Annotated in this window: 55 protein-coding genes (1 of these 55 running past the window's edge); 17 read left to right on the top strand and 38 right to left on the bottom strand. The window is 52.0% G+C overall.

What is annotated here, in order from left to right:
• The 8 genes from A6395_RS00570 to A6395_RS00530 all read right to left on the bottom strand — a co-directional run.
• Positions 1-324 carry the 5' portion of a hypothetical protein gene (locus tag A6395_RS00570; RefSeq protein WP_071397434.1) on the bottom strand. The gene continues 195 nt to the left of window position 1, outside the view, so only the first 324 of its 519 coding nucleotides appear in the window; the start codon lies at positions 322-324; the stop codon falls past the left edge of the window.
• A gap of 72 nt (positions 325-396) precedes the next feature.
• Positions 397-918, bottom strand: a complete 522-nt coding sequence (locus A6395_RS00565) for a GNAT family N-acetyltransferase (RefSeq protein WP_071397433.1) — start codon at positions 916-918, stop codon at positions 397-399.
• A 132-nt stretch (positions 919-1,050) separates the two neighbouring features.
• Positions 1,051-2,958 carry a PTS fructose transporter subunit IIABC gene (locus A6395_RS00560; RefSeq protein WP_071397432.1) on the bottom strand — a complete coding sequence of 636 codons (1,908 nt, stop codon included), beginning with the start codon at positions 2,956-2,958 and terminating at the stop codon, positions 1,051-1,053.
• Positions 2,955-3,884 (bottom strand): 1-phosphofructokinase, encoded by a 930-nt coding sequence (gene pfkB / locus A6395_RS00555; protein WP_071397431.1) that lies wholly within the window; start codon positions 3,882-3,884, stop codon positions 2,955-2,957. The genes A6395_RS00560 and pfkB overlap by 4 nt, the downstream gene beginning before the upstream one ends.
• The gene (locus tag A6395_RS00550) at positions 3,881-4,627 is read right to left on the bottom strand and encodes a DeoR/GlpR family DNA-binding transcription regulator (protein ID WP_071397430.1); all 747 of its coding nucleotides are present in this window, start codon (positions 4,625-4,627) and stop codon (positions 3,881-3,883) included. Before A6395_RS00550 ends, pfkB begins: the two co-directional genes overlap by 4 nt.
• Before the next feature lie 142 nt (positions 4,628-4,769).
• Positions 4,770-5,678: an alpha/beta hydrolase gene (locus A6395_RS00545; protein WP_071397429.1), complete on the bottom strand. Its 909-nt coding sequence runs from the start codon at positions 5,676-5,678 to the stop codon at positions 4,770-4,772.
• Positions 5,679-6,781: 1,103 nt separating this feature from the next.
• Positions 6,782-7,438, bottom strand: coding sequence for a hypothetical protein (locus A6395_RS00535; protein ID WP_071397427.1), 657 nt, complete (start codon positions 7,436-7,438; stop codon positions 6,782-6,784).
• A gap of 203 nt (positions 7,439-7,641) precedes the next feature.
• Positions 7,642-8,832 carry a zinc-binding metallopeptidase family protein gene (locus A6395_RS00530; RefSeq protein WP_071397426.1) on the bottom strand — a complete coding sequence of 397 codons (1,191 nt, stop codon included), beginning with the start codon at positions 8,830-8,832 and terminating at the stop codon, positions 7,642-7,644.
• A 264-nt stretch (positions 8,833-9,096) separates the two neighbouring features.
• On the opposite strand from A6395_RS00530, the gene nikA reads away from it, so the two are divergent.
• The 7 genes from nikA (at position 9,097) to A6395_RS15925 (ending at position 14,538) form a co-directional block, all read left to right on the top strand.
• Positions 9,097-10,596, top strand: a complete 1,500-nt coding sequence (gene nikA, locus A6395_RS00525; RefSeq protein ID WP_071397425.1) for a nickel ABC transporter substrate-binding protein — start codon at positions 9,097-9,099, stop codon at positions 10,594-10,596.
• Position 10,597: 1 nt separating this feature from the next.
• Positions 10,598-11,539, top strand: a complete 942-nt coding sequence (locus tag A6395_RS00520) for an ABC transporter permease (RefSeq protein ID WP_071397424.1) — start codon at positions 10,598-10,600, stop codon at positions 11,537-11,539.
• Complete coding sequence (locus tag A6395_RS00515; RefSeq protein ID WP_071397423.1) at positions 11,536-12,315, top strand: ABC transporter permease; 780 nt, start codon at positions 11,536-11,538, stop codon at positions 12,313-12,315. Before A6395_RS00520 ends, A6395_RS00515 begins: the two co-directional genes overlap by 4 nt.
• Positions 12,316-12,334: 19 nt before the next feature.
• On the top strand, positions 12,335-13,105 hold the full coding sequence (locus tag A6395_RS00510; protein ID WP_070327334.1) for an ABC transporter ATP-binding protein: 771 nt from the start codon (positions 12,335-12,337) through the stop codon (positions 13,103-13,105).
• Entirely contained in the window at positions 13,089-13,859 is a 771-nt protein-coding gene (locus A6395_RS00505) for an ABC transporter ATP-binding protein (protein ID WP_071397422.1), read from the top strand. Before A6395_RS00510 ends, A6395_RS00505 begins: the two co-directional genes overlap by 17 nt.
• Positions 13,846-14,133, top strand: a complete 288-nt coding sequence (locus A6395_RS00500) for an MATE family efflux transporter (RefSeq protein WP_071397421.1) — start codon at positions 13,846-13,848, stop codon at positions 14,131-14,133. The genes A6395_RS00505 and A6395_RS00500 overlap by 14 nt, the downstream gene beginning before the upstream one ends.
• Positions 14,134-14,325: 192 nt before the next feature.
• Positions 14,326-14,538 (top strand): hypothetical protein, encoded by a 213-nt coding sequence (locus A6395_RS15925; RefSeq protein WP_159429432.1) that lies wholly within the window; start codon positions 14,326-14,328, stop codon positions 14,536-14,538.
• A 40-nt stretch (positions 14,539-14,578) separates the two neighbouring features.
• Here the strand turns inward: A6395_RS15925 and adhE are convergent, their stop codons facing one another.
• Positions 14,579-17,170, bottom strand: a complete 2,592-nt coding sequence (adhE, locus tag A6395_RS00495; RefSeq protein ID WP_071397420.1) for a bifunctional acetaldehyde-CoA/alcohol dehydrogenase — start codon at positions 17,168-17,170, stop codon at positions 14,579-14,581.
• A 386-nt stretch (positions 17,171-17,556) separates the two neighbouring features.
• Between adhE and A6395_RS00490 the strand changes: the two genes are divergently transcribed.
• The 3 genes from A6395_RS00490 to A6395_RS00480 all read left to right on the top strand — a co-directional run bounded on the left by A6395_RS00490 (position 17,557) and on the right by A6395_RS00480 (position 20,263).
• Positions 17,557-18,003, top strand: a complete 447-nt coding sequence (locus A6395_RS00490; protein WP_070327337.1) for a MarR family winged helix-turn-helix transcriptional regulator — start codon at positions 17,557-17,559, stop codon at positions 18,001-18,003.
• A gap of 79 nt (positions 18,004-18,082) precedes the next feature.
• On the top strand, positions 18,083-18,796 hold the full coding sequence (locus tag A6395_RS00485; protein WP_070327338.1) for a YebC/PmpR family DNA-binding transcriptional regulator: 714 nt from the start codon (positions 18,083-18,085) through the stop codon (positions 18,794-18,796).
• Between the two features lie 147 nt (positions 18,797-18,943).
• Positions 18,944-20,263 (top strand): Na+/H+ antiporter family protein, encoded by a 1,320-nt coding sequence (locus A6395_RS00480; RefSeq protein WP_071397454.1) that lies wholly within the window; start codon positions 18,944-18,946, stop codon positions 20,261-20,263.
• A gap of 148 nt (positions 20,264-20,411) precedes the next feature.
• Here the strand turns inward: A6395_RS00480 and A6395_RS00475 are convergent, their stop codons facing one another.
• The 6 genes from A6395_RS00475 to A6395_RS00450 form a co-directional block, all read right to left on the bottom strand.
• Positions 20,412-21,863, bottom strand: coding sequence for a glutamate synthase subunit beta (locus tag A6395_RS00475; protein WP_071397419.1), 1,452 nt, complete (start codon positions 21,861-21,863; stop codon positions 20,412-20,414).
• Positions 21,860-26,299: a glutamate synthase large subunit gene (gene gltB / locus A6395_RS00470; RefSeq protein ID WP_071397418.1), complete on the bottom strand. Its 4,440-nt coding sequence runs from the start codon at positions 26,297-26,299 to the stop codon at positions 21,860-21,862. Before gltB ends, A6395_RS00475 begins: the two co-directional genes overlap by 4 nt.
• 269 nt (positions 26,300-26,568) lie before the next feature.
• The gene (locus tag A6395_RS00465) at positions 26,569-27,315 is read right to left on the bottom strand and encodes a TspO/MBR family protein (RefSeq protein ID WP_071397417.1); all 747 of its coding nucleotides are present in this window, start codon (positions 27,313-27,315) and stop codon (positions 26,569-26,571) included.
• Between the two features lie 122 nt (positions 27,316-27,437).
• Positions 27,438-28,250, bottom strand: coding sequence for an aldo/keto reductase (locus A6395_RS00460; protein ID WP_071397416.1), 813 nt, complete (start codon positions 28,248-28,250; stop codon positions 27,438-27,440).
• A gap of 64 nt (positions 28,251-28,314) precedes the next feature.
• Positions 28,315-29,112, bottom strand: coding sequence for an ABC transporter permease subunit (locus A6395_RS00455; protein ID WP_071397415.1), 798 nt, complete (start codon positions 29,110-29,112; stop codon positions 28,315-28,317).
• Complete coding sequence (locus tag A6395_RS00450; protein ID WP_252100488.1) at positions 29,113-29,985, bottom strand: ABC transporter ATP-binding protein; 873 nt, start codon at positions 29,983-29,985, stop codon at positions 29,113-29,115.
• A gap of 111 nt (positions 29,986-30,096) precedes the next feature.
• Here A6395_RS00450 and A6395_RS00445 point away from each other — a divergent pair, with 111 nt between their 5' ends.
• Positions 30,097-30,672 carry a TetR/AcrR family transcriptional regulator gene (locus tag A6395_RS00445; protein WP_252100487.1) on the top strand — a complete coding sequence of 192 codons (576 nt, stop codon included), beginning with the start codon at positions 30,097-30,099 and terminating at the stop codon, positions 30,670-30,672.
• 36 nt (positions 30,673-30,708) lie between these two features.
• Here A6395_RS00445 and A6395_RS00440 read toward each other — a convergent pair whose 3' ends face one another.
• From A6395_RS00440 to A6395_RS00425, 4 genes are all read right to left on the bottom strand, one after another.
• A complete protein-coding gene (locus A6395_RS00440; protein ID WP_071397412.1) occupies positions 30,709-31,824 on the bottom strand; it encodes an NAD(P)/FAD-dependent oxidoreductase in 1,116 nt (371 codons plus the stop codon).
• Between the two features lie 80 nt (positions 31,825-31,904).
• Complete coding sequence (locus tag A6395_RS00435) at positions 31,905-32,639, bottom strand: Bax inhibitor-1/YccA family protein (protein ID WP_084812878.1); 735 nt, start codon at positions 32,637-32,639, stop codon at positions 31,905-31,907.
• A gap of 26 nt (positions 32,640-32,665) precedes the next feature.
• Positions 32,666-33,190, bottom strand: coding sequence for a type 1 glutamine amidotransferase domain-containing protein (locus A6395_RS00430; RefSeq protein ID WP_071397411.1), 525 nt, complete (start codon positions 33,188-33,190; stop codon positions 32,666-32,668).
• A gap of 118 nt (positions 33,191-33,308) precedes the next feature.
• Positions 33,309-33,590, bottom strand: a complete 282-nt coding sequence (locus A6395_RS00425; protein ID WP_071397410.1) for a hypothetical protein — start codon at positions 33,588-33,590, stop codon at positions 33,309-33,311.
• A gap of 188 nt (positions 33,591-33,778) precedes the next feature.
• Here A6395_RS00425 and A6395_RS00420 point away from each other — a divergent pair, with 188 nt between their 5' ends.
• From A6395_RS00420 to A6395_RS00410, 3 genes are all read left to right on the top strand, one after another.
• Positions 33,779-34,435, top strand: a complete 657-nt coding sequence (locus tag A6395_RS00420; RefSeq protein ID WP_071397409.1) for a Type 1 glutamine amidotransferase-like domain-containing protein — start codon at positions 33,779-33,781, stop codon at positions 34,433-34,435.
• Between the two features lie 158 nt (positions 34,436-34,593).
• Positions 34,594-35,388 carry a thymidylate synthase gene (locus tag A6395_RS00415; RefSeq protein WP_071397408.1) on the top strand — a complete coding sequence of 265 codons (795 nt, stop codon included), beginning with the start codon at positions 34,594-34,596 and terminating at the stop codon, positions 35,386-35,388.
• On the top strand, positions 35,385-35,870 hold the full coding sequence (locus A6395_RS00410) for a dihydrofolate reductase (protein ID WP_071397407.1): 486 nt from the start codon (positions 35,385-35,387) through the stop codon (positions 35,868-35,870). The genes A6395_RS00415 and A6395_RS00410 overlap by 4 nt, the downstream gene beginning before the upstream one ends.
• Before the next feature lie 17 nt (positions 35,871-35,887).
• Here the strand turns inward: A6395_RS00410 and A6395_RS00405 are convergent, their stop codons facing one another.
• The 6 genes from A6395_RS00405 to A6395_RS00380 all read right to left on the bottom strand — a co-directional run bounded on the left by A6395_RS00405 (position 35,888) and on the right by A6395_RS00380 (position 42,340).
• Complete coding sequence (locus A6395_RS00405) at positions 35,888-37,378, bottom strand: GGDEF domain-containing protein (RefSeq protein ID WP_071397406.1); 1,491 nt, start codon at positions 37,376-37,378, stop codon at positions 35,888-35,890.
• Positions 37,379-37,546: 168 nt separating this feature from the next.
• Positions 37,547-38,947: a class II fumarate hydratase gene (fumC, locus tag A6395_RS00400; protein ID WP_071397405.1), complete on the bottom strand. Its 1,401-nt coding sequence runs from the start codon at positions 38,945-38,947 to the stop codon at positions 37,547-37,549.
• Positions 38,948-39,058: 111 nt separating this feature from the next.
• Complete coding sequence (locus A6395_RS00395) at positions 39,059-39,448, bottom strand: reverse transcriptase-like protein (protein ID WP_071397404.1); 390 nt, start codon at positions 39,446-39,448, stop codon at positions 39,059-39,061.
• A complete protein-coding gene (locus tag A6395_RS00390; protein ID WP_071397403.1) occupies positions 39,429-40,211 on the bottom strand; it encodes a 5'-3' exonuclease in 783 nt (260 codons plus the stop codon). Before A6395_RS00390 ends, A6395_RS00395 begins: the two co-directional genes overlap by 20 nt.
• Positions 40,208-41,143, bottom strand: coding sequence for a CobW family GTP-binding protein (locus A6395_RS00385; RefSeq protein ID WP_071397402.1), 936 nt, complete (start codon positions 41,141-41,143; stop codon positions 40,208-40,210). The genes A6395_RS00390 and A6395_RS00385 overlap by 4 nt, the downstream gene beginning before the upstream one ends.
• A 15-nt stretch (positions 41,144-41,158) precedes the next feature.
• On the bottom strand, positions 41,159-42,340 hold the full coding sequence (locus A6395_RS00380; RefSeq protein WP_252100486.1) for a DNA-binding protein: 1,182 nt from the start codon (positions 42,338-42,340) through the stop codon (positions 41,159-41,161).
• A gap of 157 nt (positions 42,341-42,497) precedes the next feature.
• Here A6395_RS00380 and A6395_RS00375 point away from each other — a divergent pair, with 157 nt between their 5' ends.
• Positions 42,498-43,010, top strand: a complete 513-nt coding sequence (locus tag A6395_RS00375; RefSeq protein WP_233589675.1) for a hypothetical protein — start codon at positions 42,498-42,500, stop codon at positions 43,008-43,010.
• 41 nt (positions 43,011-43,051) lie between these two features.
• Here the strand turns inward: A6395_RS00375 and hfq are convergent, their stop codons facing one another.
• The 7 genes from hfq to A6395_RS00340 all read right to left on the bottom strand — a co-directional run bounded on the left by hfq (position 43,052) and on the right by A6395_RS00340 (position 49,810).
• Positions 43,052-43,300 (bottom strand): RNA chaperone Hfq, encoded by a 249-nt coding sequence (gene hfq, locus A6395_RS00370; RefSeq protein WP_016509830.1) that lies wholly within the window; start codon positions 43,298-43,300, stop codon positions 43,052-43,054.
• Positions 43,301-43,312: 12 nt separating this feature from the next.
• Complete coding sequence (gene miaA, locus A6395_RS00365) at positions 43,313-44,263, bottom strand: tRNA (adenosine(37)-N6)-dimethylallyltransferase MiaA (protein WP_070327357.1); 951 nt, start codon at positions 44,261-44,263, stop codon at positions 43,313-43,315.
• Positions 44,264-44,486: 223 nt separating this feature from the next.
• The gene (locus A6395_RS00360) at positions 44,487-45,095 is read right to left on the bottom strand and encodes an AmiS/UreI family transporter (protein ID WP_071397399.1); all 609 of its coding nucleotides are present in this window, start codon (positions 45,093-45,095) and stop codon (positions 44,487-44,489) included.
• A 112-nt stretch (positions 45,096-45,207) separates the two neighbouring features.
• Positions 45,208-46,059, bottom strand: coding sequence for a PPK2 family polyphosphate kinase (locus tag A6395_RS00355; protein WP_071397398.1), 852 nt, complete (start codon positions 46,057-46,059; stop codon positions 45,208-45,210).
• Between the two features lie 130 nt (positions 46,060-46,189).
• Positions 46,190-47,719, bottom strand: a complete 1,530-nt coding sequence (locus A6395_RS00350; protein ID WP_071397397.1) for a M4 family metallopeptidase — start codon at positions 47,717-47,719, stop codon at positions 46,190-46,192.
• Positions 47,720-47,898: 179 nt separating this feature from the next.
• Positions 47,899-48,897, bottom strand: coding sequence for an ABC transporter permease (locus A6395_RS00345; protein ID WP_071397396.1), 999 nt, complete (start codon positions 48,895-48,897; stop codon positions 47,899-47,901).
• A complete protein-coding gene (locus A6395_RS00340; RefSeq protein WP_070327361.1) occupies positions 48,890-49,810 on the bottom strand; it encodes an ABC transporter ATP-binding protein in 921 nt (306 codons plus the stop codon). The genes A6395_RS00345 and A6395_RS00340 overlap by 8 nt, the downstream gene beginning before the upstream one ends.
• 117 nt (positions 49,811-49,927) lie before the next feature.
• Here A6395_RS00340 and A6395_RS00335 point away from each other — a divergent pair, with 117 nt between their 5' ends.
• Positions 49,928-50,677, top strand: a complete 750-nt coding sequence (locus A6395_RS00335) for a GDSL-type esterase/lipase family protein (protein WP_071397395.1) — start codon at positions 49,928-49,930, stop codon at positions 50,675-50,677.
• A gap of 35 nt (positions 50,678-50,712) precedes the next feature.
• On the opposite strand, the gene A6395_RS00330 is transcribed toward A6395_RS00335, so the two are convergent.
• The gene (locus A6395_RS00330; RefSeq protein WP_071397394.1) at positions 50,713-51,384 is read right to left on the bottom strand and encodes a hypothetical protein; all 672 of its coding nucleotides are present in this window, start codon (positions 51,382-51,384) and stop codon (positions 50,713-50,715) included.
• Positions 51,371-52,501 (bottom strand): mandelate racemase/muconate lactonizing enzyme family protein, encoded by a 1,131-nt coding sequence (locus A6395_RS00325; RefSeq protein WP_071397393.1) that lies wholly within the window; start codon positions 52,499-52,501, stop codon positions 51,371-51,373. The genes A6395_RS00330 and A6395_RS00325 overlap by 14 nt, the downstream gene beginning before the upstream one ends.
• A gap of 81 nt (positions 52,502-52,582) precedes the next feature.
• On the opposite strand from A6395_RS00325, the gene A6395_RS00320 reads away from it, so the two are divergent.
• Positions 52,583-53,779 (top strand): HTH domain-containing protein, encoded by a 1,197-nt coding sequence (locus A6395_RS00320; protein WP_071397392.1) that lies wholly within the window; start codon positions 52,583-52,585, stop codon positions 53,777-53,779.
• 15 nt (positions 53,780-53,794) lie between these two features.
• Here A6395_RS00320 and nhaC read toward each other — a convergent pair whose 3' ends face one another.
• The 4 genes from nhaC to A6395_RS00300 form a co-directional block, all read right to left on the bottom strand.
• Positions 53,795-55,195 (bottom strand): Na+/H+ antiporter NhaC, encoded by a 1,401-nt coding sequence (nhaC, locus tag A6395_RS00315; RefSeq protein ID WP_370246370.1) that lies wholly within the window; start codon positions 55,193-55,195, stop codon positions 53,795-53,797.
• Between the two features lie 162 nt (positions 55,196-55,357).
• Positions 55,358-56,455 carry an amidohydrolase gene (locus A6395_RS00310; RefSeq protein ID WP_071397390.1) on the bottom strand — a complete coding sequence of 366 codons (1,098 nt, stop codon included), beginning with the start codon at positions 56,453-56,455 and terminating at the stop codon, positions 55,358-55,360.
• 22 nt (positions 56,456-56,477) lie between these two features.
• The gene (locus tag A6395_RS00305; protein WP_173647363.1) at positions 56,478-56,822 is read right to left on the bottom strand and encodes a DoxX family protein; all 345 of its coding nucleotides are present in this window, start codon (positions 56,820-56,822) and stop codon (positions 56,478-56,480) included.
• Between the two features lie 54 nt (positions 56,823-56,876).
• Positions 56,877-57,671 (bottom strand): S1C family serine protease (locus A6395_RS00300; protein ID WP_149038954.1); only part of this gene is annotated, 795 nt, incomplete at its 5' end.

Below are 57,671 nucleotides of genomic sequence, written 5' to 3'. Positions count from 1 at the left end.
TTGGTCGCGTGACAGCACCTTCCCTGGCTTCACTTTTTTGCGAAGGTCTCTCATTCGGATTGGATAAAGCGTATTGAACGCGCGTTTCGAAGAAGGTCGATAGTCATAGTCGCGTCGTTCTAGATAGGAGACGGTCAATGTCTTCACGCCTAAATAATCCATGATTCGCTCAATCGCTTTAACGTAATTCGATTCCACGCGGAGATATTCCTCCAACGTGAAGACGACACCGTCAAACGTTCGATTGATGTCCGAGATTTCGGTCCACTCGTCAATCTCCCCTCTCGTTTCAGGATGATATTTGGTTACGTTATAGATGTTCACATCATCACCTAGCCTGTTTCTTGTTTTGTAAGTAGTCTAAAAAAACGGACACGACGGTTGAGTCGTGTCCGATCATGCTCCGACGATGGCGTCGTGATTTCCTTCCGTCCACCCGTAGGCGATCTCACGGAGAGACAGTTCCCCGAACAGCCGCTCTTTTGAATCAATGACTTGCCCTTGTTTTTGTTCATAAAACGCTCGATGCGGATTCAGCTCGAGCGACCAAATGATCAATCCATGTCCGTGCATCGCATGAACTGCTTTTTCGAGCAGCATCGAACCAAGACCGTTTCGCTGGTGCTCTTCGAGAATATAAATCGCATAAATCTCGTTTGGATGGTCCGGATAGTCCCCCGTCCGCTCGTCCCCATACAATACGAAACCAACGATTTCCTCATCGACTATGGCGACGAATCCTCTGACTTCGCGGTTAGAAAGGGCACTTCGGATTTTTTCCGACCATTCGATCGATCCAGAAGAAAGCTTTAATAAAATTTCAGTCGGAACTATCCCCCGATAAGTCGTTCGCCAACCGTTGACCCTGACGCGTGCGATCCCGTAAGCATCTTTCGGCTCAGCTTTCCGTATTTGCATCCGTACCCCCTCCTACCCTAAGTTTTACAAATATCTTACCACAAATCACCGAATCGAAATCACACATCTTCTCGAAACGACTGACAATCATTTGACAAAAAACGACCGTAGGAATCCCTACGGTCGAGTTTGTTAAGCGACATCACGCGTTGGCTCTGCCGTCGCTGTCGTAAGCGGTTTTTTCAAGAACGAGAGGAGGAGTGCTCCGACGAGTGCCCCTACGAGAATCGCAAGTGCGTAGAGACCCATGCTCATCGCGACGTTTCCAGCTCCTTCAAGTAATGGGAAGACGAAGATCCCACCGTGCGGCGCCGGCAATTGGATGGTGAAGAAAGCAGATAAGCCACCGGCAATCGCTGACCCGAGGATCGCTGACGGCAACACCCGGATCGGGTCGGCCGCAGCGAACGGGATAGCCGCTTCTGTGATGAACGAGGCGCCCATGATGTACGCCGTCTTACCAGCTTCACGTTCTTGTTTCGAGAACTTCTGACGAGCGAACACGGTTGACGCGAGCGCGACGAGAAGCGGTGGCACCATGCCACCTGCCATGACGGCCGCCATGACTTCTTGGTTTCCGGCTGTGAGTGCCGCCGTACCGAACACGTATGCTGTCTTGTTGATCGGACCGCCCATATCGACGGCCATCATGCCACCGACGATGACACCGAGCAAGATGGCGTTAGCACCACTCATGCTGTTCAAGACTTCCATCAACCATGTCATGAACGCTGCAATCGGTTGGTTGACGACGAGTAACATGATCATCCCGGAGATGAACGAACCGAGCAACGGATACAAGAGGACTGGTTTGATCCCTTCAAGCGAGGCCGGAAGTTTTGCGAGTGCTTTGACTAAGAAAAGGACGACGTAACCAGCAAGGAAACCGGCGATGAGTCCACCGAGGAAACCAGCGCCACCTTGGCTAGCGAGCAAACCGGCGACGAGACCTGGTGCGAGACCCGGACGATCGGCAATCGACATCGCGATGAAACCGGCAAGGATTGGGACAAGGAAGCTAAATGCCGCTCCACCAATCGTATTTAATTGGGCAGCAAATTCATTGAACGACGGGTCATCTGGGTTAGCCGAGTTGATGCCCCAGAAGAAACTGATGGCGATCAACAGTCCACCGGCGACGACGAGTGGGAGCATAGCCGATACACCGCTCATCAAGTGCTTATAAATCCCAGTGCGCTGCTCTTGCGAGGCTCCAGACTTGCCTGATGCCTTGTATACAGGTCCGTCTTGTTTGACGGCCCGGTTGATCAACTCTTCCGGTTTACGAATGCCTTGCGCGACCGGAACTTCGATCACATGTTTTCCGGCGAACCGCTCCATTTCAACGGCCTTGTCGGCAGCGACGATGATGGCTGTTGCTTTGGCGATATCCGCTGCCGTCAATTCATTTTTGACGCCGGTCGAGCCGTTCGTCTCGACCTTGATGTCGACACCCATCGCTTCTGCTTTTTGTTTCAAGCTGTCTGCTGCCATATACGTGTGTGCGATGCCGGTCGGGCAAGCTGTGACGGCAAGGATATAAGGTGCATCCTTTTTGACCGTTTTTTCAGCAACAGGTGCCGCTTCCGCCGCTTCTTTTTCTTCGATCGCGCGAATGACATCGTCTTCAGACGTTGCCGCATAGAGACGTTCCTGGAATTTTGGATCCATCAGGAAGACGGATAATTTCGAGAGTGTCTCCAAGTGTTCGTTGTTGGCGTGTTCGCCTGCAGCGATCATAAAGAACAAGCGGCTGTCTTGACCATCGAGCGCTTCATAGTCGATCCCGCTCGAGCGACCAAAAGCGATTGCGGGTGCTTTGACAGCTTTCGTCTTCGCGTGCGGGATGGCAATCCCTTCACCGAGTCCGGTCGTGCTTTGCGCTTCGCGGGCCAAGATGGCGTCGCGATAACCGTTCCGGTCCGATAGCTTACCGGCCCGGTCGAGCACGTCGACGAGTTCTTCGATGACGTCCGCTTTTGAACGACTGCGGAGATTCAGTTGGATTGTGTCCTTTTTGAGTAGGTCCGTGATGTTCATGTTGTTTCCTCCAATCGTGATAGTGGGGTGACGTCGACTTCGCCGACCAAGCGGTCCACGTCTTGTTTCGTACAGAGGCCAAACGTATAAGCAGATGCACTGCCGGTCGTGACCGCATAGCGGAACGCCTTGGTTGCGTCATGGTCTAAAATGTTGGCGACAAAACCGGCGACGAGTGAATCGCCCGATCCGACCGAATTGACAAGTTTCCCGCTCGGAGTATTCGCCGTATAGGCGCCTGAACCGTTGACAAGCATCGCTCCGTCTCCTGCGAACGAGACGATGACGTTTTTGGCGCCACGCTCGACTAACTGTTCAGCGTAAGGTAGCGCCTGGTCAAACGTCTCGATGTTGACGTCAAACAGTTCACCGAGCTCGTGATGGTTCGGTTTGATCATGAGTGGTTCGAGCGAGAGCACTTCTAGCATCGCTTCTTTTGTCGTATCGACGACGAAGTCGGCTCCGTTCGCTCGAACTTTCTCAGCGAGCGTCCGGTAAAGTGTGCTCGGCAGATTGCTAGGGATGCTTCCGGCCAAGACGACGATATCACCTGCTTGGACGTGTTCGAACTGTGCCGTCAACTGTTCAAGTTCCGTGTCCGAGATGACAGGACCACTCGCGTTCAATTCCGTCTCTTCTTTCGCCCGGATCTTGACGTTGATTCGGGTCTCGCCATCGACTTCGATGAAATCGGTCTCGACACCCTTGTCCGTCAACGCTTTCTTAATGAACTCACCTGTCGTCCCGCCGATGAATCCTAGTGCGACCGTATCGGCGTCAAACTCACGTAGGACGAACGAGACGTTGATACCTTTTCCTCCGGCCCGTTGCGTCGTCTCTTGGATGCGGTTAACCTCGCCTAAGACGACTTCTGGCAAAGTGACGTAATAATCGATTGATGGATTAAGTGTTAATGTGTAAATCATTGGGCGTTCACCACCTTTGTTAATGTTTGGACTGAACTGACGTACGGTGCATCGCTAATCGTGATGAGTGTCGCCGCCTCGAGGGGCGCGACTCGGCTGAACGAACGTTTCCCGAATTTTGAATCGTCCGCCAAGATGTAGGCTTCCCGAGCTAGTTCAATCGCTGTCTTTTTGACTAGGGCTTCTTCTGGGTCAGGCGTCGTGTAACCGGCTTCTAGGTCGACACCGTTGATACCGAGAAAAGCGACATCGACCCGATAGTTCATCATGCTCTCGCGGGCGTTGTAGCCGACGAGCGCTTGCGTCGAACGTTTCAACTCGCCGCCGATCACGAACGTCTTAATGTCGAGACCGAACAAGTCGTTGGCAATCGGGAGGCTGTTCGTGACGACGATGACTTTCTTACCTGTCAAGTAAGGGACCATCGCTTGTGTCGTCGTCCCGGCATCGAGATAGACGGACATCCCGTCTTCGATGAACGTCGCGGCCTTCCGTGCGATCGCGACTTTCTCATCGACGTGCCGATCCCGTTTTTCCTCGAACGTCGGTTCGTCTTCAGCGCGAACGACGAGCGTCGCCCCGCCATGAACCCGTTCAAGGTAGCCTTCGACCTCAAGGTCTGTCAAATCACGGCGGATCGTCGACTCTGACGCCCCCATCCATTCGACCAACTCTTTCAGCTTGACGATCTTTTGTTCCGACAACCGTTGCAAAATCATCTGATGTCGTTGTTTCGTTAACATCGTATTCCCTCCGTATCTCTAATATAAAGCGTTTACATTCAAAAAACAATCAAAAACATTCAAATTCATTCACTTTTTATCTTATCGTCACAATTATAACATAAAAAACGGTCAACTAGTGACCGTTTTAGACTGTTATTCATTATTTGATTAACCAATCGTTCAATTTCTGTAACAGCTGTGGATGAAGCGGGGCCTCGATCGCCTCACGATATTCTTTGTGCAACGTTAAAAGTGAATGCGGGCTCGTCCGTTCGACGAGCAGGTGGTTCATATCTTTAATGATATAGCTGTCGACATCGCCTTTCGTCCGCAGTGAATGGACGTGTTCAGGCGGGACTTGTACGTCACGGTCACCAGTGATGGCAAGCAGCGGGACGCGCACGAGCTCGAGCCGTTCTCGGACGTCATACGACGCATGTTCACGAATCCATTTGGCGTTGACGACTTGGCCTCGGTATTTGAACGCAGCGACGTTCGTCCGGAGCGACCGCTCGAGCAGATCGTCTTGCCGTTGTCTGACTTTTTTCGGGACACCGGTCAACCGATAAAACATCCCTTTCAACCCTTTCACGCGCCCGATCTCGGATGCGAGCGCGTCGGCTTGATGTAAGAACATCTGCTTCGACGAATCGTTGAATCCGGCGAGGAGGATCAATCCGGCCGCATTCGTCTCGAGTTGAACGGCCGGGGCGATGACCGCCCCTTCGCTATGGCCAAGCACGTAGACATCGCCCGTTTCAGGCAACCGTTGGATCGTTTTCACGACTTCGATTGCATCGTTGACCAAGTCATGGAGTCCGACTTTATTAAAGTCACCGTCCGACTCCCCAATCCCTTGTTTGTCGTACCGAAATACGTTGACGCCCATGCCATATAGCGCGTCGGCTAGTTTTTTATACGTATTGAACTGGACAGGTCCGACATTACCGTTCCGGTCACTCGGCCCGCTCCCGCTCAAGATGACGACCGTCTTTCGCGGCGTGTCATGCAATGATAACGTCCCGGCTAACTCACCATAGTTCATCTTAATCTTCATATCTCGTTCCATTGTATCGCCTCCTCTTTCATCATACCGGACATCGCGACGCGTATCGAGTAAAAGTAAAGGGCGTCATCATCTGATCCTTCGATGTTTCGGGACTGAGTTCAGAAATGAATTGAATTCCCGCTATACAAATCCGACCAAACTAAAAGGTTAATTATTCCAAATTGTCGAAATGTAGTATTAAGAACCTATGCCCACTTCATTATATGAAGTAGTATGCTTTATCGGCAATTCAATCTCATTTACAGAAAGGATTACGAGAATGCTTGAAAAAATAGTAAGGCACAGTTGGAATGCTCTCTCAGGCACGTTTGTTTTGGTCAATTCGTTTGGGTTAACTGTCGGCCGAGCGGTTTTTGCGGAAACGGATACGCCAGAATACAGATGGTACTTTATGTTGTGGTTTGCACTGTGGACAATCGGTTTCCTCTTACAGTTCAGACAGCGAACGAAATGGATTGGTTTGTTGATTACGTTTATTCCAACGGTTTATCATCTGTTTCTTGTACTGCGAGCGATGGAACTTTTTTAGTTTTCGCTTCTTCTATCCATGCTTCATAAAATACGTGTAGTCATCACGAAAGGACTTCTGCATATGCGGAAGTCCTTTTGGTCTAGAAGTTCAGTTCAATACATAGAAATGGTTTAGTTCAATGCTTGTAGTGCGAATGAAATGCCGTTTAATGCGTTGATCAGCTCATTAATGTGCCATGCGATATAACCAGTGCTAATCGCTATAATCGCGAGCATTGATAACTTGAGCACTTGAATTTTATCGCTCATTCATATCACCCTTACATTTTTAGTTTAAACTTCAATCACTATAAACAAGCATACCATTTTTCCATTATTATGTAATTATTCATTAGGAAAGAATTCACTGTTAAGACACTTACTCATCTCCATCCCGCAAGAATATCTCGAAACATTGAAATTCAAACACTCTAATTTCGATCATCGAGTGGTTCAACTAAAATCCCAACTCAGCTTCTGTATGGGGTTCGTCCCCGCGAACGCTTTTCAACATATGTTCTTCACTTGCGATAAACATGCCGCTCTCAAACTGAATGACATGTTTGACCCGCTCCGCCAACTCACATGTACTTTCACTTGTGATTCATATAAAAACAGCTTAGTTGTTGCTCTTCACTCGAACTTCCCCAAACACACACGCTGTAATGTTTTCTACATAGTAAGGGAACTAGTTTCGAGAAATCGAACTGTATATGATTATTGATTCCTTCCTCTAACAATTTGTCCATTAGTTGTTCAGACGACTCGTCTTCTGATTTGTTTATCAAGACAATGCCATAGTGGTTGGAATAGCCACTTGCGAGCTTTATGGCAGGTAACAAAAAATCGGCATTGAATTCTGAGATTCCGACATAGAAAGCCTCTCCATTCTTCCACACTAACTTTTCAATTCTTGAGGTAAAGCCACTGCAATCCATCTCATTCTCGAGAGCTTTCCATAGCTTGTAATAATGAAAGATTTTTTCAGTTTGTCTATACTCATTCTGTTTCAAGGCAATCAAGTAGAGTTTGTATCGCATATGACTTAGCTCGTTCGTCAAATGATTTTTAAACAATTCCTCACATTTGATTTTGAACTGCTCGATTTCTTCTGGGAAAAGTAACATTTCCCCCACAATACAAAAAGCGCTTATTTGTCTAAGGTCGTCTTCTAAATGAGAATCTAACTCTCTGCCCTTCCAACCAAATGCTGAGTAAACGTCTTTGATTTCTTCAAAGTAAACGTTCATGTTTTCTCCGTTTCTTCTATGTGATTGACACGACTCTCATCTAGGTTACGATGCGTCCACTACCTTGGCGAAAATCATTCTTATCATTACTGTGACAACCTTTTTTTCATCTCTTGATCAGCTTGCTGCCTAATCATTCGCCCCAAGGAGTCATGTGAACAAAAAGACTGCAGACCATGTGTCGTCTATAGTTCAAGATTAGCTTATTGCCTTTTCAACCACTCGACCACCCATTCTACGTGCTCGAGCATCGCTTCGTCAGAGAGCCGATCGATTGTGTCGTCCTTGGTGAAGACGTCCTGGTCTGCCGTGATTGAATCGTTCAACGAGACGACGTCGATACCGGCTTGTCGATATTCGTCTAAAATTGACACCCCTAAACTTCTCACCTCGACATCTTCAAATGATACATCATCCATAAACGGGTACGACGTCATGCCGTGCGTTTTGAGGAATCGATCCGTGTCACCTGTCCCGATTAAGTCGAGCAACATGACGGTTCTCGGCGTCATGCCACGTCCCTCTAACAATCCGAGGTAATGCGTGCTCGCCTCATATCCTTCACCATACCCATTTAAAAACACGTAGCGAATCGTCGCATCCGTCTTCATGCCATCCATCGCTTGAATGACATGAAACAGAATCGAGGCACCACCGAGGCCAATCAACGCGTGGTCACCATACCCGCTGCTATCGAGCCGTGCCATCACGATGACTTCTTCATCGGTCGTCCCCGCCTGAACGAATTCAGTGTAAACCATCTCCGTCTCGAACGGCTCAATCGTCACGGTTTGACCATCGGTGATTGATTCGGCGGCATCGGCTCCAATGCCGGTCCCAGCGAGACGAATCGCGGCCGACACATAAACGAATCCGAACTCGTCTGGTGCATCTTTATGTGGGGTGATCAAGTAGCCAGCCGCTCCCGCCTCTTTCAATTTCGACAAGTAGCGATTCGCCGCCTCATCATTGAGGACCTCACCGTAATGGTCAATCTCGTAAGCATCTTCTCGCATCTCAAATGACGCGTCGGTCATCGGCAAGACGACGATTTTACCTGTCACGTCAGGAATTGGTGCGTCCCACTCGGCGTGGATGATTTCGCCTTGAATCGGTTCTTGAATCATCATCGACGAGTAACCTTCGAACGCCTCATCTTCTATCGTGACATCCGTCCAAAACGTTTGGATCGGTGCGTCGTGCATAACACGCTCCATGTTCAAATCAAGGTCGACACCGAGCGACTCAAACAGCTCCGTGTTCTCCCAACTATCGATTTGTCGGTCGTACGTGGCAAAATATCCGGCCGTCTCGTACGGTGTCTCTTGCGAGAACGGGATCACATATAAAAACGTGACATATAGGGCATAAACCAAACTGAATAAGATGTTCATGTTGCGTGTCTCCAATACATATAAATAAATTCGCCAATAAATTGTAAAGAATGGATAACTTGGCATTAATTATTATATATGCGTTCTCAAAATAATTGAATTTAAATTTCTAAGTTTTTCAATATATTTTAAGATTTCATCGACCTACCGTTCTCTAATTCATCTAATTCATTATGAGGAAAAAATAACGCATTGATACATCGTAATAATTACGCTATGATTTAATTCGTAATCATTACAATTTGAAAGAAGGATGTCATCTCTATGAAATATGTAGTTCCGCTCATATGTACTATCGCTCTATTTTTTTTAACGGCTTGCAACGATTCCAATCAAGACGATCGGCATTTACATTTCGTCTATAACTTCTCAACTCAGTCGCTAGACCCCCACCGCGATTCAAGTTACGTTCCGCTCCGGGCCGGTGTGACAGAGACGCTTTTTAAATTGAACGATGAGACGTTATCGGTCGACCCCTGGCTCGCACAATCGTTCGAACAAGTGAACGAAACGACGTGGCGCGTTTACATACGAGAAGACGTGACGTTCCATAACGGGAAACCGCTCGACACGCAGGCCGTCAAACGTTCACTCGACCGTTCTCTCGAAGAGAATACAGGGATCCGCAGTGCATTGCGTATCGAATCGATTACAGCGGAAGCATCGAGCCTCCTAATCGAGACGACCGTCCCTTATCCAGAACTCGTCAATGAACTCGTCCATCCGAACACATCCATCATTGACGTCACTGCAGATGATGCCATCGATCAAATGCCTGTCGGGACCGGCCCTTATCAAGTGACGTCGTTCCAACCCGGCTCGAACATCCAACTTGAACGGCATGATGCATACTGGGACGGTCAACCGAAACTCGATACGGTCACGTTCACGTTCAACGAAGACCCGGGGTCGCGCACGATGGCGCTCCGGTCTGGCGAAGCAGACATCGTCTATCGTCCAGAAATCGAGATGATCGACACGTTGGAGCAGGACGGGTTCGTCGTCGACAAGGCGGAGACGTTCCGTGTCCATCAGTTGACGATGAACCTTGAACGTGAACATATGCAGTCACTCGCGATGCGCCGCCTGATTGACTCGCTCATCAATCGCGAACAAATCGTGGACGGCATTTTGAATGGCTATGCCACACCTGCTGTCGGTCCATTCTTACCGTCGTTCCCGTTCGCCCCGTCCTACCCTTCTGACGAGGGACAAGATGTCCTGGACCTGGTCAAACAAGACGGTTACGAGCAAGTCAACGGCGTGTTGATGAAAGACGGTGAGCCGGTTCGGCTCAATCTGTTGACGTATAGCTCACGACCTGACTTACCACTCATCGCACAGTTGATTCAATCGGATGCGAAGCAAGTCGGGATAGAAATCGATATTCAAATGATTGACACACCGGAAGAATATATGGCCGCCGAACGAGACTGGGACCTTGCGACGTATAGCAATTTGACCGCACCACGTGGGGACGGCGGCTACTACTTGAACGCCACGTTCCATCCGAACGGCGCGTTGAATTTCAGTGGCGTAGAAGATGCGACATTGACGCAGAAAATCGACCGCTTGAATCAGACGGTCGACCGTGCTGAACGCGACCGAATGACCGAAGAAATTGCGCAATATGTCGATGAACGTGTCATCAACTCATTTTTAGTCCACCCTTCGACGAATGTTGCTTTGAAAGACAACGTGCATGGGTGGGTCACTGAAAAGAGCGAATACTATATGATCACAAAAGATTTGGATGTGTTGTGATATGACGCGATTCGTGGCACGTAAATTGCTTGAGTGGGGACTAGCTTTTCTAGTCTTCACTTTTTTCAGTTTTTTGCTTCTCCGACTCGTCCCGGGAGATCCCGTCCTATACTTATTGAAGGTCGACGAACTGCAAGTCGATGTCGCCGAGATTGACCGCCTCCGCGAGGAGCTTGGCTTCACGGATCCGGTATGGGTCCAATACGTGAATTGGCTCTCTGAAATCGTTCGATTAAACTTAGGCGATTCACTCATCACCGGTCAGCCTGTGACACAATTGTTTAAAAACAACTATGCCGCGACGTTCGAACTCGCGGCCGGAGGTCTCCTCGTGGCGATTGTGCTCGCCGTCCCGCTCGGTACCATCAGCGCTTTCCGACCAATGTCTGTCTTTTCCAAGCTAGCAACCGGATTGTCGATTGTCGGGTCATCGGTCCCTAGTTTTTTAATCGGCTTGTTTTTGATGTATGTATTCGCCGTGTCACTCCAATGGTTCCCTGTAATGGGACGAAACGGCTGGGACAGCCTCGTCTTACCGTCTTTGACCTTAGGCATTGCCGTTGGCGGCGTCTATATCCGGCTCATCCGCTCGACATTACTCGACGTGATGGCGGCTGATTACGTCGTGATAGCAAAAGTTCGGGGAATCCGTTCAAAAAAATTACTGACGCGCTATATCGCCCGGGCCGCCTTGCCCCCTGTCATCTCGATGTTCGGCGTGAGCGTGGCGAGCCTCATGGGAGGAGTCGTCGTGCTCGAAGTGTTATTCGCTTATCCCGGGGTCGGCAAACTGATGGTGGATTCTGTTTCACGCCGCGATTTCCCCGTCTTGCAAGGGTATCTCGTCTTTACGACTTGTTTAGTCGTCAGTATCAATCTCGTGACCAACGTGATGTTACGTTTACTGCAGCCTCACCTCTATCGAAAGGATGTGTCCCGATGAAACAGCGCCGATTCATCATAAGCGGTTTGGCAATCTTCGTCGTGATGTATGCATTGACATCGATGGTCGACCCGTTCGCGACGAACGTGACGAATCGACTTGCCTCACCATCGCTGCATCATCTGCTCGGCACCGATCACCTAGGGCGAGACGTCTTGTCACGACTCCTTCTTGCAGGCGGGATCACGGTCGGTTTAAGTACCGTCATCATTCTCATCACAGCGACGGTCGGCATCATTCTTGGGACGATCAGCGGGTTCGTCTATCGCAAATTGGAGCGAATCGTCACAAAAGTGACAGATGCGACCATCATCTTTCCGGATACGGTGCTCGCCATCGTCCTCGCTGGAGTCTTAGGTCCGAGCATTCAAAGCCTTGTGCTCGCCATCAGTTTGATTAAGTGGACGTCCTATACACGACTCGTACACACGCTCGTCCTGCAAGAGAGCACGAAGGGACACGTCCTCGCTGCGCGCGTGAACGGTCTTTCGAAACCGAAAATCGCACTCCGGCACGTTCTTCCTGCCGTCTGTCCGCACATTCTTGTCGTCATGAGTCTTGACCTTGGAAAAGTCATCCTCTTGATTTCCGCCTTCTCCTTTATTGGACTAGGTGTTCAATTACCGTTACCAGAATGGGGGGGGATGATCAGTGAAGGACGACATTACCTTGCAACGAATCCGGCGCTCGTTCTTTGGCCGGCGTTCTGTATCGTGTTAACGATTATCGGGTCGACGAGACTCTCGACAAAACTGACACGTCATTTTCAAGTTTAAGAGTTAGGAGGCAACGTAATTGTTAGTCATTGATCAACTTTCTATCAAGCATGACGAACGTCCACTTTTACAAGACGTCTCATTCGCCATCGAACGAAATGAGTGGGTCTGTCTCGTCGGCGCGAGCGGAAGCGGCAAATCACTTCTCGTCAAATCGATTTTGCAGATGCTTCCCAACACGCTTCAGACGACAGGTACAATTTATTGGAACGACCAAGAGATTGGGGATGCCAGTAAAACGTGTTCCATTTATGGGTGCGAGATTGGATACATCCCACAACATTACACGACGTCGTTCGCACCATTTTTGACGATGGATGAGCATATTCGGGACTTGTTCGAAAGTCATGACGAGGCGTACGACAAAGACCGTATCCGCTCCGCCATGGCCGAGATTCATTTATCGGAAGAACTCCTCAATCGCTATCCGCTCGAACTGAGCGGTGGTCAACTTCAGCGGTTTTGCTTATTACTTGCGAGCATTCTTCAACCAACACTCATCATCGCGGACGAGATCACGAATGCGCTCGACGTTCTGACCGCTCGGCAAGTGACCGAGTGGTTGAAGTCGATGATCGGTCAAACATCGAGCATGCTGTGGGTCACTCACGATTTAGCCGAAGCGATGACCTATGCCGATCACATCCTCGTCATGAAAGATGGGCGCATCGTTGACGCGGGAAATCGTGAGCACCTGATCGCCTCGGAGAACCCGTATACCAAGTCTTTGCTTCAAGCGGCACCGATTTTAAAACGAGAGGAACGACTCGAACATGTTATTACACGTTGAAAAAGTCTCGAAAAACTATGGCGGCCACTCTGTATTACGTGACGTCACGTTCACGGTTCAGGCTGGTGAATCGGTCGGCTTGATTGGGACGAGCGGTAGCGGAAAGAGCACCTTGTCTCGCTGTATACTCGGACTTGAGCTGATTGACGCGGGACAGATTCAGCTATGTGATTTGTCTTGGCAGACCGCTTCATGTCGGGAGATCACACAGATGAGGCAACGCATTCAAGCTGTGTTTCAAGACAGCGCCGAATCGTTCAACCCGAGATGGACGCTCGCAGATTCCATCTTAGAGCCGCTTCGCCATTTTCGGCTAATCGAACCGTACGATGAACGAGCCAAGTTAGAACACTTGTTTGACATCGTTCAACTTCCGCACACATGCATGGCCTCGTATCCTCGTGAATTGAGCGGAGGGCAAAAACAACGTGCCGCCATCGCCAGGTCTCTCAGCCTGAATCCTCAACTCATTCTTCTCGATGAGGCAACGACAGCACTGGACACCATCACGCAACATCACATCGTCGACATGCTAAAGTCCTATCATCGCGACCAGTCGATGGCATTTTTAATCATCTCCCACGATTTATCGGTCGTATCGAAACTGTGTGACCGTATCCTTGTCTTGTCCGAAGGGACGATTGTAGACTCTTTCAACGGCAATGAATTGTTTGATGACTCGCGCCATCCGTACACGATTGCATTGTGCGACGCCTTCGTCGAGAAAGGTCGTTTCTTGCATGGTGTCGACTAAATCATTTTGGCTCATCGCTTACCCGCTCGTGCTCGCCGGTTTCTCAACGCCGCTGCTTGGTGTCATCGATACAATTGTAATCGCGAACACGGACGAATTGACCGCGATTGGTGCAGTCGCCGTCGGGGCGGTCGTCTTTAACACCCTTTATTGGCTGTTCGGCTTTTTAAAGATTAGTACGAGCGGATTCACAGCGCAAGCACTCGGTCAAAACGATTCAACACGCGTTCAAATGAGTCTATTTCGCCCGCTCGTCATCGCGTTTGATGAATGAACGCAGGAGACGATACTGTCTGTTTTCGCCATCTCACCTTTCTTAAAAATGGTATAGTGAAAAGATATTACAAAGTCGAAAGATAGAAATACGAAAACCCAAAGACGGTTGGTGCAATCTATGAATAATGTTTACAATCCGAATCAACAAATAAAGAAAAAGCGCTACCTGTGCGCTTTCCTCCTCCTCGCCTTGCTCAATACAGTACAACATGCATACGACATTGGTTTTGACGCATCCTCTCCGTACCGACTCGTCGGCGGTCTAGTTTTTTATGCAATCTTGCTTTATTTTGGGCTGAGAAATAAAGCGTGGGCTGAGATCGCGATCAAGTTTGTCGTCTGGTTCAACGTCATCGCTTTATCCGTCATCCTCCTGTTTATGGGACTTTCCTTAATCGCATGACAAAAGGCGATCACTCGCTTGAGTGATCGCCTTGTTTTGATTATACGCCTTCGTACGCTGCGTACATGATTTCTTTCAATTCTTCGACGAGCGGCATTTTCGGGTTCGCCGTCGTACATTGGTCTTCGAACGCGTCGACCGCCATTTTGTCGATCTTCGCATCGAGGTCCGCTTTCTTGATGCCTTGTGCTTTGAACGAGAGTTTGATGTTCAAGCGCTGTCCGAGCTCGATGATCGCTTGGACGAGTGACTCGACGCCTTCTTCAGTCGTCTTCGCCGGGAGTCCGAGGAAGCGTGCGATTTCAGCGTAGCGCTCGTCAGCGATGAATGACTCATATTTCGGGAACGCCGCGAGTTTTGATGGGCGTGTCGCGTTGTAGCGGATGACGTGCGGCATGAGGATCGCGTTCGTCCGACCGTGCGGCACGTGGAACTCGCCACCGATTTTGTGCGCGATCGAGTGGTTGATTCCGAGAAACGCGTTCGCGAACGCCATACCGGCCATCGTTGAGGCGTTGTGCACTTTTTGACGAGCTTCAGCGTCGCTTCCGTTTTCGTAAGCTTTCGGGAGGTAGTCGAAGATCATCTTCATCGAACGGAGGGCCAGTCCGTCTGTATAGTCGTTCGCCATGACCGATACGTACGCTTCGATCGCGTGTGTCAAGACGTCCATTCCTGTGTCAGCCGTGATTGAAGCCGGTACCGTCATAACGAACTCAGGGTCGATGATGGCGACGTCTGGTGTGATCGCGTAGTCGGCAATCGGGTATTTGACGTTCCGTTTTTTATCAGTGATGACCGTGAACGGTGTCACTTCTGAACCTGTACCTGACGTCGTCGGGATCGCGACGAACATCGACTTGTTGCCGAGCGTCGGGAACTTGTACGTCCGTTTGCGAATATCCATGAACTTCTGGCGAAGGTTTGAGAACTTCTCTTCTGGACGTTCGTAGAAGAGCCACATCCCTTTCGCAGCATCCATCGGTGAACCACCACCGAGGGCAATGATCATGTCTGGTTGGAATTGGCGCATCGCTTCAGCACCGGCCATGACCGTCTCGACCGATGGATCTGGTTCGACTTGGTCGAAGATGCGGTAGTCAACACCAGCCGGCAAGTTTTTGATGACTTTATCGGCAAATCCGAGTTTGACCATCATTTCGTCTGTGACGATCATTGCCCGCTTTTTAGATGTGAGCGACTGCAAGTATTGAACCGAGTTTTTCTCGAAGTAAATTTTTTCAGGGACTTTAAACCATTGCATATTCACGCGACGTCTCGCCACCTTTTTCACGTTGAGTAGATGTTTCGCCGTCACGTTCTCAGAGACGGAGTTTTTACCGTACGACCCACAACCGAGTGTGAGTGATGGTGTCAATTCGTTGTAAAGGTCACCGATACCGCCGTGTGCCGTTGGCGAGTTGACGATGATGCGGCAAGCTTTCATGCGAAGTCCGAACGCGAGGATTGCTTCATCGTCTGTCGAGTGGATTGCGGCTGTATGGCCGAGACCACCGATTTCAAGCATTTTCTCAGCGATGGCGAAGCCTTCTTCTCGTGATTGAACTTTATAAGCGCCGAGCACCGGGCTGAGCTTCTCGTGTGAGAGCAGTTCTGTCGCACCGACCGTCTCGAGTTCAGCGATCAAGATTTTCGTGTCGGCCGGGACGCTGAGTCCAGCTTTCTCGGCGATCCATGCTGCCGGTTTCCCGACGATCTCAGGGTTGACCGCACATGTGTCTGTCTTGATGACGAGTGTTTCGAGTTTGGCTTTTTCTTCAGGTGAGCAGAAGTAGCAGCCGAGCGCTGTCATTTCACGCTTCACGTCTTCATATACTTCTTGGTCGACGATGATCGCTTGTTCTGATGCACAGATCATGCCGTTATCGAACGTTTTCGATAAGATGACGTCCGAGATGGCGCGTTTTACTTTCGCTGTCTTGTCGATATAAGCCGGGACGTTACCAGGTCCGACGCCGAGCGCTGGTTTACCTGTCGAGTAAGCCGACTTCACCATTGCCGCGCCGCCTGTTGCGAGTACCATGGCCACGCCTGGGTGGTTCATGAGTGCTTTCGTCGCGTCGAGTGACGGTTTTTCGACCCATTGGATCAAATGTTCCGGTGCACCTGCTGCGATTGCTGCGTCACGAAGGACACGGGCCGCTGCACTTGAACATTGTTGTGCTGACGGGTGGAAGCCGAAAATGATCGGGTTACGTGTTTTGATGGCGATGATCGCTTTGAACATCGTCGTTGATGTCGGGTTCGTGACCGGTGTGACCCCGGCGACGACACCGACCGGCTCGGCGATGTATGTGATGCCGTTTTGCTCATCGTCTTCGATGACGCCGACCGTTTTCTCACCGCGAAGTGAGTTGAAAATATATTCTGTCGCAAAGATGTTTTTGATCATCTTGTCTTCAAACACACCGCGACCTGTTTCTTCATATGCATGTTTAGCGAGTGCGACGTGTTGCTCGAGTCCGGCTAACGCCATCGCTTGGACGATCGTGTCGATTTTCTCTTGGTCAAACGTCATCAACGTGTCGAGTGCCGTGTGCGCTTGCTTGACGAGCGTGTCGACCATCTGTTCTGCTGATGTTTCCACTACTGCTTTCTCTTTAACTGCCATGTTGGTTTCCTCCTCATGAATGAGAGCTGATCTTCTGACTTGATGGAGAGCACGGGATAATCGGTTTGCCTGATAATAGTTTGTGCTTTCCTTCACATTCATAGAATACACCGTTTTATTCAATTTGTGCGTGACAACAATGTGAACTCATTCACAATATTTTTTTGCTGTTTGAGGATAGGTCTTGATTTTTACAGATCAGCTCAGTAAAATCGTATGCGTTTTCATGAAAACAAGGACAAATCCATATGTAAACGCTTACATTGTTTGTGTCATTAGTTTGGCGGAATCGGTGTGTAAATGCTCACAGTCCGATGATTGCTCGTCCACCCCGCCTGTGGTCGTGTATAATGAAGAAAGAACCTGACTAGGAAGTGACTATGACTATGCCAAGACAAGATGCAGCCGATCAGTTTGTGAAACTGATCCCATTAATCAGAAGAAAACTGCTCCGCCGCTCCGACCTCCCGCAAATCCCGAACTTGAACTTCTCTCATTTTCATCTATTGATGTTGATTGAGGATGAAGGCGCGGTCACGAACGGACAAATTAGTGAGACGTTATCGATTGCCCCGCCGAACGTGACGCCGCTCATCACGAAGCTCGTCGACGAAGGGTATATTACACGTGTCCCTGACGAGCGCGACCGCCGTGTCATCTGGAACCAATTGACCGACCAAGGAGAGCGCGTGCTCCTCGAGCGGCGCGACTCGTTTCGGCGCCTGTTCGAGGATCGGTTAGCGTTCCTCGATGAGGATGAGACCGACCGCTTGATCGACAGTTTAAAGACGCTGACCGAGATCGTTGAGAAGATGGACAAGAGCGAGGGATGATTTTCTCTCGTCAACGCTCGCTTCTTCTTATATAATCGACAGTGAATCTATCGAACAATGGAAAGTGAGATGACACGTAATGGGTCGTAAATGGAACAACATTAAAGAGAAAAAGGCGTCTAAAGACGCCAATACGAGTCGTATCTACGCGAAGTTCGGCCGCGAGATCTACATCGTCGCCCGCCAAGGTGAACCTGATCCGGAATTGAACCAATCGCTCAAGTTCGTCGTCGAGCGCGCGAAGACGTATAACGTCCCGAAAGCGATCATCGACCGGGCCATCGACAAAGCGAAAGGCGGCGACGAAGAGAACTTCGACGAACTCCGCTATGAGGGCTTTGGGCCGAGCGGGTCGATGCTCATCGTCGACACGCTCACGAACAACGTCAACCGGACCGCCTCTGAAGTTCGGGCCGCGTTCGGCAAGAACGGTGGTAACATGGGCGTCAGCGGGTCGGTCGCGTATATGTTCGATGCGACGGCCGTCATCGGTGTCGGCGGGATGACAGCAGACGACGTGCTCGAACTCATGATGGAGCACGACCTCGATGTCCGTGACGTCATCGAAGAAGACGAGACGGTCATCGTCTATGCCGAGCCGGAAGAATTCCATGCCGTCCAGACCGCGTTCAAAGCGGCGGGTGTGGAGACGTTCGAAGTCGCCGAGCTGACGATGCTACCGCAAAACGAAGTCGAACTCGACGAAGCGTCGAAAGAGCAATTCGAGAAACTACTCGACGTACTCGAAGACTTAGAAGACGTTCGTCAGGTGTACCATAACGTCGAACTATGATGAAGAAGCGATAACTTTTCGAAGTTGTCGCTTTTTTTGTTTTCATGATTTGACAAGTCATAAAACGTATGTTAAATTTCAAAAGTCTTTATCGTATTAAAGTGATAACAAGAGAAAGAACTTATGATTCGAAAGGTGTTGGAACTCATGAATGCTGTATTATTAGCTGTCATTGTCTTATTTGCTCTCGCGATCAGTCGTGTCCATATCGTCTTATCGCTCATCCTCGCCGCCATCGTCGGTGGACTTGTCGGAGGACTCGGTTTCAACGACACGTTGACCGCTTTCAGCGACGGGCTTGGTGGCGGTGCCACGATCGCCCTCAGCTACGCCCTGCTTGGTGCGTTCGCTGTCGGCTTGTCAAAGACCGGCCTGCCTGACGTCCTGGCTGAACGGTTGATCAGCATGTCTGGCAGTGATGTGACCGGCAAGAGTGTCGGTCGCGTCAAAGCGTTACTGCTGTCGCTGCTGCTCTTACTCGCTATCAGCTCACAGAACGTCTTACCGATCCACATCGCCTTCATCCCGATCGTCGTACCGCCGTTACTCGTCTTGTTCAATGAGTTGAAACTCGATCGCCGGCTCGTCGCGACGATCCTCACGTTCGGGCTTGTCACACCGTACATGTTGCTACCGGTCGGCTTCGGCGGCATCTACTTGAACGAGATTTTGCTCCCGAACGTCGAGACGAACGGGATGGCTGTCGGTGACGTCAATATCGTCAGCATCATGGCCATCCCGGCACTCGGTATGCTCGTCGGACTCATCACCGCTTTCTTCCACTACCGGAAACCGCGGTCGTATGAAACGATCCAACTCGGTCCGAGCGACTATGAGGTCCGCACGTTGAGCAACATGAAGATTTGGTTGACGGCGATCGTCGTCTTGGTCGTCTTGGTCGTTCAATTACAGACCGAATCGATGATCGCTTCGGCCGTGACCGGTTTGATCCTGTTGACGCTCTTCCGTCTCATCCCTTGGTCAGAAGCGGACGATATCTTTACGAGCGGCATGCGCATGATGGCCTTCATCGGTTTCGTCATGATCGCCGCGAGCGGATTCGCCGCCGTCATCCGTGAAACGGGTGCGATTGAACCGCTCGTGAGCGGAGCAAGCAACTTGATGGGTGACTCGCAGTTCCTCGCCGCCCTCGTCATGCTCCTCGTCGGTCTCGTCATCACACTCGGTATCGGCTCGAGCTTTTCGACCATACCGATCATCGCCGCTATCTTCGTGCCGTTATGTATCCAGTACGGCTTCTCGGTCGAGGCGACGATCGCCATCATCGGAACGGCCGGAGCACTCGGTGACGCCGGTAGCCCGGCGAGTGATTCGACGCTCGGACCGACGAGCGGTTTGAACGCGGACGGGCAACACGACCACTTGCGTGAGACGGTCTGGCCGACGTTCCTCCACTACAACATCCCGCTCATCGTCTTCGGCTTGATTGCCGCGATGGTATTATAATCACTTCCGGTTACGCCGCGCGTAAATCGTGCCGAGCAAGACGAGCACGAGTAAAAACCAAAAACCCGTATACATGAGGACTTCTGTTAGCATCTCTGACTCCTCCTATTGATCAATCTAAAAAGGAGCGACATCGCGTCGCTCCTTTTTATGATGAAGTTTTTAGACGAGATTGACAAGCCTCCAAGTAAGCGTCGACCGTTTCAGCGACTTCTCGCCCTTCGCGGATCGCCCAGACGATCAAGCTTTGTCCGCGTCTCGCGTCCCCGGCGACGAAGACGCCGTCTACGTTCGAAACGTAGTCTTGCTTCGCTTCGACGCCAAGTTTGCGCAATTCGGATTCAGGACGTTCAAAACCGATGGCGACGAGGACGAGGTCGGCCGGATACGTCTTAACTGAATCTTCGACGACGAAGAACGTCGCGTGACCGTCTGGTTTGACGATCTTTTCCATCCGTTCCGTCTCGATGCCGGCGACGCGACCGTCTTGGCTAATAACTCGGTTCGAGCGGATCAAATACGTTCTCGGGTCATGCTCATAACGTTCGATCGCCTCGGCGTAAGCATAATCGACCGAAAGCGTGTCTGGTTGAAGTGGCCACGGACGTTCTGGCGCCCGGAACATGCCTTTTTCCGGGTGTTTGCCGAACTGTGTGACCGATTTCGCACCTTGCCGGATCGCCGTCGCGACACAATCGGCCCCGGTGTCACCGCCACCGATGACGATGACGTCTTTCCCGGCCGCGTCATACTGTGCGTCGATCATTTTTCCGCCGAGCACCCGTGTCGACTCGGTCAAATAGTCCATCGCTGGTTCGACGCCGGTCGCGTCGTCCCCTTCGATTCCGAGCGTCCGCTGTTTCTGCGCCCCCGTCGCCAGGATGACGGCATCAAACTTGTGGCGGAGTGACTCGACCGTCACATCAACACCGACGTTGACACCTGTCTTAAAGCGGATTCCTTCCGCCGCCAGCAAGTGAATCCGGCGCCGGACGACGTCTTTATCAAGCTTCATGTTTGGGATCCCGTAAAACAACAACCCGCCCGCCTCGTCAGCTTTTTCATACACAGTGACGTGATGACCGATTTGATTCAACTGGTCCGCCGCAGCGAGACCCGCCGGACCACTGCCGATGATGGCGACCGAGCGTCCGGTCCGCATCTGGACGAGTCGCGGCTGGACCCACCCTTCTTCAAAGGCGCGGTCGATGATCGTCCGTTCGATCGATTTGATGGCGACCGGGTCTTCGCTGATGCCGAGCGTACACGACCCTTCACATGGGGCCGGACAGACGCGGCCCGTGAACTCTGGGAAGTTGTTCGTCTCAATCAACCGCTCGTAGGCACGATACCAGTCTTGGTCCGAGACGAGCTTGTTCCATTCCGGAATCAAGTTGTGGATCGGGCACCCGATCGTCTCTTGCCCGATCATGTCACCGACGTGACAAAACGGGGTCCCGCAATCCATGCAGCGCTCGGCCTGCTTGACGATCGGTTCATCGTCCATCCGGGATGCATACTCATCATAGTCACGTATCCGCTCGAGCACTGTACGCTCAGGGAGCGTCTCACGTGGGATATCGATAAATTTATGTCTCATACTACGCCTCCTTCAGTCACGACCCGGAACAGTTCGAGGGCACGGTCTGCCTCGTTCAGTTCCGGACGAGTGGCTTCAATTTGACGCATGACGTCAAGTACGTTCGCATAATCGCGAGGTACGATTTTGACGAAGCGCTTCCGCTCGTCATCGAACGACTCGAGGATACGACTCGCTTTCACACTATCCGTGTGGAATTGATGCATCTCGAGCAGCGTGTAAATCTGTTCTGTGTCCTCATCGGTCAACTCGCGTTCGACCGCTACGAGTTCCGTGTTGACGAGTTGGTCATAGTCTTGGTCACCGTATAGGAAGGCGACACCTCCGGACATCCCGGCCGCGAAGTTGCGGCCGACCGTTCCTAGGACGACGACCGTCCCACCGGTCATATATTCACACCCGTGATCCCCGACGCCTTCAGTGACGGTGACGGCACCTGAGTTTCGGACCGCGAACCGTTCCCCCGTGTGTCCGTTGAAAAATGCCATCCCCGATGTCGCCCCGTACAGGCAGACGTTGCCGGCGATGATTTGTTCGCTCTCGTCGAACGGGGCATGTTTCTCAGCGATGACCGCGAGTTTCCCGCCGCTCAACCCTTTTCCGACATAATCGTTCGCATCCCCGATCACAGAGATTGTGATGCCATGAGGAAGAAATGCGCCTAAACTTTGTCCGGCCGATCCGCTCAGTCGGAGTGAGATCGTATCTTCAGCCAAACCGATGTTGCCGTGAACTTTCGTCACTTCGTAGCCGAGCATCGTCCCGACGGCCCGGTCCGTATTACGGACCCGCCCGACGAAGAACGTCGGTTGAAGCGATTTGATCGAACGCGATACGGCTGGGATCAATTTTCGATGGTCGTACGACTGAAAAGCCGGATGAGGTAACTCTTCCTTCCCCGGTAACGCTGTCGGGACCGATAACATCGGTGTCAAATCGAGCATTTTCGCTTTTGCGTGCTCCTGTTTCCAGGCGCTCTCTTCTAGCAAGTCCGTTCGGCCGATGACCTCACCGATCGTCTTCGCGCCGAGCGAGGCGAGTATTTCGCGCACTTCTTCGGCGAGGAACGTCATAAGATTGACGACGTGTTCCGGTTTACCCATGAACTTTTGGCGAAGCGCCGGGTCTTGTGTCGCGACGCCGACCGGACACGTGTCCAGATGACAGGCCCGCATCATGATACAGCCGAGCACGACGAGCGGTGCCGTCGCGAACGCGTATTCCTCCGCCCCGAAGATGGCGGCGAGGACGATATCGCGTCCGGTCATGAGCTTGCCGTCCGTCTCGAGCGTGACGCGGCCGCGAAGTCCGTTCAATGCGAGCGTCTGGTGTGTCTCAAGCAATCCGAGCTCCCACGGGAGACCCGTATGCTTGATCGACGTTCGAGGCGAAGCCCCTGTCCCGCCATCGTAGCCGCTGATGACGATCGTGTCGGCGTTCGCTTTGGCGACGCCGGCCGCAATCGTTCCGACACCGGATTTCGAGACGAGCTTGACGCTCACTTTTGCTTTCAGATTGACGTGCTTCAAGTCAAAGATCAACTGGGCCAAGTCTTCGATCGAGTAGATGTCATGGTGCGGTGGCGGCGAGATGAGCCCGACACCTGGGACTGAGCCGCGCACTTCGGCGACCCACGGGTAGACTTTATTGCCCGGCAACTGCCCACCTTCCCCTGGTTTCGCACCTTGCGCCATCTTGATTTGGATCTCATCGGCATGATACAAATATTCGGCCGTGACACCAAATCGCCCACTTGCCACTTGTTTGATCCGGCTGATGCGTTCGTTCCCGTCCGCGTCAGGAGTGAAGCGGTTACGGTTTTCGCCGCCTTCACCTGAGTTGCTCTTCCCGCCGATCCGGTTCATGGCGATGGCGAGCGTCTCATGTGCCTCTTTCGACAGGGAGCCGAACGACATCGCGCCCGTCTTGAAACGGCTGACGATCGAGGCGACCGATTCGACCTCGTCGATCGGGATAGGCTCTTGCGATTTAAAGTCGAACAACTGTCTTAAAAATTGACCGGATGCTTCGTGCTGTTTGACGTAAGCGTCATAGTAACGGCGTTCGTTCTCGCGGCATGCCCGTTGCAACAAGTGAATCGACTTAGGGTTAAAGGCGTGCTCTTCCCCATCGGCTCGCCACTGGAAATCTGCTCCTGCTTCAAGCGGACGGTCACGGCTAAATGCCGATTCGTGCTGACGCCGTGATTCTGCTTCGAGCTCCTTGAACCCGATCCCGGACAGTTGTGACGTCGTCCCGCGGAAATGACGGTCGATCAATGCGCGATCGATGCCGACCGCCTCAAAAATTTGTGCTCCCCGATAACTTTGCACGGTCGAGATCCCCATCTTCGACATAATTTTGACGATTCCATCGACTGCAGCCGTTTGATAGCGGCGGATCGCTGCTTCGACCGAGAACGAAATCAATCCGGCTTCTACCGCTTCGGCGATCGTCGCGTACACTAAATACGGATAGACCGCATCGGCCCCGTATCCGATCAAAGCGGCGGCTTGGTGCACTTCTCTCACTTCTCCGCTTTCAGCGATGAGACTGCATGACGCCCGTAAGTTCGACCGAATCAAATGTTGATGGACCGCGCTCATGACGAGCAGGGCCGGCATCGCGAGCGATGACTCGGACATGTCACGGTCAGACAAGACGATGACTTCAGCCCCATCTCGGACGGCCGCATCGACACGTTCAAACAATGACTCGAGCGAACGTTCGAGGTCTGTTTCATACGTTGTCGTGATGCGGGCGACGTTCATTTTCAACTTCACCGCCTCGACTGTCGTCGCGTCAATGATCGGATGTTCGAGCCAGACGCGGCGGGCGTGTCCCCGACCGGTGTGAACCGGATTCGCTTGAGGACCGAGCCAAGTGAACGTCGCCGTGACGATTTTCTCGCGCAACGCGTCGATCGGCGGGTTTGTCACTTGGGCGAAGTGTTGCTTAAAGTAATGGAACAGCGACCGCGGTCGCTCTGACAAGACGGCGACTGGTTGGTCATGGCCCATCGAGCCGATCGGATCTTTTTTCTCGAGGATGAGCGGCACGAGATACTGCTCGATATCCTCTTTCGTGTATCCGAACGCCCGTTGCTTACGGTGCACCTGTTCGACGACCGGTTCATTCACAGGCTGGTCCGCAATCGTCTTCATCTGCTTCAACCATTTCCCGTACGGTTCGGCCCGGGCGATCGTCTGTTTGATCTCTGCGTCTGGGATGAGACGTTTCGATTCCAAGTCGATGAGGAGGAGCTGCCCGGGACGGAGACGCTGCTTCGTCTTGACGTTCTCCGCATGGACCGGGATGACCCCGCTCTCAGACGACAGGATGAGTTCCCCGTCCATCGTCTCGATATAACGCATCGGCCGCAAGCCGTTCCGATCCAAGATTGCCCCGATTTGACGACCGTCCGTGAAGACGACGCCTGTCGGCCCGTCCCACGGCTCCATGATCGACGAATGGTACTGATAAAAGTCTTTTTTGAACGGATCCATCGATACTTCGGCGAACGGCTCAGGGATGAGCATCATCGCTGTGTGTGCGATCGAACGACCGGTCCGAGTGAAGAACTCGAACGCGTTGTCGAGCATCGAGGAGTCACTGCCCGTTTCTTGGAGCACGGGGAACAGTTCGTTCACATCATCGAACAGGTCGGTCGAGGTCACACCTTCGCGGGCACGCATCGCATCGATGTTCCCGCGTAACGTGTTGATTTCACCGTTATGCACGATCATCCGGTTCGGATGGGCCCGCTCCCATGACGGGAACGTGTTCGTCGAGAACCGGGAATGGACGATCCCGAACGTGCTCTTATAAGCCGGCGATTGCAAATCGAGATAAAACCGCTCAATCTGGATCGGCGTCAACATCCCTTTATAAACGATCGTCTTCGTCGACAGGCTCGGAAGATAAAGGTTTAATTCGTCTGTTTTCTCGATCATCCGGCGAAGCTGATAGAGCGAGCGTTCGTTTGAATCGTAGTCCGCGAACGGACACGACACGAACCATTGATAAATCGTCGGTTGTGTCACCCGAGCGTGTTCACCGATCGCCAAACTGTCGACCGGCACTTCCCGCCAGGCGATCGTCGCGAAATCGAGTTCATCGGCGAGTCGCTCCATTTGTTGTTGCTTGTCGCGCAACTTTGTCTCGTTCGGTTGGAAAAACACCATCCCGACCGCATAGCCCCCCGGCGCTGGCAAGTTCATCGTCTGAGTGAACAACTCGTGTGGCAACTCGGTCATGATGCCGGCCCCGTCACCAGCGTCGATGACGCCTTGCCCACCTCTATGTTCGAGCTTACAGAGCATCGATAGCGACTTGCTGACGATATCGTGCTTTGTTTCTCCCATTAAATTGACATATAACCCAATACCGCATGCATCTTTTTCGAATCGTGGATCGTACAAACTTGTTCGCTCCATCGAATCAGCCCCTCTCTATCCATCTTGTTCGTAAATTTTATTTTGTTCTAAATATTCTGAAAAATCAAGTATGTTGAATGAATTTTTGCATAACGGTAACGGAATGAATATTTTTTGAAAGCGGATACATATTTGATATCAAGGGATTTTTAAAAACAACTTATAATCCATAATGAATATTTATCCATCAAATATATTTATGTATAGGTTCATCAGAACTTGTTATTCCCAAAGAAAAAGATAGCCCGTTTAGGCTATCTTTTTGCTTGTCATACTGTTTTTCTGGAGTGATGCAAAAACGAACGCGGCCGTTTCCAAATGATCAAGCCAACGTAACCGAGCGCGAGCACGATGAGCGCGCTCACGAGGACGACGTAAAGCGTCCCGTTGTCGATTCGGGCGAAGATGCCCACATACGCCCAGGCGAAGACGAGCGGGTAGATGAAGTCGCGGTGCCACCACATGAACACCAAAGCGAGGACGACCCCGACCATGAGCATGAGTGACGTCCATGCCAACTCATCTAAGCCGAGCAACGTCGTAATCCGTTCCGTCTTCATGACGATGAAGACGTTAACGATCATCGCGACCGACACCCAACCGAGGTAAACCGAGAATGGGAAACGGTCAAGCCAGCTCGTCGACGTGCGGAAGGCGATGTAATACAACCAAGCGAGCGTCGCTAAAAAAGCCGCCATGACGACGAGCGAGGCGATGAACCACTCGTTTGTGAACGCGAGCAGCCAAAGACCGTTCAAAATACACGACACGAGGAAGCCTGCCTTCATCCGGTTAGCCTGTCGGTTCGCGACCGACCCTTTCTTCAATTGGAGTACGAGCCATACTGCGAGCGCGACGTAAATGAGTCCCCAAATCGAGAAAGCATATCCAGCCGGTTTGAAATAAATATCGATCCGGTCTGACACGGCTGCGTTATCACCGCTCGCGAAGTAGTTGATGACGACCGTCGCTAAAAACGCCAGCCAGTTGACCAAAGGCCATTTTGACAAGTCCATAAATAGGATCTTCCGAAGAAGACCTGACACCTCCTTTATTAACATAGTATTCTATACCCGTGTGTCTCTGCTCATACACAAGCGAAATGAAAAAGAGACTCAAATAATGAGTCTCAATCGGTTTAAAATTCAATCGTGTCAGGGTCTGGACCGATGCGTTCATGTGTCGCGACCGCATCGATTTTCGCCATATCCTCAGCATCGAGTGTGAAGTCGAAGACGTTGAAGTTTTCTTCGATCCGGTGTCGGGTCACCGATTTCGGCAAGGCGACGTTCCCTGTCTCTAAGTGCCAACGGAGGACTACTTGGGCCGGTGTCTTCCCATGCTTGTCAGCGATTTCGGCAAACGCCGGGACATCGAGGAATTTTCCTTGCATGAGCGGGCTCCACGCCTCGATTTGAATGCCTTCGTCTTGGCAGTACTCGACGAGGTCCGGTTGAGGGAGTTGCGGATGAAGTTCGACTTGGTTGATGAGTGGCGTCATCAGACCCGCTTCTTTCAACGCTTCAAGATGATGCTCTTTGAAGTTCGAGACGCCGATTGCTTTGATTTTTCCGGCCTCATACAAGTCGACAAGATCTTTCCAAGCGGCGACGAAACCGTCGACCGGCCAGTGAAGCAGGCACAAGTCCAAATAGTCGGTCTCGAGGCGAGCGAGCGACTCGTCGAACGCATCCTTCGTCCGTCCTTGACGGATATCCTCGTTCCAAATCTTCGACGTCAAAAAGATGTCGGCGCGGTTGACGCCTGAAGTCATAATCCCTTTGGCGACGCCTTCTTCGTTTTTATAGACGGCCGCCGTATCGATGTGACGGTACCCGACTTTCAACGCCTCGGCGACAGCTTGCGGCGCCTCGGTCTCATTGTCTACTTGCCAGACGCCAAATCCGATCATCGGGATTTGAACGCCGTTTCGTAACGTTGCGAGTTGCATAAATCATTCCCCTTTCTAATCTGTCGAGCTGATTGTAACATACCCGACATCTTATTCCGAAAAACTAAATCGTCAAGTCTTTCCGTGTGAACCAGCCATAGCAGGAGACGATGATCAACACGTTCAGCGCTGTCAGCCAAAACAACGACAACCAAACCGAATCGCCTTGAATCAATGCGTTTGCGTCAAATAGAGAGAAGATCGACAGGTTTCGCAACCAGTCGAGTTGATCGCTGAAGCCTGAGAAGATGTTGGCAATCAAGAAGATTGAAAAGATGCCGCCTGTGACCATGTACGACCGGGTGCTGTCATCGAACAGGCTCGCGAGCACGTAAGCGAGCGACCCGAGGACGAGCAAGATGAGACCGGCGTTGAGTTGCAACGTCCACAACAGACCGCTATCGATGTTTAAGTCGAACAACACGTTCGCGAGCATGAGGCTGAGCCCGTTCAACCCGACGAACAAGACGGTCGCGATGACCAGCAAGGCGATACTCGCCGTCACGTAGCCGCTTCTTGAGATTGGGGCCGCCATGTAGAGCATGACCTCGCCCGAGTCGACCGGTTTGGCCATGAGCCTTGACGCAAACGTCAACGCGAACAAGATGGCGAGCACGTAGAAGATGAGCCCATAATAGTTCCCGGCGAGCAGGTTGATGACGTTGTCCATCGCGAGATTCGGGTCGATCTTGAACACGTCGAGCAGCTCTGGCGGTAGTGAATCGAGCTTCCCTTCGATCAGGCCGGTCTCTTGAATCGATGGGAAGATGGCCGCCAAGAAGAACAAGTACACACTCGTCCCGAGCGCGTAACCTAATATCCAACCCCGATTTTGCTTGAACAGTGACGATACGAGTACCATTTAAGTCGCCTCCCCGTAATATTGCATGAACATGTGCTCGAGTTCGTCGGTGCCGCTCGTCAAAGACGCGATGTCGTGACGGGCGAGCAGCTCGATCAAGCCGTTCAACTCTTCTGACGTCGATAACGACACCGTGACGAATGTCTGTTCACGTGTCCCGATCTGTTCGCTCAAGTTGATCGCCGCCGCCTCGTCTTTCATGCCGATGCGATACGTCTTTTTGCTTCGCCGTTTCAGCTCCGCCATCTCTTCTTCGATGATCATCCGGCCGTCGCGGATGAGGGCGGCCCGGTCACACGTCTTCTCCATCTCCGGGAAGTGGTGCGAGCTCATCAAAATCGCTTTCCCGGCTGCTTTTTCAGCGAGCACCCAGTCGACGAGACGCTCTTGCATGAGCGGGTCGAGCCCGCTCGTCGGCTCGTCGAGGACATACACAGGAACGTCTTTCATGAAACACGTGACGATGGCGAGTTTTTGCTTCATCCCTTTCGACATCTTCCGGACTTTCAAACCCGTATCGAAAGCGAACACGTCGAGCAATTGACGCTCCCGCTCCGCACTCGTCACGTGAAGGCGTCTCGTGAGACGGATGACTTCTTCCCTGGTCATGTCTTGTGGGTAGTTGATCTCACCTGGCAAATAGCCGACGAGCGCCTTCACCGTCTCGGTCTCCTTCCAACAGTCATGCCCCATCACGGTCGCTTTCCCTGAGTCGGCGTGGAGCAGTCCCATCAAATGACGAATCGTCGTCGACTTCCCGGCCCCGTTCGGACCGATGAAGCCAAAAACGGTGCCGGGCTCGACACGGAACGAGACATCGAAAATACCGTGCGTCTGGTCAAACCGTTTCGTCAACTTCTCAATTTGGATCATTTCGCCCTCTCCTTTTTGAAATATAAACATGATATGATTACAAAACTAGTATATCACGTTATTTTTTGAAATGGAAATGGTATATTGATTACAAAACAATGGAGAAGAGGGATGAAGGTGGACGGTTTTACGAAACGGACAGAGACGAAACAACGGGCCATACTTGATGCCGCCAAGTCGCTGATGGGCGAGAAGCAGTCACGCTTCACGATCAGTGAACTTGCCCGCTCTGCCTCAGTCTCACCTGTCTCAATTTACAATTACTTCGGCTCGAAGGAACAAGTCGTCCTTCAAGTGCTCACGCGTCTGACCGAAGATGAGATGGGCTGGATCGAGGAGCGCATCGGGGAACACATCCCGTTCGAGGAGTTACTGATTGAGATATTAAGACGGAAAATTGAATCGGCGGCATTGTTCGATGCCGCGGTGTTATCAATCGTCACGGCCGACCCGTCATGGCAACAACTCGCGGCCCGTGGCTATGCCGCGTTTCGAAGCTTGATCGAGTACGGCAAGACGACCGGGGCGATCGACCCAGACGTATCAACCGATGCTTACCTTCGTTACGTTCGCTTGATGCAACAGGCAGTTTTATCAGATCCAGATTTCACTTCGCACGAAATGACCGAGACAATGCAGGAGTATTTTCATTTTTTCTTGCACGGGATCATGCGACGAAGCCGTTAAAAAAGGCGACAATCCGCGGATTGTCGCCTGTTTCGTTCACTGCAGTTGTCGGTAGACATGGTCTTCTATCGGATAAAGCGACAGATCAAGTTCGCAGTCTCCCGTCAGCACCAAGTCTGCAAGTACTTTGCCGATAAACGGGCCGACCGTCAAGCCCGATGAACCGAGACCGTTGGCGACGAGTAATTTCTCCGCCCCCGGCACACGACCGAGAATCGGGATCGAGTTCGGTGTGACCGGACGGAAACCGACACGCGTCTCGATCAGTTCGGCTTCGGCTAGCCCTGGTGCCGACTCTAATCCTTTCGCCAGCACTTCATGGACACCGATTGCCGTCGGACGTGCGTCGAACGCCTTGTCCCGTTCATGCGTCGAGCCGATGACAATCCGCCCTTCTTCAAACCCCAGCAAATACCGGCGTCGCGGCGGCATGACGACCGGCCAATCTGACGCATCGACGTTTGGTAACTGGACGTGGACGATTTGCGCTTTCTCCCCCGAGACGCGTGCCGTATAACCGATCGGCTCCATCAACTCAGGCAACCATGCCCCACAGGCGAGCACGATCTCATCGGCCTCATAGCGGACACCGTCACATTCGACGTGATAGCCGTCTTCTTCGACGAGAACGGCAGAGCCGTCGATAAGTTTCACGCCACGTTTGACGGCGACTCGTTCTAGTGCCGCGCGCAACTTCTCGCCGTCGACGCGGGCCCCGCCCTCGACGAGCAGCGCATCGTATTCATCTGACAGCGGTGGGAAAAGAACTTTCGCCTCTTCAGCCGACAGTCTTGTCAACTCACCGATCTCTGGTGCCTCTTCCCGGCGCAGCGTCGTCCGCTCGAGCATCTCGTTCAACTTCTTGTCTTCATGCAACGCGAGCGTCCCGACGCGTTTATAGCCGGTATCACGCTCACCCTCATTCATTAACTCGGCGACGACGTCTCTATAATAGCGGGCACCGCCTTTTGCGAGCGCGTACCAGGCTTTATTGCGGCGTTGGGCGATCCACGGACAGACGATGCCTGCGGCCGCGTCGGTCGCCCGGCCCACTTCTTTTCGATCGATGACGGTGACATCGGCTTTCCCGGCCAAATGATAGGCAGCCGAGATGCCGACGATGCCCGAACCGATGATAATAATTTTTTTCATAAGTTTCGCCCTCTTTAATCGCGAGGGCGGTCACATCCTTTCCTGTCTTCCTAAAAAAATCATCGGCCCAAGGCCGATGATCAGTCTCGCATCGCGAGGCGGTACAATAAGTCGAGCAATTCGATATAGAGCCAGACGAGCGTCACAATCAATCCGAACGCCGCCACCCATTCCAACTGCTTCGGTGCCCGGGCTTCGACTTGACGTGCGATATAGTCGAAGTCGAGGACGAGCGCGAGTGAGGCGATGATGACGATGACGAACTGGACACCGATCGCGAGCGGTGACGACCCCGTCATGAACGGAAGTCCGGAACCGAAGAAACTCATGCCGATCTGGACGAGATACAATAGCATGACTGTGAAAATCGCGGCCGTGACACCGGCCCGGAACTTTTGCGTCACTTTGACGAGACCGGTCGAATAGACGAACCACATCGCGAACGCGACGATAAACGTCGTCAAGACGGCGCGACCGACGATACCTGGTGCCATCGCTTCAAAGAAATACGAAATCGAACCGACGAACACGCCTTCGACGATGCCGTAAAGTGGTGCTACGACAGGCGCCGTGTTTGGTTTGAACGTGATGATGAGCGCCATGATCAAGCCGAGAATGAGCGAACCGATCATAAGTGGGAACAACAGCGCTTCCCCAATCGTCGGCACGAGTAGCCATGTCGTCCCGGCCGCGGCCGTGACGAGTAAGAGCAACGTGAACACTTTTGACCACGTGCCGGCTTTCGTCATCGGCTCCGTGCTGTAAGCAGTCGACTCCATCGATTTACGGAGAATTGGGTTAGATTTTAAGTTCAACTGGGGAAATCTCCTTTATTCTTTTTTCAGTTTTTAGCCATGACTTTGATGAATTCTCGCATATAGTCAGGCAAATCAGGCGGACGGCGGCTCGAGACGATATGGCCATCGACGACGACCGGCTCATCGTGCCAAATCGCACCCGCGTTTTCCATGTCGTCTTTAATACCTGGCGTACTCGTCACGTTGACGCCATGAAGGATATTAGCTGAAATCAATACCCAGCCAGCGTGACAGATTTGACCGATCGGCCGTTTTTGTTCGTCCATGTAGCGGACGAACCCTTTTACCGAATCGAAACGGCGTAACAAGTCAGGAGACCAGCCACCCGGGACGAGCAACGCATCATATGACGAGATGTCGACGTCGTCGAACGCGACGTCCGACTTGGCCGGAACGCCGTACTTTCCAATATAAGCGTGATCCGCTTTCTCGCCGGCGAGGATGACGTTCGCTCCCTCTTCACGTAACCGGTGGACCGGATACCATAGTTCTAAATCTTCAAAGTCGTCACTGACGATTTGCAAAATATTCATACCTTGTAACTGCATCGAATCCCTCCCTTGATTGTCTTTCAAAATTATACCCTATAAGCCACGTCGCGAAAACACGGACTGTACACTTGAACTGAAAATCTTCGCTCTGGTCGACTGAATGCTGTCTTACAACTCAGACAAGTTGAGGAATCAGAATGACGGCTGAGAGAAATACAGCGGTGATCAGTGCTTTGTTTCGTTTCAATGTGAACGGCAATACAAATAATCCAAGCAAGGTGACCGTAAGTACGAGTAACCCTTCTATGAAATAACCTTCATTGGATGCAATCGGAATACTGATCACACGAGCGGTCGGATTAGAGAAAAAGCCCGTTGCATCAAGCACAAGACTCCCAAATAAACCGATAGCGATTAAGCATAGAGATAAGAAAAAGATGGTTTTGGTTTTTATCACAATTGTCCTCCTCGTTGATTGCAAGTAAATTCGTAAGATAAGGTAGTGACTAGCAGTATTCTTTTACATCCATATTATAACCAAAGAATAAATTTATATGGAAAAAGTTTCATCATAAATTTTCGTTACTGTTGGATCGATTCAGGAGTAAATTAATGAAATTACACAACACGTAAAGGAGAATTCGTATGACAACCTACTACTATCTCGGATGGTTTTCGCATTACTTCCCACAAAGGTTGGCGAGGGCGATCTCTCAAGACATTGTGACGCGTGACTCTCTTGTGTTAATCAGCTCGAACCCCGCATCGGCTGAAGTGAACGGGACCACCGAACTATCGTGGTTAAAAGAAGCCAACATCTTATTCAACGAATACCATCTAATCAATTACGAAATGAATCAAACAAAGGCGAAACGCCTCATCGATGAGGCGTCGGTGATTTTCTTATTAGGCGGGGACACTGTAAAACAGAATATGTTTTTACATGAGTACTCCTTATTCGAACAAGTTCATACTAGTGAAGGCGTTATCCTAGGCGCAAGTGCCGGCGCCATCAATATGTCTTCAAAATGGTTATGTTCGCCAAACTTCGGTTATGAGGTTGCATCGCCAATTATTTACCGTGGCTTGGCCCTTCATAACTTTTCGGTGCTCTCCCACTTTGATCTCGAAAATAATATGGATGTGGTCAAACAGGAACTCGCTCTTTTATCCACAGAGTTACCGGTATACGTGTCAAACAAGGATTGCGCGATTCGTGTTCAAGAAAATAGAATCGATATATTCGGAGATGTATTTCTATACGCTTATCGAAACATGACGAAGCTAACTGAGACCATCTAATTCGATACCAATTTTCCCAGCATCCTCTCAAGATTATGCCACGCATAGAAAATCAAGTTATTACAAGCAATCCAATCTGCATATGGTAATTGCAACATCGTTTTATCAATATATTGTGTTATAATGAACACGATTATTTAGCGAAAGGGGACTTCCCAATGAAACAATATCACGATTTATGTACCCACATCCTCGACCATGGCGTCGTTAAAGAAGACCGGACCGGGACCGGGACGACGAGCGTGTTCGGTTATCAGATGCGTTTCAATCTTCAGGACGGGTTCCCTCTCATCACGACAAAGAAATTACATACCCGCTCCATCATCCATGAACTGCTCTGGTTCATCTCCGGTGACACGAACGTGCGTTACCTGCAAGACAACGGTGTCCGCATCTGGAACGAATGGGCGGATGAGGATGGCGATCTTGGCCCTGTATACGGCGCCCAGTGGCGTTCGTTCCCGAAACCGGACGGCTCAAGCGTCGATCAACTCGCGCAGGTGATTGAACAGATTAAGACGAACCCCGACTCTCGTCGACTCGTCGTGTCTGCTTGGAATCCCGGTCAACTCGATGACATGGCGCTCCCGCCGTGCCATCTGTTGTTCCAGTTTTACGTCGCGGACGGCAAACTATCATGCCAGTTGTATCAACGCAGCGCCGACACGTTCCTCGGTGTGCCGTTCAATATCGCCTCATACGCCTTGTTGACGCACATGGTCGCCCACGTGACCGGCCTTGAAGTCGGCGATTTCGTCCACACGCTCGGCGACGCGCACATCTATCATAACCATCTCGAGCAAGTGAAGCTGCAGCTGACGCGTGACACGCGCCCGCTTCCGCAACTGAACATCTTGCGTGACGTATCATCGATCGAGGACTTCAAGTTCGAGGACTTCGAACTTGTCGGTTACGACCCGCACCCGCACATTAAAGGAGCGGTCAGCGTATGATCATCCATGTCGTCGCTTGCGGGTCGAATCGTGAAATCGGGAAAGACAACGCTTTGCTCTGGCGCCTGCCTGACGACTTGAAGTACTTCAAAGCCGTCACTATAGGTCAGACAGTCGTCATGGGACGGAAGACGTTTGAATCGATCGGCCGGGCGCTCCCGAACCGGCGCAACATCGTCGTCACATCGAACCGTGAATTTTCAGCACCCGATGTCGAAGTCTGGCACGACCTTGATCGCATCCTCGCCCCACAAGATACTGAGGACTTCTTGATCATCGGCGGGGCGACGCTTTACGAACAGACGATGCCAGTCACCGAGCGTTTCTATATTACCGAAATCGACGGGACGTTCGAGGCAGACACATTCTATCCGCCCACGCCGCAAAATCTCGTCGTCACGGACGAACAGTTCCATCCAAAAGATGAGCGGCACGAATACAGTTTCACGCTCCGCCAATACGACAAAAAAGACATCGAGTGAGATTTCGATGTCTTTTTTCAATCTGGCAGTTTTTCAAGCCATTGCTCAATTTTTTTCGTGATAACATCATTATGGTTTTGCTCAGTCAAATCATCGTACAGCGTCCCGAGCTCGGTCGCCGTTCGCTTCGTGACGGCGAGGATATGGCTATACTTGCCGCGTTGTTCTTTCACGGCCGATAGCGTCCCTTTCGTCGCGGTCGATCCCGACTCGTCTAAGATGAACATCTCAACGTTGTCGTTACAGACGTATAAGTCGTACGGTCGATAGACGACCTCATAGCGCCGATGTTGTTTCGGTAGCTGTTCGGCGAGTGAGGCGTATTGCTGTGGACTCATTGTCACATAAGCGAGACGCTTCTCTTCACGAACCGCTGACGAGTACCGGATGATGCGGTTACGCCCGTCACGCTTCGCTTTATATAAGGCCTCGTCGGCATAGGCACACCATTCCCCTAGCGTCATCCCGGTCTCGCAGACACGCGTATAACCGATCGACACGGTGACATGGTGCTCATAAGGAAATTCCATCTGCTCAATCCGCGTCCTGACACGTTCGAGCACCGCGTCGACGATGGTCCGATCGGAAACGTTAAGGATGACCAAAAACTCTTCGCCGCCGTACCGAATCAACTCATCGCTCGACCGGATGGCTAGACGGATCTCTTCGGCGATGCGATGCAACACTTCGTCGCCATACGTATGGCCAAACGTGTCATTTAACTGCTTAAAGTGATCGATGTCTAAAAGTGCAAGCGTGAAGCTCTCTCCGGAACGTTCTAAGCGGGAGACGAACCGGCTGAACGTCGCTTTTAAGTATTTACGGTTAAAAGCACCCGTCAATTCATCGATGAGAAGCGCGTTCGAGACGAGCCGTGCCTTTTCAATATGTAAGCCGAGCCGGACAAGCCGTTCTTCCATCGGGATCCACGATTCCCAGTAATCATCAAAGCCGTATGAGTAAGCGGCCAAGCGGTAATGCTCATTCGTCCCGATGACGATGAGCGGCACATAGAGTTTCTTCATTTTGCTGACGAACGACTGAATGTCTCGCTCTGGAAAGTGTGGCCACAATTCGACATCCATGACGATAGCTTTCGGGACGTCTTCATAATCGTACTCGACCGCTTCTGCGATCGTCTGCAGAAACACCGGCCTCGCCCCTAACTTTTCAACTCTCGGTTTGTAGCGACTAAACGTAGAGAAACTACCCGATAAAATCAATACTAAGTCTTCATCTTCTTGTTCGATTCCCAAAACCGTATGAATATAACGTTTGACCGGCGCAATCAACGCAATCGCTTCTGACTGCGTCAAGACTGGCGGCAGCTCACGCACGTCAGACTCGACCCGGCTAAAAATCTCAAGAAGATGCATGAGTCGACGGTTTTTGACTTCCGTTTTCATCCAATCCAATAAAAATTCGATTTCGGTTTTTTGAATCTGTCTAGCTTCCGTGATTTTCGCCAAAATTCTATGTACTTGATCTGTGAGTTGATGTTGCTCCATGCCCGACCCCCCAGTTTCGTTCTCCCCGATATTCGCTTATGTCTCTGATTATGCGACTTCACTCGCGAAAATACAACTATTTCCTCATTAATTTCCTATTGTTTGACATTAGTCTAGTTCAAACGTCCTATAAAACCAAAAAAAGCGGTTCAACGACCGCTCTTCCTGTTATTTACCAACTTTTAGATTAGGTGATGTCATCTCTTCCGGACGAATCCACTGGTCGAACTGCTCTTCGGTCAATAGACCCGTCTCGAGCGCTGACTCTTTCAATGAGATGCCTTTATTATGGGCATGCTTGGCAATCTTCGCAGCATTTTCGTAGCCGATGTGCGGATTCAACGCCGTGACAAGCATAAGGGAGCGTTCGACGTTATGGGCGATCACAGCTAAATTCGGCTCAATCCCGACAGCACAGTGCACGTCGAACGAATGAAGGCTGTCTGTCAATAAACGGCACGTCTGCAAGAAGTTGTACATGATAACCGGCTTAAAGACGTTCAATTCGAAGTTCCCTTGGCTCGCACCGAACCCGATCGTCGTATCGTTGCCGAGCACTTGGGCCGCGACCATCGTCAACGCCTCACTTTGCGTCGGGTTCACTTTTCCAGGCATGATCGAGCTACCCGGTTCATTTTCAGGAATCGTAATCTCGCCAATTCCGGCACGGGGACCAGAAGCGAGCCAGCGCACGTCGTTGGCAATCTTCATCGCGTCCATTGCGAGCGCCTTCAACGCCCCGTGCGTGAAGACGAGTTGATCGTGACTCGTCAGTGCGTGGAACTTGTTCACGGCTGTCACGAAATGTTTACCGGTCTCAGTCGAAATTTTGGCAGCGACAACTTCACCGAAATCCGGGTGCGCGTTGATACCTGTCCCGACCGCTGTCCCTCCGAGTGCGAGTTCTGTTAACGGTTCAAGCGTCCGTTCAATCATCTGTTTTGACAGTTCCAGCATGCGGACCCAGCCGCTAATCTCTTGCCCGAGCGTGACCGGCGTCGCGTCCTGCAAGTGGGTGCGCCCGATCTTCACAACGTCCATATACGTTTCAGCTTTCTTCTCGAGCGTCGCGTGGAGCGCTTCGATGGCCGGAATGACTTTGTCCTCGACGGCGAGGATAGCGGCGATATGCATCGCAGTCGGATATGTGTCGTTTGAACTTTGTGATTTGTTGACGTCATCATTCGGATGAATCGTCAGCGTCTGCCCGCGTGCTTTTAACTTGTCGTTCGCCAAGTGGGCGATCACTTCGTTAACGTTCATATTGGATTGTGTGCCGGATCCTGTCTGCCAGACGACGAGTGGGAACTCGGCGTCATGATCACCCGCCACAATCTCATCTGCGACCTCGGCGATGATGTCCGCCTTACCCTGCTCGAGGACCCCTAATTCAGCGTTGGCCAAGGCCGCGCCTTTTTTCAGAATCGCGAACGCATGAACGACTTCGAGCGGCATTTTCTCCGTCCCGATTTTAAAGTTCTCTAAGCTTCGTTGTGTTTGTGCTCCCCATTTTGCTGAAGCTGGAACGTTGATTTCCCCCATCGTGTCCCGTTCGATCCGATAATCCATGAAAAATTCCCCCTCTTTTTTTGACTACGCTTTCATTTTAGCGAAATTTTTGCAAAAAAGAAACGTGCGCCTATGAGAATCGAAAAAAAGTCGAGACACGTCTCGACTTCTTCATCTGCCAAGCAGCGCTGCCTTTGCGACCGAGTCAGCCCGGTTGTCTGCCCGTTGGATCCACTTGATGAACGTGACCGGCAGTTCGTCGTAGGCGATCAACGCCTCGAGAAATAGCGGTTTGACCGATTTATCTTTCATAAAGCGCTGCTCGAGCGCTCGAACGATTGTCTCGGCGTCTGAATAAAACAGGAACGTCGACTCCCCTTCGAGCGCTTCTGCTTGTTTGAGCGCGAAGACGAGTGCCGCGAGCTCGGCTTGAACGCTCGATAGCCCGGTCCGCTTCTCTGTGAACGTAACGACCGTCCCATCGGACGCCTTTAGCCAGACACCGAGCCCGTTCTCCCCGGTCTGTTGATTCGTGGCCGCGTCAAAATAAACGTGAACCAAAGCGGTACGCCTCCCAGTCGGTCTCGATCGGAGCGTCGATATCGATTTGTGACAGACGCTTCGACAGCAACGCGACTTCTTCGTGACCGTCCAATTTTTTCGCATACTTTTGGTGTGCTTCAAGCAACTGTTCCGTTCGCAACAGCTCGTATAATTGTTCGACGGTATCGTATGACTGCACGAGGATCGTCGCCGTCTTCGGGCCGATTCCTTTGACGCCCGGAATGTTGTCCGACGCATCGCCTTGGAGCGCCTTCACATCGACGAACTGGAGCGGTCTCACCCCGTACGTCGCTTCAAACAATTCTCGGCTCATCAACAGTTCCTCGCCTTTTTTAGGGACAATTTGAAATACGTTCGAAGATAACAGTTGATGCAAGTCCCGGTCGGACGAATACATGTACGACTCTCCGGGAAACGCCGTCGCGACGGCCCCTATCAAATCGTCCGCCTCGTATCCGGCCAGCTCAGACTGAAAGATGCCGCGTTCCGTGAGCGCGGCCCGCAGTTTGACATAATCATGAAACAACGGCTCCGGTAGACCTGTCCGGGTCGCCTTATAGTCAGGGAACAAGGCGAACCGATGTGTTGTTTCAATCGGTCCGTCCCAAAAGAAAGCGATGTAGGTAAACTCGTTCGTCCAGCCGTCGACTTTACGGAGCAAACCTTTCAACGTCACTTCGGGGTCGAGCGCCCGGCGTCGTTCGGTCGCAAAATAATAACGTGATAATAAGTTAAAGCCATCTACTAGCATCAATCTCATCGTTCATTCACCTCACAAGCTTTCATCCCGCGTTCAAGCGCTTTCCGGTCAAGTTCTTTGCCGATCCAGACAAAAACAGACCGGGTATCGTCGCTCGGTTCATTGGCGAACGTCGCGCCCATCAACTGGTTCGTCGCCTGGACGACAAATTTTGAAGACTCGCCTTCAAGGCGGACGATCGCTTTGAGACGATAGACGTCTTGTTCATAGTGCATGAGCACTTCTCTGACGTAACGTGTGACCCGCTCGCGGTTTAACGGCACGTCGGTCGTGATCGTGATGGCCCGCAGCGTCGAGACGGACGTATGTCCGGCTGTCAGCTCGCCGAGCAGACGTTCATCGATGCGGGAGAGCTGGAACGTGTTCTCGAGTAACTCATACGCTCCGACCGTCTGTTCGGTCTCGATGACACGTACGGTCGGGTTCAATTCACGAATCCGGCCGTGGGCACGCTCGAGCTCGGTCTCGCTGACGAGATCGACTTTGTTGAGCAAGATCACATCGGCATAGGCGATTTGATGGATACCTTCGATGAACAGTTCGCGGTCCATCTGGCTCGCATCGACGACGGTCAAAATCGCCGTCAGTTTAAAGCGCGAGCGTAAGTAATCGTCGTAATAAATCGTCTGGATGATTGGGGCCGGGTCGGCAACACCTGTCGTCTCGATGACGATGCGATCGAACGACTCGCCTCGCGAGGCGAGTTGATAAAACGTCTTGCTCAAATCATTTTGGATCGAACAACAAATACAACCGTTCGACAGTTCGATCTGTTCTTGATCCATGTTGACGATCAATTGTTCATCAATGTTGACCGAGCCGAGCTCGTTGACGATCAAGAGCAATCGTTCGTCCGTCGCTTCTAAAAGACGGTTCATATATGTCGTTTTTCCGGCGCCTAAAAAGCCGGTCACTAATTGCACGGGAATCATGCCTTGCACCTCACTTTATAAATTTTCGTGGACCCGTGCCCACTTCTCGTAGCGAGCGTCCAACAAGTCGATCAAATGGAGCAGCCACCCTTCGGTCGTGGCCGGCAGGACGCTAGAACCCCATTCCCGTTTTCCGTGGTGGGACAAGATCATATGCCAAATCCGGTGGTGGACGTCAAGCGGCAACGTGATGCCGGCGGCTTGTTGACTCTTCTCGAACAACAGCCCTCCGTACGGCATATGTCCGACCAGACTCCCCATCGGATTGATGGCGATCCCTGTCGTCTCACTCGTGCCGGTGACGTAAAACAGCTGCTCGAACCGTCTCGGTGACGACAACAGATGACTGTATTCGAACAACTTGCCGATATCATGGAACAAGATACCGAGCGCGAGTTCGTCCCAGCGGAGCGGTTCTTTCAGTTCTGCCATCGCCTCACACGCCGTATAGAGCGACTCAAACGTCCCACGGAACGCCTGCTCGACTTTAACACCGTTCATCGTATTCCATACGTCTACTTTGTGCAACTGCTCGGCTTCTTTGATGATCCGGAACGCAGTCGCCAAATAATCGTCTTGCTCTTGGATGCGGTAACCGAGTCGCAACATGCAGACCGTATGTTTTAACAGTCCACCGACGTAGTTGTGGTGATGGTAGAGCGCAGCCGGGGCCAATACGAAATCGTCCCAATATTGATCGAGGAGCGCCAACGCGATCGCCTCATAGTCCGGAGACAGCGTCGACAAAATCGCGAACAGCTCTTCGGCATACTGATCGAACGTCTCGTCGCCTGGAAGTCCAGGTAAGAGCGACACCGCCTCGTCCCGGGACATCGGTTGGACACGATCGATCGTGATCGATTTGGCGCCGTCCGGCTTCGGATAGACGTCAATCTTTCCTTCTAATGCGATCACGCCCGATTCGTAAATCGGTAGCAGTTGGTCTTCGTTGCCCCGTAGCCAGTGTTTGGCCCGAATCAGCCCGCCAGACGTCGTCAAATTAAGTTGCAACCATTTGGCGCCAGACTTCCCTTCCCGCACCTCGACCGAACTGACGAGCGCATTCGTCTGAATCGGTGTCCCATCCGACAAATCTGGTAGCCGAAGCGTCGACTTCTCGACTTTCGGAACTTGAAACCGGGCCCGGTCGAACGTACCACCACCTGCGACCGCGTCGATCTGTTGATAATAATTCATGATATGACCCCCTTTTTCTTCTCTTTGCCCATTGTATCGTGTTTTATCGTTCGAGGCGAACATACTTTCGTTATTGGTCAGAAACTTGCGAGGAATATATTGAAAGCGCTTACCTATATTGTTACGATATAAGTAGTTACAAAAAGGGGGAATGATGATGATTTCACTACTAGACACGTATGAACGGTTGATCGCGACAGGGGAAGCGGCACGTTATGCAGATGTCCATCCAACGATTGACGGTATCCTTGAAGGGGCGGTCTGTCCCGTATCAGACAATGAGCTTGAACAGGCAGTCGCCGGTCACGCCGGAAATCCATATACGCACGACGACCTCATCGACTCGGTCGTCGCGCATGAGATGAAAGGGGCGATGGCCGCTTTAATCGTCTCAGGGTATCCGGTGCAAACACCGCTCGCGAAAGCGGTCGTCTTATCTGCCTTCGCCCGGACGAACCGGATGAATATCGATAAGCTGAAAGAGCTCGGTCACGCCGACCTGCTCGTCCGCATCCAGTCGGCCGACCGCTCGTGGAAACGGACGTATATGCACTTGTATCGGTCGAGTCCCGCCCAAATGTGCGAGCAACTCGACTCGTTGCTCGGTGGCTGCGCCATCCATCGCGTCCTCGAGGCGCTCCATGATGACCGCAACATAAAAACGGCATAAGAAAAGAGCGGTCCCCGGGCCGCTCTTTCCTTATGCTTCAATTAACCTTCCGTCATCTCGACCGCTTCCGGTTCGAACAACGTGACGTTCCGTGCTGGCGAGAACGTCGAAATCGCATGTTTATAAATCAACTGTTGGCGCCCTTCCGACTCGACGATCACTGTGAAGTTGTCAAATGATTTGATGACTCCGCGAATTTGGAAGCCACTGACTAAAAACACGGTCGTCGGAACCATCTCTTTGCGCAATTGGTTCAGAAAATGATCTTGGATGTTATAGCTTGCCTTCATGTTGCATTCCCCCTAGTCTATGTCTCGTTCAAATAATCGGAATTTTCGAAAAAACTCCTCAACCTCATCATAGATATTTTTATACGATAGTTCAAATGATTTCTTTCCCATATCTACCCAAATCCCATCAAATTGATGACGGAACCACGTTAATTGCCGTTTGGCAAACTGGCGTGTATGTTGTTTTAACGTCTCGGTCATCCGCTCTCGCGTCAGTTTCCCGTCTAAGTATGGTACGACTTCTTTATAGCCGATGGCCCGTAGCGCCTGTGTCTCACGGTACCCGGCACGCAATAGACGCTCGACTTCTTCGATTAGACCCGCTTCGATCATCAAATCGACGCGATGATTGATCCGCTCATATAAGACGTCGCGATCGGCGTGCAGGACGAACAACTTATAATCATAGTGCTCAGATGGGGCACTATCCATTGCCTGCTCGTCACCTGAGAGCGCGACTTCGAGGGCACGGATGACACGGCGGACATTATTTGGATGAATGATGTCGGCGCGCCTCGGGTCGAGGCCACGCAAGCGGTCGTGCAACGCCTCGGCGCCATGCGCTTCCGCTTCGGCTTCTAGCGCTGCACGCAGTTCCGTATCGACCGGTCGCTCCGTGAACTCGTAATCGTATAAAATCGCCCGAATATACAGGCCCGTCCCACCGACTACAATCGGCACTTTCCCGCGCGAGTAGATATCGTCGATCGCCGCGCGGGCGAGACGTTGAAATTTGGCGACGCTCATCGCCTCATCCGGGTCACAAATGTCGATCAAGTGATGCGGTACGCCTTCCGCCTCTTCGACCGTCACTTTGGCGGAACCGATATCCATTCCGCGGTACACTTGGACCGAGTCGCCTGATACGATTTCTCCGTCGAACGCCTTGGCGAGCTCGATGCCCGTCTTCGTCTTCCCGACTGCCGTCGGCCCGACGATCACGATGACTGGTGTCTTTTTCATCTCTGTCACTCCTCAAACGAAAGACCGTTCCTAAAAAAGGAAACGGCCCGTCAAATTCTTCTTTTAATTGTATCATCAAACACGACCGCAAACAGCATCCAACCGCAGATTAATAAACCGAGCAGTAAAATCAAGCCATCACTCATCTGTGACCGCCTCCTTTACCTACTTCATTCCCACTTTTCACACTTTAGACACAATTTAACATGCAAACTAAAAACGCTCAGGATGAGCGTTTTTGGTTTGCCGTCTCGACTTGGCGTTTGAACCGCGACATCGCGAAGCCAAAGTAGAGGACAGCCGTACCGCTCGCCGCCCACCAAATGACGTCATAGAGCGGCGTCATCAAATTGGCCAAGCCGAGCAATGCGGGTACGATCAACGTCAACCAAGCGAGGACGAAGGCGACGCGTGCTGTCACGCCGTCGATCGCTCGTTCCAGCGCCATCCCATAGAAGAACAATCCCCAAAGGAACGACCAGAACAACCACGTCACCGCGCCCATGCTGTCACCGTTCGCGAACCCGACGACGGCGTAAAATAGTGCTGAAATCGCGACGAACAGTGAGAACCAGCCGACACCGCGTCCGTCCAAGTTAAATATGAACGTCACACCGACGTACAAATACGTGAATGCGAACAAGTAAATACCTGCGTATCCAAACAGTTCTGACGGGCTCGCCCCGATGACGAGCCATGTCGCGATGAACGCCTGGAACATGCCGGTGAACAGGCTGAACACCCCGGCACTTTTCATATCGACTTTCCCAAACAGGACGAGGCTGTTAATGAACAGTGCCACGCCGCCGAACAACAAACTAATATTCCCCACAATGATTGCTCCTTTGTATAGATGTCTGACGTCTGATTCGATACGTCCACTGTACATTGGATTCGCTTTCAACGCAATAGGGAAATCAATCGTTTCAGCACACGACGCTCAATCATTCACTTTCTAATTCTTTAATCGCCTCGTCAATCTTTTCCTGCTCATCTTCTGTGAACGTCGGGAACTGCGGATTGATGTTCTCGAGCACGTCGATCATAACGGTCGAGACGATATAACGCGCGTACCAGTCATCGTCGGCCGGAAGAATATACCATGGTGCCTGGCTTGTCGACGTATTCGACAACATGTCTTCGAAGATGGCCTGGTAATCGTCCCAATGTCTCCGCTCCTCGACATCACTGAATGAAAACTCCCAATTCTTCTTCGGGTCTTTCAGCCGTTCGAGCAGACGATCGCGTTGCACTTCTTTTGAGACGTTAAAGAAAAATTTGATGACCTCAAAGCCGTTCTCCTTAAGATACTGCTCATAATCGTTAATCTGACGGTAGCGCACGGCCCATACGTTCTCTTCATCTGGGATCACCTCGTCGCCTAGTAGATCGTGGACGCGGGGTGCGATGACTTCTTCGTAATACGATCGGTTCAAAATACCGACTTGCCCCCGCTCCGGCATCAAATCGTGCATCCGCCATAAGTAGTCATGTTTCTTTTCGGTGTCCGACGGCTTTTGGAAGGCGTTCGTCTTCAACCCTTGGGCATTCAAGTTTGAGAAGATATAGCTGATCGCTTCATCTTTCCCCCCGGCATCTAGCGCCTGCAAGACGACGACGACACCCTTTTTAGCCTCAGCATATAGCTTCCAATGTAACTCTTTTAACCTGTCGACACTTTTTGGAATCAATTCCTCAGTCAACGTCTCATCAGACGGCCGGTCTTGCATGCTCGTTTGGAAGTCGCTCAAGCGAATTCCATTTTTATGGTCGATGCGAAATTGGTGAATATTCATAAATCCTCCTCTGAATCAGTTCAGTTTAAACTACAACCCTATTTACCCTCTTTTGCGAGTCTATCACCTACTAAACTAAAAACATCTCTTCCGCGCGGGAAGAGATGTCTGTCTACTTAATTGATTCCGATTAATAGATGCCGACTGCGTCAAACGATTTCGCGGCAGCGACGGCTTGTATGCTCGTCGAACCGTAAAGGTCTTTAGCCGATTGGACGACCGCTTGGCGAAGACTCGAGAAGTTCGAAGTCGGTGTCAAGTAGACCGTGAGGGCGCGGTAGTAGATGTCCCCCATCTCCATGACGCCGACACCTTGGACCGAGACACCGTAATGCGATCCGCCATTCCCTAACAAGTAGGCCGCTTTGTTGACGATTCCTGAGTTGATATGGACACCGCCATTGTCTTGCGTTCCTGTATAACGCACCGAATAGTGATCCGGGTCACCGTAAGCGGCCGGGTTCGACATCGAACGTAGAGCGTCCCCCGCAACGCCTGGCGTGTAGATATCCTCCCCGACCAACCAGTCAAAGTTCGATCCGACACTGTATTCAGCGACCGTACCAAAGATATCAGACACCGCTTCGTTGATCGCACCCGATTCATTCTGGTAAATCAAGCCGGCCGTGTACTCGGTGACAGCGTGTGACAACTCGTGGGCGACGACATCGAGCGCACCCGAGAGGTATGTGAACGTCTGTCCATCCCCGTCCCCGTAAACCATCTTGCTGCCGTCCCAGAACGCGTTGTTGTAACTGCGGCTGTAATGGACCGTCGAGTTGAGGGCCGCCCCGTTGTTGTCGTAACTATTGCGGCCGTAAGTGTTTTTAAAGAAATCGTACGTTTTCGTCGCATTCACGTGCGCACTGACCGCTGCCCGGTCATACGTCGTGTTCAACACGTTATCGACATCGGCCCAAAGTGATCCGGGAAGACGTGTCCGGTTTCCGGCATCGTACGTGTAGATGCCTTTACCGCGCGTCGAGTCTTGTAAATAGTAGTATGACCCGCTCTTCGTCGTCTTGAACGTCTGACTCTGTCCGAGCACGTCGATCCCCGTCCCGGTAAACGTCGTTCCGGTAATGCCGTTCGTCGGTTTGGCGTGGGCCAACTGGTTGTATTTGTTCAACACCTCGCCGCTCGTCGCATCGATGAAGTACGTCCAACGTGAGGGTTCCTCAGCATCGAGGATCGTCCCGGTCACCTCATAGGCATAAGCCGCTTCACCTTTGTTCGGGTAGATGACGAGTTCCGCTGCCGGCTCGAGCTCGTAGGCGCCTGTATGACCGACAAGTTCTTTATAGCGGGCGATCGCTTTTCGTTCGTTCAGTTTGATCGATTTATGTAGTCCTTTCAGTTGTTTCGTGTCATCGACGACCGTCTTCAATTGCCCGGCCTCGTCGACCACTCCGACGACGATACCGCCGAATACAGGAACACCGTCCACCGTTTGTTGAAGTTTGACGACTTGTCCGACTTTGTCGCGCTTCGATTCGATCGTCTTGAATTCTCCTTTCGCTTTGGAGAACTCTTTGACGATCGTCGCCGGCGCCTCAGTCGATGGTTTTGTCAACGCGCCTGTCTTCAGTTCTGCCGCCCCGGCGAATTGTGGAACGAGTAAGACGCCTGCAATCAGTGATGTCGATAAAACTTTTTTCATATGTGTTTCCCTCCTTATGTGGTGTCTCTTACTTTACATAGTTTCCCACAGTTAAGGAATCCAACTTATTGATTATTTTGACAATTCTAACTATTGAGACATTTAACCTATTCAGTCTTCCTGTTTAGTGCTTTCAACCGTATAAAAAAAGCGCCACCGGGATGGTGACACTTTCTCATTTAATAGACATCTTTTTGAGTGAAGTGATAGAACGCGTACGCCAAAGCCGCAAGCGACCAAGCAAAAATGACGATGAGCGAGAACGGCAGCGTCATCCCATCGATAGGCGGGGCTTGTCCCTCGAGATAGGTATGAAGACCGAAGTTGACGTTCACCAAGTATTTCGAGCTGTCCCAGTTCGAACCGAGCGACGTGAGGAGCGGTCCCGAAATGAGGATGGCCATCATGATCCCGATCCCGGTCGCCGTATTTTTGACGAGGACCGAAATCATGAGTGCGATCGTACCGACGGCCGCCACGACGAACCACGATAGACCGACCGACATGAGCAAGTATTGCCACATCGGCAACGTATGGACGAAGTCGGTCGAGAACGTCCCGGTCGCTGAGGCCTGGAATCCGGTCAAGATCGGTGCCGTCCAACCGTCCCATCCGAGCACGATCCCGGAAATGGCGTAACTGACGAACGCCGTGATGAAGATGAGGATCGATGTGTACAACAGCGTCGTCATCCATTTCGCCAACAAAATCTTAAAGCGCCGGACCGGACGTGACAACAGCGTCTTGATCGTCCCGTCATTATGCTCGCCGCTGACGATGTCTGCCATCAGAACGATGATGAACAGCGGCAGGACGAGCGTCGTCCCTTGGGAGAAGAAGACACGCATGAACGTCGGCGCCCCAGGATAACTCGGGTTGATGTCGTTATCTAAGTAGTATTGATTTTGTTGCACTTGGAACTCGAGGATTTGCCGGAACTCGTCTTGGACGTTCGCCGAGGCGAGCCGGTTTTGCGTATCGACGATCTCTTGCTGCAAGTCGACACGCCAGTCGATCGTCCCTTGCTCTTCACGCTGCTTCTCGATTTGACGATAGTTGGCGTACGTGAACATCGAGACGAGTACGACGAGGATGACCGAGACGACCAATAGTCGTCGCTTATTATGGATCTTCAACACTTCGTTACGAATCAGGCCGAGTAAAGATGGATTAGACAATATGGTCACCCCCGGTCAATGTGATAAACAGTTCTTCGAGCGTCTGAACACGTCGTTCGAGACCAAAGACTTCCACATCTCGATCAAGCAAATAACGATTTAATCGGGCCGTGTCTTCTAAGTTCATCGAGACACGGATCGTCCGTTCGTCGACGACGTCCGCCTGCTCGATCGATTCAAAACCACGAACAATCGGCAACACTTCAAAACTGTCCGCCACGTGAACGTCGACCGTCGACGCCAATTCATTGATCAGCTCTTGAACGGTACCGACTTTCACAATCTTGCCGCGCGACATGATGGCGACACGGTCAGCGAGCAACTCAATTTCCGCCAAGATGTGGCTTGAAACGAGCACACTGAGTCCGGTTTCTTCGACGAGGCGACGGATAAACAGTCGCAAATCACGGATACCCATCGGATCGAGCCCGTTCGTCGGTTCATCTAAAATCAAGACACGCGGGTTGTTGAGCATCGCTTGCGCGATCCCAAGCCGTTGGCGCATCCCGAGCGAGTACGTCTTCACTTTGTCATCGATCCGGGCCGTCAAATCGACGAGGTCGATCACTTCTTGAATCCGGGCCTCCGTGATACCCGGTAACATGCGCGCGAACACGTTCAAGTTCTCGCGGCCACTCAAAAACTTATACAGCTCGGGATTCTCGACAATCGCCCCGATCTGGTTCATCGCTTGGACGAACTGGCGCTCGACGCCAAAACCGCAAATCGAGACGGACCCTTTCGTCGGTTTGATCAAGCCGACGATCATCCGGATCGTCGTCGTCTTACCAGCACCGTTCGGTCCTAAAAAGCCGAACACTTCCCCAGGAAACACATCGAACGAGATATCGTCGATGATGGTTTTTTTCCCGATTACTTTTGTCAAATGGTCTATTTTCAATGTTGGTTGCATCGTCTCACCTCAACTCTATTCTAGCGGACTCGTCCGCTTCTGTCCTATTCGAACATTCACATAGGGCAGGTTCAAATATATTTGATATGATGGTTACATAGAAAGTGAGGTCATCAGATGAAAAATGGGAAATGGTATGCCTTTTTAATCGGCTCTGTCTTGTTGACGGCAACGGCTTTGTTTGGTCTTTGGATTGGGTATCAAGACATCGTCAACCCGCCGGAGCGTACGCTCTCGGTCAGCGAAGATACGAGACCTGAACCAGACGGCGAAATTTTCGTCGCTCTCGGTGATTCAATCACACGCGGCGTCGGTTCGACGTCAGGCGCCGGTTACGTTCAACCGGTCAGCGCAGCTCTCGAAGACCAAGATATCCGCACACAAAACTTGGCCATATCGGGGGCACGCACCGAGGACCTGCTCGCTCAGCTCGCTCAGCCGGAAGTTCAGCGGACAATCAAAAACGCCCGCTACATCACGCTCACGATCGGCGGCAACGACCTGTTCAACCGGGGCGAAAACGTCGATAACTTCGAATCTGTCGATATCGAACAAGTCGTCACGGACGCTAAAGCAAACTTAAATGATATCTTTGCAGAAATCCGTGGTCTGAACGACACGGCTCAAATCGTCTATATCGCGCTTTACAACCCGTTCCCCGAGAACACGAACGGACAGGCGTTCAACCAGCTGATTCTCGACTGGAACGCTGCGGCGGCTAACCTTGGGAATACGTACCGCATCGACGTGATCGATCCGTTCGCGTACGTGAGCGACGTCACCCGAGACCTCGCAAGCGATCAGTTCCACCCGAGCGATCGGACGTATGAAAAACTTGCCGATGACATTTTATTTATCCTCGACTAAACACGTTTGGCCTGATCACATGGATCAGGCCATTTTTACCGTTCATATTGGATAAGCCACGTCTCGTCGACTCGTTTCATCGCCGTGCCGTACCAACCCGTCTTCAATAATTCGACTTGGCCGTCCGTATCACTCATCTCAAGCCACGCCGTCTCACCTAACGGTCGCCAACCCGCATGCAGTTCTTTCATAAAGATATAACGAAGTTTACCGCCATACTTTTGTTTGAGTGCGCCGATTCTTAGGCCCAGGACAAACTTGTCCTTCAAGCTCGGGATGTTGAACGGGGCGACGGTCGCACAGACGAGGTCAAACCGCTCGTCTTGGCTCAATTCTTCCATCAACAGCTTCCCTAAATGTTGCTGCAAACGGTAGCCCCGATAAGACGGATCGACGTTCGTCACCTCTTGGTAGATGATGCGATCGAGTTCATCCTCACGCCGCCCGATGTCACGACCTAAATGTTCGTCATCGAGCGGCGGGATGAGCAACGCCCGAAACGCAATCAACGCATCTTTGTGGAACGCGCCGATGATCGTCTGATCCGACAACAGCTTCATGAATTCGTCTGTCGTGAGCGCTTGGTAATGGCTACCTTCGGCAAGATCAGCAATCACGGTTTGTTGCACCGCTTCGATGGCCGTCAAGTCCATATCGGTCAAATGCCGAACGTCGAGTTCAAGTCCATTGCATTCACCGTGCCACATGATCGGCGCCTCCGACTTCATAGTAATCGGTCGTCAGGCGACGGAGCACGTCCTCATCGACGTCGACACCGAGACCCGGACGGTCGTTCAAGTGGATGAACGGTAAATCGTACGTCAAATTGCCGACGTCCGTAGCGAACCGGAGCGGGCCGGTCAGTTCGACCGATTGAACGATTTTGCTCGAGAACGCGACGTGAAAGCCCGCGCTCGAAGCGATCGACGATTCGACCATCGAGCCGATTTGACACTCGATACCGGACATCTCGGCCATATGGACGAGTTTTTTCGCCGGATAGATGCCGCCGCACTTCATCAATTTCACGTTCACTTTATGCGCCGCTTGCATCATCGTCAAGCGGCGCATGTCGGCGACACCCCGTACCCCTTCGTCAATCATAAGCGGGACCGATATTTTGCCTTTAACTTCGAGCATTCCTTCAAAATCGTCGGCTTTGACCGGTTGCTCGACCCAATCGATATCAAACGGTTCGAGCTTACGCATCGCCTGCAGCGTCTTCGCCGCGTTTACCCAGCCTTGGTTGACATCAACACGGATTGGGACGTCAGGACCGACCGCTTGCCTTACTGCCGCGACACGACGGACGTCCGAGGCGACATCGACGCCGACTTTCATTTTGACGGCCGTGTAACCTTCTGCGACCTGTTCCGACGCTTCCGCCGCCATCGCTTCAGGCTCACCGATACTTAAGACGTGTGTGACCGGGAAGGCGTCGTGATAGCGTCCGCCGAGCAACTCGTAGATGGGTTGTCCGAGCTTCTTCCCGATCAAGTCATGGCAAGCAATGTCGAGCGCTGCCTTGGCCGCTGGAACGTCACGGATGGCCCGGTCCATCTCGTCGTGAATCCGTTCTAGATGCATCGGGTTCCGTCCGATCAACAGTGGACCGAGCAAGTGGCGAATGACACTGATCGTACTCTCAAGCGACTCGCCCGTCACGTGTTCGTCGGCAACCGCCTCACCGTACCCGACGAGACCGCATTCGGTCGTCATCTTGACGATTACCGACGGCATGACGTCATAGCGATGGTAGCTGACGATGAACGGGACTTTGAGCGGTAGTTCAATCGCAAACAGTTCTATTTTTTCTAGTTTCATGATAAGTGCTCCTTTACATTTAAAAGTTCATTGTATATATTGTCGTTAAATAGTCGCTAAATTGCAAGGAGGAGTTTTCGCATGTCGCTTCATTTAGCAATCGTCGGTTCAGCCGACTTCGTCGCTACCATCACAGCGCTGGCCCCTGATTATGAAGATGTTCGCTTCGCCTACTATACGTATAAACATCCGCACGAGGCGGCCACGATCGCCAAACAACTCGGTTCGTTCGACGGCGTCTTCTTCTCGGGATCGTTCCCTTATTCGTACGCGCTACCTTATCTCAGTACGAATATGGCGCACCACGTCGTCCAAGACGAGACCGTACTGTTGACGACGCTCCTGTCGGCGGCGCTCACTCGTGCCGTCTCCCTCGAACACGTGTCGATCGATGTGATCGAGCCGAAACGATTGGCGGCGATTTTATCGTCTCTCCCCGAAGTGACGACCCCACCTCATTTAATGAAGATTCATCCTGGCGTCGACTTTCAAGACGTATTCGCGTTTCACGCGAGCTTACAACCCGCTCAAACGAACTTGGCCTTGACGAGCATCGAGCGTGTCCACCGCCAATTGCAGGAGCAAGGCTACGAGAGTCAGCTCATGATCGAGCCACCGAGTACGATCCGGTACCACCTCGAGCAACTGATTCAACGTGTTCGTCAACTATTGGCGGACAACGCTCAATTTTCAATCATTTTATATGATACCGATTCTGAGGCGCTCCGCGACCATTTGGCTACGGTTCACTATATCGGCGGACATCTCGAAACGACGGATGGTCCCTCGACCGCTCTGTTGACGACGAAAGGCGAGACGATCAACGCCCTCGAAGAAAACACGCTCGCCCCCGCGTCTTTTGACTCTTCAATCGGGATCGGCTACGGCACCCAATACCAACAAGCTTACGAACATGCACAAATCGCCTTGTCTGCAGCCACCGACGAACGAGTCCGCATCGTTGACGACTCGAAGCGATTGTCTTTCCCAAAACGCGACGACGTGACTTCTTACCGTGTGACCGAAGAAGTTGCGTTCGATATCGTCAAACAAGTCGGCATCAGCCCGGCCAACGCCGGCAAGATCATCCGATTCTCGAAACGCAAACTCGAGTTCACCGCCAAAGAGCTGACCGACTACTTGAACGTCTCGCGACGGACGACCGAGCGACTCATCAAAAAACTACACGACGCATACCTTGTCAGCGTCATTGGTGAAGAAATGAGTTACGCCCAAGGCCGCCCCCGTGCCGTCTATAAATTCAATTTCCCGGCCTAGAGGGCCGGGAAATTTTTATAATGCCGCTTGATCTTCGACTTGTGTTTCTGCTTGCAACACCGTGATCCGTTCGATCGTGAACCCTGTGAACGCATAGATGATCGAGATGACCGGGACGACGAAGTTGAGCACGGCGTAAGGCGCGTACTCGAACGCCCCGACACCGAGCGTCCCGAGAATGAACACCCCGCACGTGTTCCACGGGATGAACACTGACGTCAGCGTGCCGCCGTCCTCGAGCGCCCGGGACAAGTTCTTCGAGTGGAGCCCCATCTTCTCATAGGCCCCGGCAAACATGCGTGCCGGCACGACGATCGATATGTATTGCTCGGAACACGTCGCGTTCGTCGCAATCCCGGCAAGAATCGTCGACGCGATCATCGAGCCGGCCGTCTTCGCCAGTTTGACGATCTGGTTCATGATTGATTGCAGCATCCCCGAATACTCCAAAATCCCCCCGAACGTCATCGCGACGATCGTCATCGAGACGGTATACATCATCGCGTCGAGCCCACCTCGACTGAATAAATTATCGACGAGCTCATTGCCGGTGTCGATCACATAGCCGCTTTGAAGCGCACCGACGCTATCCGAGAGCGATCCGCCTTGAATGACAACTTGGGCCAGGAAGCCGAGCGCGATCCCGACGACGAGTGCCGGGATGGCCGGTACTTTTTTCGTGACGAGCACGATGACCGCGAGCGGAATCAGTAGCAACCAAGGCGAAATGACGAAACTGTCCTCCAAAATGCCGAGCGTCTGCACGATATCTGAAGGATTCGTCGCCGTATCATTGAAACGCGTCCCGAGCCACCAATAGACGCCGAGCGCGATGATGAGTCCTGGAATCGTCGTATAAAGCATATGACGGATGTGGACGAACAAGTTCGTATGCGTCAAACCGGCCGCAAGGTTCGTCGTATCCGACAGCGGCGACATCTTATCGCCGAAGTAGGCGCCCGAGATGACGGCACCTGCGACCATCGGCGCCGGAATCCCCATGCTGAGCCCAATGCCCATCCCGGCGACACCGATCGTCCCCATCGTCGACCACGAACTGCCGATCGATAAAGCAACGACCGCACAGATGAGACAGATCGTCACGAGGAAGTAGGCCGGCGAGATGATCTTCAACCCAAAATATATCATCGTGGCGACAACGCCTCCCCCGATCCAGGCGCCAATCGTCAAACCGACCAAGATGATGATGACGACCGCCGGCAAGGCGAGCCGTATCCCCTTGTACATCATCTCCTCGATGTCTTTCCATTTGTAGCCGTGACGCCACGCGACAAGCGAAGCGGTCGCCGTCCCGACGATGAGCGGGATGTGTGGCCCTTGCTCGAGTTTGACGATGGCGACGAGCATGACCCCAATCATGACAAGTAGCGGCAACAACGCCCAACCAAGCTTCATGTCTTGCCTGTTCCCCTGCAGTTCCATGTAAATTCCTCCCCGTTAGCGAAAATTCAGAATTGTCGTTATATTGTCGCTAATGAAATTATGATAACGCTTACATGAGGAGTTGGCAACAAAAAAATGGACGGCAAGCTGACGCCCCGTCCATTTCGTTTCACTTTATCGTATTGCAACCGCTCGGCGTAGCGTCTCGGCGAGCAAAGCCGCCCCTTCAGGCAAGACGTCGCGGTCGAACGTCATCTGCGGGTGATGCAGTCCCGGCGTCAAATTTGCCCCGATCCCGATCATCGTGGCATCGAGTCCCGGTTTCTCGACCGTGTAAAAATGAAAATCGTCACTTCCCGACGTCACGATGCGATTGACGAGCGCGTCCTCGCCATGGAGTGCGATGATCGCTTCTGCTGTAATCCGGCTCGAGTGTTTCCCGATCTCGGCACCCGGCGTGAAGTCTTGCCATTCCAACTCGATCTCGACGCCATGCAGCACGCTAATTTGATGCAATATCGTCTCGAGACGGTCACGAAGCTCGAGCAGTTCTTTGTTTTGTTGGGCCCGCACGTCAATCGAGAACGTGGCGTTGCCCGGAATGATGTTCATGTTGTCACTTCCTGCCTGGACACCGGTCAGCTTGATCGAATGCGGCTCAAACGGCGACAGATAGATGCTTTTCAACATCTGTTGAATCGTGAAGACGACGTCGAGCGCATTCTGACCTTGGTGTGGCCTCGCACCGTGGGCATCGTCCCCGATGATCCGTCCTTTCAAGAACAAAGCGGCGCCGTGTTGAATCGCAGCGGCGTATTGGCCGCGCTTCAGCTCTTCGAGCGGGCGCAAATGAATGCCGTACAAGTGGCTGACATCGTCAAGTGCCCCTTTATTGATCATCGCGAGCGAGCCGTTACCTTGTTCTTCCGCCGGTTGGAAGATAAAGCGGATCCGTTTCGAGAGCGCCTCGTCCTTTAACAGCTCGAGCGCGCCGAGCACCATGCTTATGTTGGCGTCGTGGCCGCACGAATGATTAGCCCTGAACTCTCCGTCGACTTGTTGCCATAAGGCATCGATATCGGCTCGGACGGCGATAACGTTGGCACCGGTGCCGATTTCAGCGATGACACCCGTCACGTCGTCAAACGTCTCGTGACGCACGTTCCATGACGCCAAGATGTCCGCAATCGTCTTCGTCGTCTTTTCTTCTTTCCAACTCACTTCCGGATGAGCATGAAAATGCTCGAACCAGTTCAGTACGTTCGTAGTCATGATTGATTCCCCCGTTATGTAGTCACAGTTTCTTGACGCCTTTGATCAACACCCATTGCAGCGGCAGTCGACCCCATGTCACCCATTTTGGTAACGTCTTGCCCCCGATCCGGGATGGTTTGAGTGCCATATTGATGTTTGCCGGGAACACGGCAATCAAAAAAGCTGGCAACGTCTTCTTGACGAAACCGGTCCCTTTGTTCAAGAGCAACAACACGCCATAGACGACTTCAATCACACCGCTAGCCTGTACCATGAAGCGCTTGAACGGCCATGATTTCGGAATAATCGACATGAAGGCGCGCTCTTGAACGAAATGCATGATGCCGGCCCCTAAAAATAACACACCGTATAACTTACGAATCACGTTATCCCCTCCTTTTTCTAAGCATAACAAAAAAGATGGGCATCGTGCCCATCTTTACAACGCGTCTCCGTTCGCATTTTGAATCTCGACATCGACCGTTTCGGTCTTGCCGTCCCGGACGTACTCGATCGTGACGACGCCGTCCGTGTCACGAATCAATTCGCTCCGCAAATCGATGAACGAGGACACGGGTTGATCGTTGATTTTGACGATGACGTCACGAGCCTCAAGGCCCGCTGCCGCCGCCGAACTGTCCGCCTGCACGTCGACGATAATCGTCCCGGCCGTCACCGACTCCGGTAGCTTGATCTGTTCAGTCAAATAACCAGGCGGGAACTCATTAACGTCACGCAATGAGACACCGAGCGACGGATGGTTTACTTCTCCGGTCTGCTCAATTTGATTGATGAGCGGCAACGCGATGTCGACCGGAATCGAGAAGCCGACCCCTTCGACAGAATCGGTCGCGATTTTCATCGAGTTGATCCCGATCAACTGACCGGATTCATTGATCAACGCCCCACCAGAGTTACCAGGGTTGATGGCCGCATCCGTTTGGATGACTTCGGCATTGAAGTCGGCTTGTCCGTTCTCGTCCGTATCGACCGGTACGAGACGCGACGTCGAAGAGACGATCCCGCGTGTGACCGAGTTCTCAAACTGTCCGAGCGGGTTACCGATGGCGATGACCGTCTGCCCCGGTTTCAATTCGCTCGATTTCCCGATTTTAATCACAGACGATACGTTGTCCGCGTCGACTTCGAGCACGGCCAAATCGTACGTCGCATCGCTTCCCATAAGCTTCGCCTCAGCAGTTGAACCGTCGTTGAACGTGACGGTCAGACGGTC

Source organism: Exiguobacterium sp. SH31 (assembly GCF_001816105.1).
GTDB classification, from domain to species: domain Bacteria; phylum Bacillota; class Bacilli; order Exiguobacteriales; family Exiguobacteriaceae; genus Exiguobacterium; species Exiguobacterium aurantiacum_A.
This window is presented reverse-complemented; position numbering and strand designations above follow the sequence as displayed.

What these genes read in the sequence shown, in the direction of transcription:
- A6395_RS00455 (WP_071397415.1), bottom strand. Translation starts at nt 29,112, where the DNA reads ATGGTACTCGTATCGTCACTGTTCAAGCAAAATCGGGGTTGGATATTA.
- A6395_RS00515 (WP_071397423.1), top strand. Translation starts at nt 11,536, where the DNA reads ATGAAACAGCGCCGATTCATCATAAGCGGTTTGGCAATCTTCGTCGTG.
- A6395_RS00560 (WP_071397432.1), bottom strand. Translation starts at nt 2,958, where the DNA reads ATGAACATCACGGACCTACTCAAAAAGGACACAATCCAACTGAATCTC.
- A6395_RS00375 (WP_233589675.1), top strand. Translation starts at nt 42,498, where the DNA reads ATGATTTCACTACTAGACACGTATGAACGGTTGATCGCGACAGGGGAA.
- A6395_RS00440 (WP_071397412.1), bottom strand. Translation starts at nt 31,824, where the DNA reads ATGAAAAAAATTATTATCATCGGTTCGGGCATCGTCGGCATCTCGGCT.
- A6395_RS00385 (WP_071397402.1), bottom strand. Translation starts at nt 41,143, where the DNA reads ATGATTCCCGTGCAATTAGTGACCGGCTTTTTAGGCGCCGGAAAAACG.
- A6395_RS00325 (WP_071397393.1), bottom strand. Translation starts at nt 52,501, where the DNA reads ATGAAACTAGAAAAAATAGAACTGTTTGCGATTGAACTACCGCTCAAA.
- nikA (WP_071397425.1), top strand. Translation starts at nt 9,097, where the DNA reads ATGAAATATGTAGTTCCGCTCATATGTACTATCGCTCTATTTTTTTTA.
- A6395_RS00550 (WP_071397430.1), bottom strand. Translation starts at nt 4,627, where the DNA reads ATGTTAACGAAACAACGACATCAGATGATTTTGCAACGGTTGTCGGAA.
- A6395_RS00460 (WP_071397416.1), bottom strand. Translation starts at nt 28,250, where the DNA reads ATGCAACTCGCAACGTTACGAAACGGCGTTCAAATCCCGATGATCGGA.
- A6395_RS00310 (WP_071397390.1), bottom strand. Translation starts at nt 56,455, where the DNA reads ATGACTACGAACGTACTGAACTGGTTCGAGCATTTTCATGCTCATCCG.
- A6395_RS00380 (WP_252100486.1), bottom strand. Translation starts at nt 42,340, where the DNA reads ATGAATTATTATCAACAGATCGACGCGGTCGCAGGTGGTGGTACGTTC.
- nhaC (WP_370246370.1), bottom strand. Translation starts at nt 55,195, where the DNA reads ATGAAGCTTGGTTGGGCGTTGTTGCCGCTACTTGTCATGATTGGGGTC.
- A6395_RS00415 (WP_071397408.1), top strand. Translation starts at nt 34,594, where the DNA reads ATGAAACAATATCACGATTTATGTACCCACATCCTCGACCATGGCGTC.
- pfkB (WP_071397431.1), bottom strand. Translation starts at nt 3,884, where the DNA reads ATGATTTACACATTAACACTTAATCCATCAATCGATTATTACGTCACT.
- A6395_RS00320 (WP_071397392.1), top strand. Translation starts at nt 52,583, where the DNA reads ATGTCGCTTCATTTAGCAATCGTCGGTTCAGCCGACTTCGTCGCTACC.
- A6395_RS00480 (WP_071397454.1), top strand. Translation starts at nt 18,944, where the DNA reads ATGAATGCTGTATTATTAGCTGTCATTGTCTTATTTGCTCTCGCGATC.
- A6395_RS00505 (WP_071397422.1), top strand. Translation starts at nt 13,089, where the DNA reads ATGTTATTACACGTTGAAAAAGTCTCGAAAAACTATGGCGGCCACTCT.
- gltB (WP_071397418.1), bottom strand. Translation starts at nt 26,299, where the DNA reads ATGGAGCGAACAAGTTTGTACGATCCACGATTCGAAAAAGATGCATGC.
- A6395_RS00430 (WP_071397411.1), bottom strand. Translation starts at nt 33,190, where the DNA reads ATGCAGTTACAAGGTATGAATATTTTGCAAATCGTCAGTGACGACTTT.
- A6395_RS00355 (WP_071397398.1), bottom strand. Translation starts at nt 46,059, where the DNA reads ATGAATATTCACCAATTTCGCATCGACCATAAAAATGGAATTCGCTTG.
- A6395_RS00545 (WP_071397429.1), bottom strand. Translation starts at nt 5,678, where the DNA reads ATGGAACGAGATATGAAGATTAAGATGAACTATGGTGAGTTAGCCGGG.
- A6395_RS00330 (WP_071397394.1), bottom strand. Translation starts at nt 51,384, where the DNA reads ATGTGGCACGGTGAATGCAATGGACTTGAACTCGACGTTCGGCATTTG.
- A6395_RS00450 (WP_252100488.1), bottom strand. Translation starts at nt 29,985, where the DNA reads ATGATCCAAATTGAGAAGTTGACGAAACGGTTTGACCAGACGCACGGT.
- adhE (WP_071397420.1), bottom strand. Translation starts at nt 17,170, where the DNA reads ATGGCAGTTAAAGAGAAAGCAGTAGTGGAAACATCAGCAGAACAGATG.
- A6395_RS00405 (WP_071397406.1), bottom strand. Translation starts at nt 37,378, where the DNA reads ATGGAGCAACATCAACTCACAGATCAAGTACATAGAATTTTGGCGAAA.
- A6395_RS00535 (WP_071397427.1), bottom strand. Translation starts at nt 7,438, where the DNA reads ATGAACGTTTACTTTGAAGAAATCAAAGACGTTTACTCAGCATTTGGT.
- hfq (WP_016509830.1), bottom strand. Translation starts at nt 43,300, where the DNA reads ATGAAGGCAAGCTATAACATCCAAGATCATTTTCTGAACCAATTGCGC.
- miaA (WP_070327357.1), bottom strand. Translation starts at nt 44,263, where the DNA reads ATGAAAAAGACACCAGTCATCGTGATCGTCGGGCCGACGGCAGTCGGG.
- A6395_RS00490 (WP_070327337.1), top strand. Translation starts at nt 17,557, where the DNA reads ATGCCAAGACAAGATGCAGCCGATCAGTTTGTGAAACTGATCCCATTA.
- A6395_RS00410 (WP_071397407.1), top strand. Translation starts at nt 35,385, where the DNA reads ATGATCATCCATGTCGTCGCTTGCGGGTCGAATCGTGAAATCGGGAAA.
- A6395_RS00340 (WP_070327361.1), bottom strand. Translation starts at nt 49,810, where the DNA reads ATGCAACCAACATTGAAAATAGACCATTTGACAAAAGTAATCGGGAAA.
- A6395_RS00500 (WP_071397421.1), top strand. Translation starts at nt 13,846, where the DNA reads ATGGTGTCGACTAAATCATTTTGGCTCATCGCTTACCCGCTCGTGCTC.
- A6395_RS00350 (WP_071397397.1), bottom strand. Translation starts at nt 47,719, where the DNA reads ATGAAAAAAGTTTTATCGACATCACTGATTGCAGGCGTCTTACTCGTT.
- A6395_RS00445 (WP_252100487.1), top strand. Translation starts at nt 30,097, where the DNA reads ATGAAGGTGGACGGTTTTACGAAACGGACAGAGACGAAACAACGGGCC.
- A6395_RS00465 (WP_071397417.1), bottom strand. Translation starts at nt 27,315, where the DNA reads ATGGACTTGTCAAAATGGCCTTTGGTCAACTGGCTGGCGTTTTTAGCG.
- fumC (WP_071397405.1), bottom strand. Translation starts at nt 38,947, where the DNA reads ATGGATTATCGGATCGAACGGGACACGATGGGGGAAATCAACGTTCCA.
- A6395_RS00390 (WP_071397403.1), bottom strand. Translation starts at nt 40,211, where the DNA reads ATGAGATTGATGCTAGTAGATGGCTTTAACTTATTATCACGTTATTAT.
- A6395_RS00475 (WP_071397419.1), bottom strand. Translation starts at nt 21,863, where the DNA reads ATGAGACATAAATTTATCGATATCCCACGTGAGACGCTCCCTGAGCGT.
- A6395_RS00485 (WP_070327338.1), top strand. Translation starts at nt 18,083, where the DNA reads ATGGGTCGTAAATGGAACAACATTAAAGAGAAAAAGGCGTCTAAAGAC.
- A6395_RS00565 (WP_071397433.1), bottom strand. Translation starts at nt 918, where the DNA reads ATGCAAATACGGAAAGCTGAGCCGAAAGATGCTTACGGGATCGCACGC.
- A6395_RS00520 (WP_071397424.1), top strand. Translation starts at nt 10,598, where the DNA reads ATGACGCGATTCGTGGCACGTAAATTGCTTGAGTGGGGACTAGCTTTT.
- A6395_RS00335 (WP_071397395.1), top strand. Translation starts at nt 49,928, where the DNA reads ATGAAAAATGGGAAATGGTATGCCTTTTTAATCGGCTCTGTCTTGTTG.
- A6395_RS00420 (WP_071397409.1), top strand. Translation starts at nt 33,779, where the DNA reads ATGACAACCTACTACTATCTCGGATGGTTTTCGCATTACTTCCCACAA.
- A6395_RS00530 (WP_071397426.1), bottom strand. Translation starts at nt 8,832, where the DNA reads ATGAACATCTTATTCAGTTTGGTTTATGCCCTATATGTCACGTTTTTA.